Genomic DNA, 42,962 nt, shown 5'->3' on the forward strand with positions numbered 1-42,962 from the left:
AACTCTCCAAAAAGATGTTTGATTGCTCATAAAATAAATAAATCAAGAATTAACTGGCATGTATTTTGTTCAGTTTTCAAAGATCAATTTCTTTAGTGTCGTTTTAGCGACTTTATTATTATATCAATTATCCCCTACGTTGTCAACAGTGTTTTAATTTTTTTATTCAAGCTGCACTTAGCTATTTAGCCTTGGTTAACAACGGAATATAAATATACCACCTCTCTTTCGACTGCGCAAGCTATTTTTTATTCCCGCCTCCATTAATAGAAATAATGACAGTTATTAAATAGCCTCGCTAGTTCTTCTTTTGCCGATTTTCTATATAATTTCTATATAAATAGATAAAGCATGCCCTTATTTCTTAAAGATATACAAAAAGAGGTTTAGCAGCTTCAAAACAGGGAATAATAAGAAAACCACTTATTTCAAACAACCGGACAAAAAATTTACAAAGGGGGAGATAGAATGGCAATAAAATGGATACAAATGACGGGAGGATCTCTTCTTTCAGCAGCTATTATTGCGACAATGATTTTTGCAGGATAACTTCTTCTAGTGAATTTATTGGCTAATTGCACAAAAAGCCTGCAGACTATCGCCTGCAGGCTTTTTGTTATGGAGCATAGCGGGCTCGAACCGCTGACCTCTACACTGCCAGTGTAGCGCTCTCCCAGCTGAGCTAATGCCCCGTTAGAATTCCTAAACAATATTATATTCTTTTCAAATGAAATTTCAATACTTTCGTTATAAAAAGTTAAAAACTTCTTCTAAGGAGAAAACATACCATGTTCCAATACTTGTATCATAAGTTTGTGGAAGCTCCTATATTAATACGTATTTTCGGCATTGCTGTTTTCTTTATCACTTTTTTCGGCTTTGCTATCCACTTTATTGAGCCCGAAACCTTCCCTACCATCTTTGAAGGCATTTGGTGGGCTGCGGTAACTGCTTCGACAGTCGGATTCGGTGATTACGCGCCGGTTACCACAGCAGGAAGAGTTCTGGGTATAGGACTTATCTTTATTGGTGCTGGTTTTCTATCCGCTTATTTCATTAACTTAGCTGCTGTTGCCGTTACTTCGCAAAATTCTCTTCGGGAGGGAAGAACAATGTATACAAATAAAAACCATTTAATCATCGTTGGCTGGAACGAACGGTCGAAAGAAATTATTGACCACCTAAAATCGCTATCTTTTCCACGCCACATTGTTCTTATCGATGATTCTTTGCAAACTAACCCTTACTCCGAGGACATTGTACATTTTATCCAAGGCAACCCTCATCATGACAGCACTTTAAAGAAAGCAAACCTGTCGTTTGCTTCCACAGCTCTCATTACAGCTGACCAAAACAAAAATGAAGCCTATGCAGATATGCACTCCATCTTAACGCTTGTTGCTATGAAAGGAAGCAACCCTGCTCTTCGATGCATCATTGAAATTCTAACCAATGAACAGGTCGTTAATGCAGAACGAGCAGGGGCTGATGAAGTGATTGAAACAAATAAGCATTCCAGCTCAGTTATGCTTAACAGCATTCATGAAGCGGGCACTTCGTCCTCTCTCCAGGAGTTGTTGGATCCACTGAACGGCGGCTACTTAAAACTGGTTGATCCTCAAGAAGAATGGAAAGGGCTGCCTTTTGGGGAATTGGCCATTTCTCTTTTGCAGGAACGCGTGTTGCTAATCGGCATTCAAAGAGGAAAAGAAACGATAATCAACCCTCCACTCTCTTGCAAGATAGAAGCAGCTGATGAACTGCTGGTCATTAAGCATTAATCACGTTCTCCGCTTCTTCAAGCAGGCGCTTGGCCGTGATCACATATCGGTCCGGCACTTGTCCATCAGGATCCTCTGGTGCAGCAAATTGATTGAGTGATCCGCCAATGTTGCCCGGTGAGGCGAATTCATCAATCCCTCTTTGATAGATATGGGCAAGTACAAACGGAGAACCCAGCTGCACAACAACACCTGGAGAATCAAGCTGTCCTTCAACCGCCCTAAAAGGCAGCCGTAGAAATTGATAGCCCTCTTCACTGCTCATTTTATAATCAAAAAAGCCATGATCGTATTCCCAGCCGCCGCCAATGGCATAACCGAGCGGCTTTAACTTTCGTTCCAGTTCATGCAAAGGAAAAGCTTTTCCTTCAAGTGTGGAAGTCAATTCAATCATCTTTGCATCTCCTCTCTTTTTCCTTTAGTATCCCCACCCCTCCAAAAAAATTTCTCTTAAATGCAGGGTTTTTCAGGCCGTTCTTTAAAGAGCCGCCTGCAATATACTTAATACCCTGTCCCTATTCATCGGGTAAAAGCGTCCAAATTCTCCCCTGCGCATTACTTGATCTGCCACTTCCTCAAAACAGCTATTGTCAATCCCATAATCCGCAAGTCTCGACGGAGCACCAAGCTCACTCCAAAATTCCTTCAGCCTATCGATCCCTTCTTGACCGATTTGCAGGTCCGATTTTCCGCTCTCCTCTACTTTAAACACCTCAACCGCAAATCGCTTAAAACGATCAGGATGTGACGCTAACGCGCGTTCCATCCAATGAGGAAACAGGATAGATAAACCTCCTGCGTGAGGAATATCATAAATACCTGACAGGGCATGCTCAATTACATGAGACGTCCAATCTCCTCGATATCCTAAGTCGAGCGTCCCATTTAAAGCAGAAGTGCTCGCATACATCAACTTGGCCCGATAGTTATAATTCTCTGGTTCCCTTAAAAGCAAAGGCGCAATTTGAATAAGCTCCCTAAGAAGCACCTCACTAAATCCATCCTGCAGCTCTGTGTTTTCAGATGTACGGAAATATTTTTCCATAATGTGACACATCGTGTCTACGACACCGAACACTGTTTGCTCTCGAGGCACAGACACTGTATAAGCTGGATCACATATCGCAAATTTAGGGAAGATATGCGGGCTGTGCCAATCAATTTTCTCTTTCGTTTCTTCATTATTAATGACAAGACCGTTATTCATTTCAGAACCAGTAGCTGCCAGGGTTAGGACTACCCCTATCGGAAGTGCCTCTTTCACTTTTCCAGCCTGTGCAATCAGCTCCCACACGTCCCCTTCATACAGGGCTCCTGCAGCAATAGCTTTTGCCGTATCAATGACACTTCCTCCGCCTGCAGCTAAGATCAAGTCGATCTTTTCTCTTCTGCATAACTCTATTCCCTTCCGCACCGTCAAAAGTCGCGGGTTCGGCTCCACTCCCGGCAGTTCGGTCACTTTCTTCTCTAGGCGCTGCAACACCTCAATTACATCATTATATACCCCATTATTCTTTATACTGCCGCCTCCATACACAAGAAGTACATTCTTGCCTAAAGAAGCCGCTTCCGCCTCCATTCGCTTAATGGAACCTTCTCCGAAAATCCATTTGACCGGATTATAACGAATAAATCGATGCATGTTCTATCTCCTCCTTATTACTCCCTTTCTATTATCCACATTAAAAATTACTTTTTCAAAATTTTTGATAAACAGCAATAAGACCAGTGACTAAATCACTGGTCTCATGATAAGGGAGGCTATTCATTCATTTAGCTGTTATCTAATTATACCCATCCTCTGAATTTAGAAGCTTCGGCAGTTCTGCGGACGCCGACCATGTAAGCAGCCAAACGCATATTAATTCCACGTGTTTGAGCTGTTTCATACACATTGTTAAAGGCTTCTGTTAACGTTCTGTAAAGCTTCTCATGTACTTCTTCCTCTGTCCAGTAGTAACCTTGGTTATTCTGTACCCATTCAAAGTAAGAAACCGTTACACCGCCTGAGCTTGCCAGCACATCAGGAACAAGAAGAATGCCACGGTCAGTTAAAATTTTAGTTGCTTCTAGGGTTGTTGGCCCATTCGCTGCTTCTACTACGATGGAAGCTTTAATATTGTGAGCATTTTCTTCTGTAATTTGGTTAGAGATGGCTGCTGGCACTAGGATGTCGCAATCAAGCTCTAACAATTCCTGGTTTGAAATTGTATCTTCGAATAGAGTCGTGATTGTTCCAAAACTATCCCGACGGTCAAGCAAGTAGTCAATATCTAAACCGTTCGGATCATGTAAAGCACCGTAAGCATCAGAAATTCCAATAACTTTCGCCCCTGCGTCATGCATGAATTTAGCTAAGAAGCTTCCAGCATTCCCGAACCCTTGAATAACGACACGTGCACCTTCAACATCAATGCCGCGTTTCTTGGCAGCCTCTTTGATACAGATCGTTACACCTTCAGCGGTAGCTTTGTCTCGTCCATGGGATCCGCCAAGCACGAGCGGCTTGCCTGTAATAAAGCCTGGAGAGTCGAATTCACGGATTCGGCTGTACTCATCCATCATCCAAGCCATAATTTGTGAGTTTGTGTATACATCCGGAGCCGGGATGTCTTTTGTTGGACCTACCATCTGGCTGATCGCACGAACATAGCCGCGGCTTACACGTTCTAGTTCTCCCATAGACATTTGACGCGGGTCACATACGACTCCACCTTTTCCTCCGCCGTATGGCAAGTTAACAATTCCAGCTTTAAGCGTCATCCACATGGATAATGCTTTTACTTCTTCTTCATTTACGTCCGGATGAAAACGCACGCCGCCTTTAGAAGGGCCCGCTGCATCATTATGCTGTGCTCTGTAACCAGTGAAAACCTTTACAGAACCATCATCCATACGTACAGGGATGCGCACAGTCAGCATACGAAGCGGCTCTTTTAGAAGATCATACATTTCCTCTGTGTAGCCCAATTTTGTCAAAGCTTCTTTAATAACATCCTGAGTTGATGTGAATAAATTTAGATTTTCCGACATTTTGAATCTCGCCTCTTTTATTATTTAATCATTAGTTCGCGCTAAGCACTTGTTGAATTCGCTCAATTGCCCAATCTAATTCCTCTTTTGAAATAACTAGCGGAGGAGCGAAACGGATCACTGTTTCATGTGTTTCCTTACAAAGAAGTCCTTTATCTTTTAATTCTTCACAGTATTTACGCGCCGGCTCAGTTAATTCTACCCCAATGAATAAACCTCTGCCGCGGATTTCCTTGATAATAGGATTGTTAATTTCTTTCAGTTTGCCCATGAAGTATTCGCCTAATTCAAGAGAACGGTCAGCTAGCTTTTCTTCTTCAAGAACATCTAAAGCTGCAAGGGAAACGGCACAAGCCATTGGGTTTCCTCCAAAAGTGGAACCGTGGGAGCCTGGGTTAAATACACCAAGGATTTCTTCATTTGCTACAACACAAGAGATCGGGAATACTCCACCTCCAAGTGCTTTTCCTAGGATATACATATCCGGCTCGAAACCTTCCCATTCACATGCAAACATTTTACCTGAACGCCCAAGACCCGCTTGAATTTCATCAGCAATGAACATGACATTGTGTTCTTTACAATATTCGTAAGCCGCTTTCATAAAGCCTGCTGGCGGAATATTGATGCCTGCCTCCCCTTGAATAGGCTCAATGATGAAAGCAGCAGTATTAGGGGTGATGGCTTCTTTAAGCGCATCCAAATCACCATAAGGTACTAGTTTAATACCTGGAAGCATTGGACCGAAACCGCGCTTATACTCTTCATCGGATGACATGGATACAGCTCCCATTGTACGCCCATGGAAGTTACCTACGCAAGCAATAATTTCTGCTTTTCCATCTTCAATGCCTTTTACATCATAGCCCCAGCGGCGGGCTGCTTTGATCGCTGTTTCTACAGCTTCTGCTCCCGTGTTCATCGGAAGAGCCATTTCCTTGTTTGTTAATTGACAAACTCTTTCATACCAAGGTCCAAGCTGGTCATTGTGGAAAGCACGCGATGTTAATGTTACACGATCCGCTTGATCTTTCAAAGCTTGAATGATTTTCGGGTGACGATGCCCTTGGTTCACTGCTGAATAAGCGCTAAGCATATCCATATACTTATTTCCCTCTGGGTCTTTTACCCAAACGCCTTCCGCCTCAGAAACAACGATTGGCAATGGTAGATAGTTTTTTGCCCCGAACTTTTCCGTTTGTTCAATAACCTTCTGTGATTGATTGTTATTCGCCATTAGGTTCCCCCCAAAATTAAATAATTTCTCATTGTAAGAGCCTCCAAGATGGAGGCTCCTCCTATTACGAATCTGTCTCGCCTATTAAAAAGCTTCAGAAGTTGTTTTAGCCTGCATGTGAAGCTGCAAGTAGTCTGGTCCCCCGGCTTTTGAATCCGTCCCCGACATGTTGAATCCGCCAAATGGCTGGTAGCCAACGATCGCGCCTGTACAGCCGCGGTTGAAATAAAGGTTACCTACGTGGAATTCTTCACGAGCTTTTTCCATGTTCATACGGTTCTTCGTAATCACAGCTCCTGTTAAACCATATTCTGTGTTGTTTGCAATTTCTATTGCATGATCAAAGTCTTTGGCTTTTGCGAACGCAACGACTGGACCAAAAATTTCTTCCTGCATCAAGCGCGCTTGCGGGTCTACATCTGCTACGATTGTAGGCTGGATGAAGTATCCTTTGCTGCTATCGCCTGTTCCACCCGCTACGATGCGGCCTTCTTCCTTACCGATTTCAACATAGCTCATGATTTTATCAAACGCCGCTTGGTCAATAACCGGTCCCATGTAGTTGTTTAAGTTTGCAGGATCGCCCACTGTTAATTCTTTTGTTAATTCAATGGCACGATTCAGCACTTCATCGTATACATCTTCTACGATAACTGCGCGGGAGCCTGCAGAACATTTTTGTCCAGAGAAACCGAATGCAGATTTCACGATAGATTGAGCTGCTAGTTCAAGGTCCGCTTCCTTATCCACAACGACTGTGTCTTTACCGCCCATTTCAGCGATCACACGCTTTAACCAAACTTGACCCTCATTTACTTTGGCCGCACGTTCGAAAATGCGCAGGCCTACATCGCGAGAGCCAGTGAATGTAATGAAACGCGTTTTCGAATGATCCACAAGGTAGTCGCCCACTTCTGAACCGCTTCCCGGAACGTAGTTTAACACGCCTTTAGGAAGACCTGCCTCCTCAAGAACTTCTGCAAATTTCGCAGCTACAACCGGTGTAGTAGAAGCTGGCTTTAATAGAACCGCGTTACCTGTAACGATAGAAGCGACTGTTGTACCAGCCATGATAGCGAAGGCGAAGTTCCAAGGAGAGATAACAATACCTACACCAAGCGGAATGTAGTTATAACGGTTATCCTCGCCTGGGCGGCTTTCTACTGGCACGCCATCTTTAATGCGAAGCATTTGACGTCCGTAGAATTCCATGAAATCGATTGCTTCTGCTGTATCCGCATCTGCTTCATTCCATGGTTTACCCGCTTCTTTTACTAATAACGCAGAGAATTCGTGTTTACGGCGACGTACGATCGCAGCTGCTTTGAAAAGAACGTCTGCCCGAATAACTGGATCTACTTTTTTCCAGGACTCGAAAGCAGTAAGTGCTTCCTGCATGGCTTTCTCGGCAAGCTCTTGATTTGCTTTTGATACACGCCCAATGACTTCTTCTTTATTTGCTGGATTGTAAGAAACGATTTTATCCTCAGTGGTAACTCTTTCTCCACCAATGATTAAAGGGTAGTCCTGCCCAAGATAACCTTCAACAAGCTGAAGTGCTTCCTCAAAGGCTTTTCTATTTTCTTCTTTCGAAAAGTCTGTAAATGGTTCGTGTTTATAAGGGATCAAAATCGTTCCTCCTTCATCATTGTGAATTCTTAATGATAAACCAATTAGCGCAATGATTTTTTGCACTAATTAAATACCTCACATTTATATAATGCAAAATTTTGTTGCTATTTTCAAGTGTTTTTTTTTAAAATATAATTAATAGTTGCAAAAGGAGGATTCTATGGACGCAAAAGATTTAGAATCACTGCTGACGATGTACAAAGAAGTCGTCGAAAAAGTCGACCTCGGCATCCATGTTATTAATGTCAACGAAAAGACCATTATTTATAATAAAAAAATGCGTGAAATTGAAGGAATGGACATTAAAGACGTTTTAGACAAAAACTTACTGGATGTTTTCCAATTCGGCCCCGCTGAAAGTACATTGCTGCAAGTGTTAAACACAGGTGAACATATACAGAACGTGAAACAAACTTACTTTAATAACAAAGGACAGGAAATCACAACGATTAACCATACCTTTCCGATTTACAGGAATGGCCAGCTGATCGGAGCAATGGAGATTGCGAATGACGTTACCAAGCTCGAGAAAATGATCCAGGAAAATATGTACAAAAAAAGCGATACCCGCTATACGTTTGACCTAATCCTTGGAAAGAATGAGCAATTGCTGGAGGCAATAGAAATCAGCAAGCGGGCCACTCGTACGACCTCTTCTGTTTTAATTACTGGAGAAGGGGGCACGGGCAAAGAACTATTTGCCCACAGCATTCATAACGGCAGCAACCGTTCCACTAAACCCTTTCTTTCTCAAAATTGCGCCGCTTTGCCGGACGCTCTGTTAGAAATGCTCTTTTTTGGCACAGAGGAAGAAGAGACTGACTCTTTACCAGGTATTTTCGAGCAAGCTAATGGCGGCACCGTCCTCCTCGATGAGGTGGACTCTTTAAGTCCTGCCCTGCAGACGAAACTGTTGAAGGTTATTCAGGAAAAGAAGGTACGGCGAATCGGAGGATCGGAGGACATTGATATTGATGTGCGAATCCTTGCGACGATCAATGAAGATCCGATAGATGCCATTTCAGCCGGAAAGCTTAGAAAAGATTTATATTATAGGCTTAGTGTCATTTCTATCTTCATCCCTCCTCTAAGAAAAAGAAAAGAAGATATAGAAGAATTGGTTGCTTCTTTCATTGAAAAATACAACCACTTATTTGGAATGAATGTGGAAGGTATGGATGAGGAAGTAAGGGCAAGCTTCCAAAAGTATGACTGGCCCGGAAATATAAGCGAACTAGATCATGTTATCGAAGGATCTATGAACTTAATGGGACATGATGAGGCCATCCTTATGTATAAACATCTGCCAATCCAATTTCGCCAAAAGTCAGAAAATGGGCGGCATTATGCCCTTGGAGAGAATATAGAAGAATTTCTTTATCAGCCGGGCAAACCGATTTTGCCTTTAGAAGATTTTATGTATGAAGCGGAGACATACTATATCAAGAAAGCCTTGCAGCACCACGGTTTTAACATTACGAAAACGGCTAAAGCACTCGGGATGAGCCGGCAAAATTTGCAATACCGGATGAGAAAATATAACATCGACAAAAACGAATAGCTGATACAGCAAGAAAGGGAGCCCCTCATCAGGAGCTCCCTTTCTTGCTTTTTATAAAATCTCTTTGCTTTGCTGCATTTCACGTTCTTCTAACTCTTTTACTTGTACATCTGTTAAACGTTCCACTTTCCAGCCTAAAAATGCCATGATAATACCGATAATAGGTACCGCATAGTTTAGAACCGCATACGGTGCATAGGCAAATGGATGAACAGCAAGTGTCGACAGGATAAATACACCGCATGTATTCCACGGAATAAATGGAGAGGTAACAGTTCCTCCGTCTTCAAGAGCACGCGACAAGTTTTTCGAATGCAATTTTTTGTCACGGTATGCTTGTACATACATACGTCCTGGCAAAAGAATAGAGATGTATTGCTCAGATGCTGTAGCATTTGTCAGAAAAGCTGAAGCGATAGTAGAAGCAATTAAGCTGCCGGCAGATCGGGCTATTTTTAAAATTTGGTTAACGATAGCTCTAAGCATGCCTGTTTGCTCCATTACGCCCCCGAATGTCATAGCTACAATAGTCAAAGAGACCGTGTACATCATCGAATCGATGCCTCCGCGGTTAAACAGCTCATCTACCATAGCATTGCCAGTTTCAATCGCAAATCCGTCGTGAAGTGTATTCACTGCGTCCGCTACGTTCCCTCCTTGAACAAATACATGACAGGCCCAGCCAAGAAACACACCAACAGCTAGAGCTGGCAAAGCCGGGACTTTTTTAGCCACAAGAACGACTACAATAACTGGAACAAGCAAGAGCCATGGGGAAATGACAAAATTCTCTTGGAGCGTCGCTAAAATATCATTGATTTGTCCACTGTCTACAGTAGAACCGCTGAATTGGCGTCCAAGAAAATAGTACGCGGCGAGCGCAATGACTAGCGCCGGGATCGTAGTGTAAAACATGTGTTTAATATGTTCAAATAAATCAGTACCCGTAATCCCTGCTGCAAGGTTCGTCGTGTCCGAAAGCGGAGACATTTTATCTCCAAAATAAGAACCGGAGATAATAGCTCCAGCCACCATTGGTGCAGGAATACCCATACTCAAACCAATTCCCATTCCAGCCACACCGATTGTTCCCATAGTTGACCAGGAGCTGCCGATTGCTAGCGTGACAATAGCACAAATAATACAGATAGATAATAAAAAGAATGATGGCGTAATAATTTTTAGCCCGTAATAAATCATCGTCGCTATGATACCGCCGCCAATCCAGGCGCCGATAATCAAGCCGACCATAATAATAATCAAAATCGCTGGCAACGCAAGACGAATTCCCTTATATATCCCCTCTTCGATTGTCCCCCATTTATGACCTAAACGCCAGCCAATAATAGCAGCAACCGCTGCACCGACGATAAGAGGCACATGCGGGCTCCCCTCAAACTTGATAATGGTGATCGCCATCAATCCAACCATCACAATTAATGGAATGATGGCCAGAAAGAATGGCACCTGGATCTCCTGTTGTTTTTTCATTTCCGTCTCCTCCCGTCTCTTGATGAAAACCTTTTCATCTAATTATAAAAAAATAATCTAATCCCTTATTAACTGATAAATTAACTAATTTATCAGTTAATTTACTAGTTAAAATTACTATTCAATTATCACACAAATTGACTATTCAGTTAATTATAATCCTATTATACTTAAAAACTTTAAATAGTCATTATTATTTTGAAAAAATATTTATGTATTTTTTTGCAGCCAAACTTGTTTGCATGTACATTGAATTATTTTCTGTTACTTTCTGGTGCATCTGTACTGAAGAAAGAATCCCTTTTGATCTTCCAACAAAGCCTTCATCCTCTAAGTATAGTCGGCAGGAATAAAAAAAAGCATGAGGCTTCATCCGCTCATGCCTCATGCTTCAATTACTTATTCTCACCGGACTGTTTAATCCATTCTTGCAATTTGTCCTTCAGCGTATTAAAGCCCTCATTATTCTCGTCGAGCTTCAAGCGGCGTGCTGCCTGAACCGCAGATGGCTTCGCCTCTTCTGTTGCCCGAATGGACAAGCTGATCTTTCCTTCTTCCTCATTCACTGAAAGAACTTTCACCTTGACTTCTTCCCCTACCTGGAGATATTCGTGAATGTCTTTCACGAACCCGTGTGTTACTTCCGAAATATGAACAAGCCCTTGCTTGCCATCCTCTAAAGCAACAAATGCCCCATAAGGCTGGATGCCCGTTACCTTTCCTGTGATAATTTGACCTTCTTCAATTGGATTTGCCATCAAAACACTCCTACATATTAATTTCGTTATCTATCCATCATAACATTATAGCATATCTAATAAGAAATTTCTAAATATCACCCTTACTTCTCTACTCAGTGAAAAAATTTAGCTGTGACCTGCATAAAACCTGAGCAAACGGGAACAATATGACTAATCACACTCCCTATTCTCCCCCTGAATAGAGAAAAAGGCAGCCAGTTCGGCTGCCTTTTTTATGCTTCTCTTTTGCGCTGCTGAGCTTCTTCTGCAGCTATAATGATATCTTCAAGCGGCGACAGCCGTCCAAGTTCATCCTTGTAAACGATATGCTTACGCTCAAATTGTGTAGGGGACTCTAAGCCAGCAGCTGCTGCTAAATTATAAAGACCTTCCCGAAGAGATACAACATAGTTGCAAACGCGGTAATGCTTTTCTTCTACAACTAGTCCATCCTGTAATTTCTCATCTGTTGTAGCTACCCCCGCCGGACAAGTATTTGTATGGCATACTTGTGCCATAATACAACCCACGCTGATCATAAACCCGCGAGCGATATTGACAAGGTCCGCTCCCATAGCTAAGGCAATGGCAATCTTGTCAGGAGTGATCAGCTTTCCAGAAGCAATTAACTTCACTCGATCACGAACACCATATCTTTTCAGCATTTCATCTACCACCGGCAAAGCAGACATAATTGGCAATCCAACTGTATCAGCCAGCTCCTGATAAGTTGCTCCTGTGCCGCCTTCTCCGCCGTCGACGGTAATGAAATCAGGACCTTTCCCGCTCTCCTTCATGTAAGAGACCAAGTTTTCAAGCGCATCTAGATCACCGACCACAATTTTGATGCCAATCGGCTTACCGCCCACGGTGCGCAGCTGCTCAATAAAATCAAACATCGTAGGTACGTCCTCAAACTCATAAAACCGGTTCGGACTATTGATTGTTTTCCCAGGCTCTACCAGGCGGATAGCAGCGATCTTTTCTGTCACCTTCTCACCTTCTACATGACCACCTCGCGTCTTCGCTCCTTGGGCCAGCTTCAGTTCAAAGGCTTTCACCTGCTCCATCTCACTTTTTCGCTTAAATTCCTCCCAGGAGAATTCCCCGCTCGGCTTGCGTACACCAAATAAATCAGGACCAATTTGCATGATGATATCCGGGTTCCCGGCCAGGTGATACTCTGATAACCCGCCTTCCCCTGTATTCATCCATGTACCTCCGGCCAACCCAAGACCTTTAGATAAAGCAGTAATTGCTTTTTCCCCAAGGGCACCGTAGCTCATTCCGGACTGTCCGACCAACCCCTTTAACTTGTACGGCTTTTGACACGTATGCTCGCCAATAATTACTGCCTCATCATCCGTTAAGTAATAGGGATCAATCAGCTTTTCCTCCCGATGCTCTTTACGGGAAAATAGATTCTCAGCATCAACTTTATACACCTTTGTCTTAATTTTCTCAGCATTATCGACCTTCAACTCGTCACGGTGCTTAGGAAACAGTGTATTGCGGATATAGAACCCCTCTTCGTCAAAGTTACGTTTCGAACCAAAACCAATTAACCGCTCCTTATATTTCCCGGACTTGACGATATCTTGAAATTCCTTTCTTGAGAACGGCTTCGCGTCGTTATCCGCATCGAATAAATATTGGCGAAGCTCAGGACCTATATGCTCAGCTAAATAGCGTACATTCCCAATCACAGGGAAATTGCGCAAGATGGAGTGCTGCTTTTGTCTATCATCCTTGATGTAAATATAAATAAATAATGCAATAGGTACCAGAATAAGCAACACAAGAACAACGATAAGGACTGTCATTAAAACAGAAGTTAAATTCATATGCCTCCCCCTTCATGCTTTCTATTCTTTTCATCGATTATAAGGATTGAAGTGCATCCGGAATCGGGGTGTCCCCGCTGGCTACATCGAACTTTTTATTGTAGGCTGCCTTCCGATCAAGCACGGCAACTAGCATAGCAGCCGTATCTTCCTTCGAAATGGTCGCTTCCTCAGCTGACAATTCTCGTGCTATGGTAACAGCTCCCTTTCCCGGTTTGTCTGTCATGCGCGCGGGCCGAACAACCGTGTACACAAGCCCCGTTTCTTCCAGCAATTCGTCAGGTACTCCCTTCGCACCAACGTTCTTGGTGCTTCCCCCCTGCTCTTCATTAGCTCGCACTGCACTCATCATGACGAACCGGTTTACGCCATGCTGCTTAGCCTCTTGAATGGCATCTGCTACCGCCTCATGGTCGACTAACACCGTCTTGCCGGCCCCGGTATTCGGGCTGCTATCAGAAAGAAATATAATGGCTTCGCAGCGGGCATACCCCTCAATAGCCTGGTCACCAGCATATACCTCTGCAGCACCTGCTTTTCTAATATCCTCCATCTTGTTCTTTGCCTGAAGTACAGCAGCAGCTTCGTGGCCATGCTTAACAAGCGAGCGAATAACAAACTCACCCACTTCACTATCAGCTCCGATGACAAGCACCTTCATACAGCTTCCCTCCCTATAGATTTTTTGCTCTATTCATCCTCCTTTTCCACTCCTTTCTTTTTTCAAACCTGTTTGCCAGCTGACTTACAGAAGGCTCTCCGTACAAAAAAAGAGCGCCTTATTTTAGGCACTCTTTTCCCGCTTTACAATTCAATATTACTTATTAACAAACCGGTCAATTCGTCTTACCGCCTCTTGCAGCTGCTCCATGGAAGAAGCGTAAGAGCAGCGGACAAACCCTTCTCCGCCTTTTCCGAACACGCTTCCTGGAACAACCGCTACCTGCTCCTCTTTCAAAAGCAGCTCTGCAAATTGATCCGATGTATAACCTGTGCTCTGAATGGAAGGGAACACGTAAAACGCTCCGCCTGGCATGAGACAATCCAGCCCAATCTCATTAAAGGACTGGACAATATAATTGCGGCGTCGGCGGTAATCTTTCTTCATCTCTTCTACATCACTCATTCCAGACTTTAATGCTTCAAGAGCTGCATATTGAGCAGGCGTAGAAGCGCACATCATCGCATACTGATGGATTTTTAGCATGGCTGCCGTTAACTCCGGCGGCGCACACACAAAACCAAGACGCCAGCCTGTCATCGCAAAGCCTTTTGAGAAGCCGTTGATCAGAATGGTACGTTCTCTCATCCCATCCAGGCTAGCGAAGGACGTATGCGGAATATCGTAAGCCAGTTCTGCATAAATTTCGTCCGCAACGACAATCAAATCATGCTCCTCTACGATAGCCGCAATAGCTTTTAAATCCTCTTTATCCAGCTGGGCACCTGTTGGATTATTAGGCGAACAAAGCAAAAGCGCCTTTGTTTTTGAAGTGATCGCTTCCTTTAGCGCCTCTGGCTGTAGTTTGAACTGCTCTTCTCCTCTGGTACCTACCGTTACAGCTTTACCGCCAGCCAGCTCCACCATCGGCACGTAAGAAACGAAACATGGTTCTACAACTACTACCTCATCACCTGGGTCAAGAATAGCTCGCATTGCTAAATCAATCGCCTGGCTCGCTCCAACTGTCACAATGACTTCTTCCGTTGCATCGTATGTGACATCAAAGCGATGGTGTATGTAGCTCACAATTTCTTCACGCAGCTCCAGTAGACCTGCATTCGCTGTATAGGAAGTGAATCCTCTTTCAAGAGATAGGATCGCCGCTTCACGAGCTGACCAAGACGTCACGAAATCAGGTTCCCCCACCCCGAGGGAAATGACTCCTTCCATCCCTGCAGCTAAATCAAAAAACTTCCGGATGCCGGATGGACGCATGGCCTCTACCGATTTGGCAACATAACTCTTCGTGACTGGCATTATGGTGACACCACCATTCTGTTATCCGTTTGTTTATCTTCAAAAATCTTTCCGTCATGCTTATATTTTTTTAGTTGGAAATGCGTTGTCGTAGATACTACTTCTTCAAGAACCGATAATTTCTCCGAGACGAACCGGGCTACTTCCTTCATAGTTCTACCCTCTACCGTTACAGATAAATCATAAGCGCCCGACATTAAGTAGACGGAGCTTACTTCTTTAAACCGGTAAATCCTTTCGGCTGTTTCATTAAAGCCGACTCCCCGCTTCGGTGTCACCTTCACGTCAATCATAGCTGTCACGTGCTCAGAATCTTCCACCTTCGACCAATCAACCAGCGCGGTGTAATGAACGAGCACTTTTTCTTTTTCTAACCGTTTAATCATGGACTTGACAGCTTCTTCATCTTCGCCAATCATCTTGCTTAGATCGGCAGGAGTTAAACGAGCGTCTTTTTCTAAAATCTCAAGAATCTCTTGTTCTTTCTTGTTGATTTTCACAATAAGTCCTCCAAATGTTTATTAAATAATACAATTATAGCAAAAAAAGCAGGGGATTAAAGGAGTAAAGGAAATATTTTTATGAACAACAGGGTAGTTTTTATAGTAAGAGGAGGGACAAAAATGAGACGTGAACAGACCATTAATGGGATCCGGCTTTCTTATGAATGGCTGCCTTGCCCTGGCAGCACCCGCACAATCGTGCTTTTGCACGGCTTTTTATCCTCCTCCTTCAGCTTCCGCAAGCTTATCCCGCTGCTTCGTGGGCACTTTTCCGTCTTAACGATTGACTGGCCGCCTTTTGGCTATACCGAAAGACCAAGGTACTATACATATTCTTATGAAAACACAGCAAAAACGTTAGCCTCCTTCATTCAGCAAATGATAAGTGAACCGGTTACCTTAACCGGTCACTCCATGGGAGGCCAGCTCGTACTGCAGATCCTTAAGCATTCTCCCAGCTTGGCTGATCAGGCCATTCTCCTATGTGCCTCAGGCTACATACCAAGGGCCAAAGGCCGCTTAATTGCCGCCAGCTATCTGCCCTTCGCAGACTTTTTCGTTAAAAGGTGGCTCGAAAAAAGCGGAGTAGAGGGCAACTTAAGAAGAGTCGTATTTGACCAGGCCATGATTGACGAGGAAATGATTCAAGGATACAGTCACCCATTTGAGACACGTGCCATTTTTAAAGGGCTTGCCCGTTTCCTTCGTCACCGAGAAGATGATTTAGCCAGCGAAGAATTGCAGAAACTGCAAACTCCTTGTCTGCTCATTTGGGGGGAGCACGACCGCATTGTACCCCTTTCTGTCGGCAGACGGTTAGCCGCTGACCTTCCGAACAGCCGGATAAAGATCATCAAAAAAGCCGGTCATCTTCTCCCGGAAGAAAAGCCAGAAGAGACAGCCAGGCTGATGAAGCAGTTTATTTCTCAATCATAGTTCGCAAGCAGCGTTATTCTTTATATGAAGCAGCCGCAGAGCTACCTCTTTGCAGCTTGAGAGCGGCACCTTCTCTTCGAAAGAAAACTCATAAATTTCCTGGATTTTGCTGGCCAGCTGACCGGGATTATCCGTCTGATGAACCGCCTGAATGGCATCGGCCGCCTCCGTGTCGTAGAAGCCGGCTCCGACCTTAAAAGGATCCCATTCCCGGAGAATACGCTGCAGCTCGATATTTGTTTCAATGTCTTTGTTCACTCGCTCTTCCTCCTTGCTCGCAAGGCAAATCATTGCCCTTTTCACTAGAAATACTTTACCATGAACATGTACTAATTGTCAGGATGGTGAAATAATGATGAATAGATTCGATGAAGTAATTAACCGTACAGGTACCAATGCAGTTAAATGGGACCAGATCAAAGCAGTATTCGGTGTGGAAGATGCCCTGCCGATGTGGGTGGCCGATATGGACTTTGCCGCCCCCGAAGCGGTTCAGCAGGCTCTTGTAGAACAGGCGAAACACGGAGTCTATGGCTATACCGCCATCCCTGATTCTACGAAAGAAGCGATCGCTGGCTGGATGGCAAGCCGGCATAGATGGACCATCCACACAGATTGGCTATTGTTCCAGCACGGCGTCGTGCCTTCTCTTGGCACCGCCATCGAGGCCTTCACGGATTTAGGGGATTCGGTGCTTTTACAGTCGCCTGTGTATACTCCGTTCTTTAACATGATTGAAAAAAATGGCCGCCTTGTCGTAAACAGTGAGCTTATCCTGCGCGGGAACCACTATGAAATCGACTTTGATGACTTTGAGGAAAAAGCAGCCCGCGAGGAAGTGAAGCTCTTTTTACTGTGCAGTCCGCATAATCCAGGCGGCCGTGTATGGACGAAAGAAGAGCTGACAAGGCTGGCAGAAATCTGCCAAAAGCATAACGTCCTCATCGTATCGGACGAAATTCATGGCGACTTAACAGCAGAGCCGCACAAACACACGCCTATCGCTTCTATAAAAGAAGAGTTTCAGGATGTAGTTATTACCTGCATCGCTCCAAGTAAAACATTTAACCTGGCCGGGTTGCAGGCATCTGCGATGATTGTACCAAACAAAGCAATCCGTGCTAAGCTTCAAGGCGTGTTGGCGAAGCATGGCTTCTTCACGCTGAATATGATGGGTGTTGCCGGTATGGAAGCTGCTTATCGTGAAGGCGGCCCATGGCTGGATGAATTAATTTCATACATTCGCGGCAATGTCCAGCTTGTAAAAGAGTTTGTGGAACGCGAACTGCCTGAATTAACGGTGATTGAACCTCAAGCAAGCTATTTAATATGGATTGATTGCCGAAAGCTCGGACTTAGTGATGAAGACTTGATGAAAAAGCTTTTGATGAAAGGAAAGCTTGCTCTTAATCAAGGCTCCAGCTACCGGTCTGGCGGCGAGGGCTTTATGCGTATGAACGTAGGCTGCCCGCGTTCCATTGTAGAGGATGGTCTGCAAAGATTGAAAAAAGCCCTTTCTCCTTCAGCTTCTCAAGATGAAGAGTGAGAAGCAGACCTTCCGCCGATGCATACCCGTATAAGCTAAATAAAGAGGAAAAACGCCCAGCAAGCTAAGGCCGCTGGGCGTTTTTTCGTCTTTATACTCCTTGTTTGTTCCCCCATACAAATGTATGAAGCTGAGGAAGAACACGTACATTTTTCCAATCGGCATCACTCATTACCTGATCAATCAGCCACTCGTACCGGTTCACCAAATAGGGTAACAGAGCTGAGGAGTCCTGTTCACTCAACTGACCATTCCCTGTTTGTAAAAAGAAGGGAACCTCCGGGTAAAGCTCATGCACCTTTTTAGCAAAGGACAAATCTTGCTCATCGAAAATAACAACCTTTAGGCTGACTGCCTTTTCTCTTTTCTTGAGCTTTCCGATGATGGCTGTTAGCTGCTCAAAGTCTGTATCCATGCCTGAACTTGGCGGCTTTGGCGAAATAGTCAGGTCATCAATATCGTAGAACCAATCCTGCCAGCGGCTGCCCTGTGTTTCCAGCGCGGTCTGTACCCCCTCTTTCTTCAGCAATGCTGCTAAATCAGCTATTTGCGGCAAAAGAGCCGGGTTGCCTCCCGAAATTGTCACATGGTCACAAGACCGGCCGGCTAATCTTACCAGTTCCGACCAGGTTTCTTCTGGAGTCAGCAAGCGAATTTGATCTTTTGCCGACCCATCCCAAGTAAAAGCTGAATCACACCAGGCACAGCGGTAATCGCATCCTGCCGTCCGGACAAACATCGTCTTACGGCCGATGACTGCCCCTTCTCCCTGCACAGTTGGACCAAAAATTTCAAGAACCGGAATCTTTCTCATTAGAAGTCCTCTTTCCGCGGGCGGAACACAACATAGCTCGTCGGTGTCTCTCTTAGGAAAACCTGCAGGCAGCGCGGGCGGTTCGGCATTTTATTCAAAGCTTCCTGAACAATTTCCCAAAACTTTCTAGCCACGACTTCCGTTGTTGGGAAATCATCGGCAGTCTCTTCATTAAACGCTGTATCTTCATTTAACACCGTATGATCAAACCGCTTATGAATCAGATCTTTAATATCCTTAAAGTTCACTAAAAATCCCGACTCATTTAAATCGTTGCCCACGACTGTTACATTTACAAAATACGTATGTCCGTGAAGGCGGCGGCACACCCCTGCGTCTTCATGAGGCACATAATGAGCGGCGGCAAATTGAAAGTCTTTATTTAATTCATATCGGTAAGAATGGGCAGGAGCGGGGTAAATTTGCTGCATCATCTCACTTCTCCTCCTTTCTTGCCAAATAGGTTTGCAGACCGTTCTGGCGAAGCTTGCATGCTGGGCATTCGCCGCAGCCATCGCCTTTCACACCGTTATAGCAGGTCAATGTACGTTCCCTTACATATTCAAATGCACGAAGCTCATCGGCTAATTCCCACGTTTCCGCTTTATCAAGCCACATAAGCGGCGTGTGAATGACAAAGTTCGTATCCATGGACAAATTCAACGTGACATTCAGTGATTTAATAAATACATCGCGGCAGTCCGGGTAGCCGCTGAAATCTGTTTCACAGACGCCCGTTACAATGTGACGAGCCTCATACTGCTTCGCCAGCACAGCTGCAAAGGATAAAAACAGCAGATTTCTTCCTTCTACGAAGGTTGACGGCGGCTGTCCTTCCTTTTCAGTGATCTCAATATCCGAGCGAGTCAATGCATTAGGCGCAAGCTGGTTCAATAAAGACATATCCAATATATGATGCGGAACCTGTAAGTCCCGAGCAATATCTGCTGCACATTCCAGCTCCAGGCGGTGTCTCTGGCCGTAATCAAACGTCACGGCAATCACTTCAGCGAAGCGTTCCTTCGCCCAGAACAAGCAGGTTGTGCTGTCCTGCCCGCCACTGAAAACGACAACAGCTTTCTCATTTTTCATACTTTATCTTTCCTTCCTTCTGAAATGAGCTGAAAGAGGAAAGAGATTCTGGAACTGTAGCTCTACTATCTTCTTAGGAAATAGAAAAAACCGTCCATAGGAAAGACAGGTCTTTTCGTAGTTTTTTATAGAGGGAGTTCGCGAACCTCTCCTGCTTCAAGCAGAGTTCTTCCTTTTTACCTTGTACACTATAGCACAAACGAAATAAAAAGAAAAATAGCCAGAAAGGTTCGGCTATTTTCTCAATTCACTATATTTCTCGTTCACCCTTGCCTCTTCGCGCTTAGAAGCTCTTCGAAACAGCATAAAAACAATTACCGCACCTATAACAAACACTGCCATCATCAATACAGCTGGGATATATTCACTCTTATCCTCAGGAAAATACAAAAAGAACATATTTAGAACAAACCAATTCAGCACAGTCTCTTCTCCTTTCAGCCACTCACATAGCTATGTATTTACACGTGTGCCTTCTTCTATTATATCAAGTTCCCAAGGCTAAACCAACAACGACAAGAAATCTTCATAATATAGAAAAAGCCGGAAGCTCATGGCTTCCGGCTCGTCTTATTCTACAACAGTGATTTTCTCAATCACGACATCTTCTTTAGGCTTATCCTGAGGACCTGTTGGTGTCTTCGCAATTTCATCTACGACATCCATGCCTTCCACCACTTGTCCGAATACGGTATGGCGGAAGTCAAGCCAAGGAGTGCCGCCGTTTTCTACATAATGCTCAATAACCTCCTGCGGGTATCCAGCCTGTTCCAGCTGTCCTCTGAACCCTGGATCCATGTTGCTGTTTTGCACGATAAAGAATTGACTGCCATTTGTATTAGGACCAGCATTCGCCATAGAAAGTGCTCCCCGGAAGTTGAACAGCTCACGAGAGAATTCGTCTTCGAACGCTCCGCCGTAAATACTTTCTCCTCCCGTTCCTGTTCCATTCGGGTCACCGCCTTGAATCATAAAATCAGGGATGACACGATGGAAGATCAGGCCGTCATAATAGCCATTCTTGCTGTGTGTAACAAAGTTCTCAACTGTTTTTGGCGCCTGTTCAGGGAACAATTTAATCTTGATTGTTCCTTTGTTTGTTTGCATTTCAACTAGCCGTTCATTTGCAGCTACTTCTGCTGTGAATTGTGGATAACTCATTTCTTTCTCTCCTTCCTGTTGTTCCCAACCTCCCTCTTCCAGCGCGGGAAGACTAGAAGATTGCTGCTGGGATTCCTCCCCTTTGCTGCAGCCAGCCAGCAAAAGCAGAAGAATGCCTATTCCTACAGTGAAAAGACGATACATATTTTTTCACCTCTGCTTTTCACTTTAACCGATTGTAATGAAAAAATCATCTTCCATCCATCAAAACTTTCCTTTTATGTTAAAGTGAAAGAGAACAATAGGAGGTGATGGCTATGCAAGTAGGAGATATTGTAACGGCTTTTTACAAAACAGGAAAATACATAGGGGAAGTCACGGGCGTCTACCCTGACCGGTGCACAGTCAAAATAGCTGCTGTGCTTCGTCATCCTGCTCAAGGGGATCTCCATAATCCCAAGGAAGTAGAGGTTCCATTCTTTCATGAAAGAAAAGCGCTCGCTTACCGGGAGCAGGCGAACATCCCTTTAACAACTATTCAGCCCTATGAAGGAGATATACCAGACTACAATGCTTCTCTGAAAGAATCGGTGTTAAAGCTGAGAAATCGGCTCGAGAAAGAAGAAACTGCCTTTTCACGAAAAAGCTTGGAAGCTCTCAACGCTGTCCAAAGAGAGTACGAGTTAATGTATAATCTTTCCTGGGACTAAACCAGAAGCAGCCGATACAGTGAGTCAGCTGTTGCAAGCTGTTGGTTTTTCTGTTGATTTTTAGCACATTTGCTAATTTTATCGTCACAGCCTCTTTCTAAATCGTCATGTTTCGATTATTATGATGAAAGAGCTGTTTTCATACAGGGGAATAAGGTGACATATCAATCAGCAAAAGACCATACGGCAGAGTCCGGCACATTCTGTCTGGTTTTTCGCTGATTGTTCGTTTAAACGATCGGCCCTTAAGTAAGCAGGCTCCCTTTCTATGAATCTTCTAATAGAAAGGTCCTTCTGCTTTTCTTGGGCAGGTAAAACTTGAATAGAAAAGGCGGTTTACAGAACAATGAGGACAGTTTTTGGTTACCTGTTGATTGTATTGCTCGTTCCTGTGACTGTACTTTTATTTTACATCGCGAATGCAGAAGCCCAAAAGGTACAAGGCTTTGATGAAGTGATGGAGGAAAAAGTCATCTTAGATGAAGTCGAGCTTCCACAGGCGAGCAAGCTAGTCGACAAGAATGGTGAGACATACCTAGAGATTCACCAGCCTTATCGAGTGATTGTAGAGGGTGAGAAGATTCCCCCGTTTTTAAAGGAACTGTTTATACAATCGGAAGATAAGGACTTTTACGAGCACGCAGGTATTAATGCAGCTGCTATTATGCGCGCGATGCTTGTGAATGCCCAGGCCGACGAGATTGAGCAAGGCGCTAGCACAATTACACAGCAGCTGGCGCGGAATCTTTACTTATCACATGATCGCACAGTCGCCCGGAAAATTTCAGAGACGCTATATGCCTATCAGCTGGAAAAGGATCTATCAAAAGACGAGATTTTAAACCTTTACTTAAACGCTATCTACTTTGGTCACCAAGTATATGGTGTAGGAGCAGCTTCCCAGTATTATTTTCAAAAGGATGTCAGCGAACTGACGAAGGCGCAAATGGCCTTTATCGCATCCATTCCGAACAATCCATCGCTGTATGATCCCCTTAACCGCTTCGATAATACGAAAAACCGCCAGGAACGGCTGATTGATATTATGGAACGCGAAGGATTCATCACAGCAGCAGAAGCCGAGGAAATCAAGAAGGAGCCGATCAAGCTTCAGGTAAGAGATCGCATTGATAAGCATGCGAACTACTCTACTTATGTGACGGATGAATTGAAGAAGCTGATCGCTCAGACAGAAGGCTTTAATCAGCAAATGCAAAACGCCACGAAAGAAGAAAGAACACTTATCCAACATAAGCTGCAAGACCGTGTAGAAGAAGTTAGATCATCCGGTATTATTATTCATACATCGCTTGATCCTGCTATGCAGCAAAAGACCGAACAGGCGGTTAGCGGCACGCTCGGAAACAGCTCTGTTCAAGGCTCAGCGGCTGTTATTGATAATGAAACACGCGACATTGTCGCGCTTGTTGGAGGAAAAGATTTTCATAAAGGCGAATTCAACAGAAGCTTTCAAGGCTTTCGTTCTCCAGGCTCTACCATTAAGCCATTGGTGGACTATGGGCCATATATCGAAAAGACTGGAGCAGGAGTGAACAGCTCAGTCAGCGCGAACAACTACTGCGCCCCTGGTTACTGTCCAGATAACTACAGTCACAGAGAATACGGAATGGTCACCTTGAAAGAGGCTTTTGCTAAATCGCATAATACCTCTGCTTTACGATTGTTTATGCAGACGGGTCCGAAAGAAGCCCTTTCTTATTTAGAAAAATTTGATTTTGAGAGATTAACAGAATCAGATATGGCAGCAGACCATTATTCAGCTTCTTTAGGAGCCTTTGAGCATGGTATGACTACACTGGAAATGGCCGGTGCGTATACATCCTTTATTGATGGAACGTTCACAAGTCCACGTGCTATTCAAAAAGTCACAAACCTTAAGGGAGAAGTGCTTTATGAATGGAAGGATGAGCCGGAGCGCGTATGGTCAGATGCAACCACTCAGAAACTGCGCAGCCTGCTTACAGCTGTTATTCAAACGGGTACTGGAAAAGAAGCCAATCCGGGCACGCCATATGCTGGCGGAAAAACCGGAACCTCGGCAAATGTTCATGATCTCTGGTTTGTTGGGTTAACTAACCAGTATACAGCCGGTGTCTGGGTCGGAAAAGATAACCCTGATAGTATTAGTTACCTGGAAAGCTATGGACCACAAAAAATCATTTGGCGACGCATCGTCCGATAATCATAAAAAAAGCTGCAAGGCGCACGCCTTGCAGCTTTTTTTGCTGTCATTCTTGCTCACTTGTAGATTCGAAGAAACCTTTCGGCCGCCGGACATAAAGAAACCTGCCCAAATCAGGCAGGTTTACAGCGGCAAGCCTCCGAGCACACCATTGTATAATTTCATGCCGACAAGCGCTAGCAATACGACAAGCGTTGACCACGAAACAATTTGAAAAGCAATCAGACCGATCAAATTAGCTGGAGATAAGTTTTTACTTGTCTTATATACAAAGTAGACGAAATAGCCAATAGCTGTCAGCGCAAAAATAATAAGAATTCCCTTTATTGAGGAGAAGCTTATAAGTGAGAGCAGACCGCCAAGGAAGAAAATAATTGATCCGCTGCGAACAACTCTTAACAACTCACCTTCTGTATCCTTAGAGAAAAATAATAGAGACAGCTCATTCAGTGTATTGGCAATAACCTTCAATCCAGAAATGATAAAGAAAAACAACATCATCAACGCAATTGTCATAGCTAGTTTCAACTCTGTTTCCGTAAACATCTCAAGCAGCCCTGTATATAAGCCAACCTGTTTAAAAAGAGAAACGGCAAGGCCTTGAGTGAATAAAGCAAAAGACAAACTAAACAATAAAATTGCTGCTAGAGGCAAATAGCCAGTTACGTAAGTATTTTTCATGAAGAATATACCCTCTCTTCCTTTCTTCCACTTTATTATGCAAGAGACGGCAAATAATGACAAGGGCTTTTTTCTCATTTTCAATAACAAGCAACATAATTTTCCATCAGGCTATCAAAATATCAAAAATAAAATTTTTTTATTAGCTGGTTTGTCACGTTTCTACATATTTATTATCATTACCCGACTTTTCTGTTAGTTCGATTTTCAGACCATGCATAATGCTTCTTTTTACGTTATAATGCTTTAGGAGGTATGAGATAGCGTGGTAAAGCGATAATACACATACAAATAATAAGCCGTGCACGCTGGCGGACGCCTCGTTATATACAGGTGTTCTTTTACTTTTTTTCGCACATATTCTTCAGGCTACGAGGAGGGATTTTTTTGTCTTTACTGCATTTAGCCATTTTTTCTCCTTTTTTAATGGCTATATTGGTTCCTTTATTCTATAAAGGGCTGAGAAAGATACATACTGGCTGGTTTGTCCTGATCCTGCCTATTGTATTGTTCGTGTATTTTCTGCAATTTCTGCCGGTCACTCGTGATAATGGAGTCTTCCAAAGGTCCTTTGACTGGATTCCATCGCTGGGCATTAGCTTCACCGCTTATGTCGATGGGCTTAGCTTATTGTTTGCTTTGCTTATTACCGGAATCGGGGCTCTCGTTGTTTTGTATTCCATTTTCTATTTATCGAAGGAAAGAGAAAGCCTTCACAATTTTTACGTCTATTTACTCATGTTCATGGGCGCGATGCTAGGTGTTGTTCTCTCAGATAACTTAATTACTCTGTATATGTTCTGGGAACTGACATCCATTTCCTCTTTCCTGCTTATCGCCTATTGGTATGACCGGGACCGTTCACGTTATGGTGCTTTAAAGTCCATGCTCATTACCGTATTTGGCGGTTTAGCGATGCTAGGCGGCTTTCTGCTGCTTTCCATCATGGGTGATACCTTCAGCGTACGTGAGCTAATCGCTCAAGCCGACGTACTCAATAACCATCCACTTTTCTTATTTGCGATGATTCTCATTCTTTTAGGCGCCTTTACAAAATCAGCCCAATTTCCATTCTATATCTGGCTTCCAGATGCGATGGAAGCGCCTACTCCTGTCAGCGCTTACCTGCATTCAGCTACGATGGTAAAGGCCGGTATTTATTTAGTCGCCCGTCTGAGTGCAATCTTTGCTTTTTCAGAGTATTGGTTTTGGCTCGTTGGCGGTATTGGTATTTTCACCTTATTCTGGGGATCATTCAATGCGGTGAAACAAACCGACTTGAAAGGGATTCTGGCTTTCTCCACTGTGAGCCAGCTCGGCTTGATTATGTCACTTCTTGGTGCAGGAGCGATCGCCCTTCACTTTGAGGCACTGGATGATAACATCTACACAGCAGCAACGATTGCCGCTGTCTTTCACTTAATTAACCACGCTACGTTCAAAGGAAGCTTATTCATGGTCGTTGGCATTGTGGATCATGAAACCGGTACAAGGGACATCCGCAGGCTCGGCGGCTTAATGAGCTTCATGCCGATCACCTTTACCATTGCTATTATCGGCGCCTTTTCTATGGCAGGGCTTCCGCCTTTCAATGGGTTCTTAAGTAAGGAAATGTTCTTTACTGGTATGCTTCAGCTGCTCTCAGCAGATATTTTCAACCTGGAGACTTGGGGCCTCTTGTTCCCAGTACTCGCCTGGGTAGGAAGCGTATTCACATTCATTTACAGCATGATTCTGGTATTTAAAACATTTACCGGGAAGTATCAGCCTGAAAAACTTGAGAGAAAGCCACACGAAGCACCATTCGGCATGCTTATTTCGCCAATCGTACTGGCGGCGCTCGTTGTGCTGTTCGGTCTTTTCCCGAATTTGCTGTCGTACAGCTTAATTCAGCCGGCAGCCGCAGCAATTATGCCTTCTATTGTACCTGCAGGCGAAGTGCTTGATGTCCACGTCTCTCATTGGCATGGCTTCTCTACTGAGCTATTCATGACCATTGGAGTAGTGGTTCTCGGTATACTCATGTATCTGACGTTGAATAAATGGATCCGGCTCTATAGCATATTCCCAGGAAAAGTTACATTAAATACGTTGTATGATACGGGCTTATATGCGTCCGAGCGCGGCTCTTATAATGTTACGAAAGCTTATATGAACGGGTCGATTCGTACGTATCTTATTTACATCTTTGTCTTCTTTATTGGAATTCTCGGGTTTACACTTTGGAACAAAGATGCCTTTACAGTCAGCACAGATAATCTCGCCCCAATTGGTGTGTATGAAATGGTTCTTTCAGCTGTTATCATAGCCGGTACCATGGCTATTTTGGCAGCCAAATCAAGGTTGACTTCTATCATTGCTTTAGGAGCCGTCGGCTACACGGTGTCCTTGTTCTTTGTTATTTTCCGAGCACCGGATTTAGCTTTGACGCAGTTAGTCATTGAAACAGTCTCAGTCGCCTTGTTCCTGCTTTGCTTCTACCACTTGCCTCAGCTGAACCGCGACCAGGAGGGAAGACGATTTAAGCTCGGCAACTTAGCTGTAGCTCTTGGTGTGGGAACAATAGTAACCTTGATGGCTCTGTCTGCTCACAGCACAAAGCGCTTTGAATCTATTTCTGAATACTACATTGCTAATACGTACGAAGAAGCTGCAGGCAAGAACATGGTTAACGTCATCCTCGTAGATTTCCGCGGATTCGATACATTATTCGAGATTTCTGTATTGGCTATTGCTGCACTTGGTATCTTCGGCATGATCAAACTGCGATTATCAAAGAAAGGAGAAGGAGCAGATGAATAATCCAAACAATGTGATTTTCCAGACGGCCAGCAAGGTTATCTTTTTCATCATTATCCTGTTCTCTATTCACCTGTTCTTCGCCGGTCATTATTACCCCGGCGGAGGCTTCATCGGTGGATTGATGACATCTGGAGCAATCGTGCTGCTGCTTCTTGCCTTTGATATTCAAACAGTAGCCAAGGGGTTCCCGGTAGATTATAAAATCGTTGTCGGTCTTGGTCTTCTGATTGCCATAGCTACGGCAGCCGGTGCAATGTTATTCAACGTTCCCTTCTTCACCCATGCATTTGGGGATGTATACCTCCCTATTCTCGGGGAAACGGGACTTCATACTGCCATGTTGTTTGACCTAGGGGTCTACCTAGTTGTTGTTGGCGTGACCATGACCATTATTCAAACGATAGGGGAGAGTGAGTAATGGAGATATTAATGTCAATTCTCATTGGATTTTTATTCGCGAGCGCTGTATATTTAATGCTTTCTAAGAGCTTGCTTCGGATTATCGTTGGCACCGGGCTGTTGAGCCACGGCGCCCATTTGCTGCTCATCACAATGGCAGGGTTAAAGAGAGGTGCCGCTCCCCTTCTTGGTGAAGAAGCAGCTTCCTATGTTGATCCCCTGCCGCAGGCTCTGATCCTGACAGCGATTGTCATTAGTTTCGGTATTACAGCCTTCTTCCTTGTTCTAGCTTATCGGGCTTATCAGGAATTAGGCACAGACAACACAGAAGAAATGAGAGGTAATGAAGCAAATGATTAACCTGTTAATTTTGCCCATTCTGATTCCTCTCGTTACTGCCACCTTGTTAATCATTTTTTCTAAGTCAATTGCAGTGCAGCGGGTAATTTCTCTTATTTCTACCATAGGTACCTTTGCTGCCTCGATTGTGTTGATTTTAACGGTAAAGAATGAGGGTATTCAGACAGTGAACTTAGGCAGCTGGCAGGCACCATTTGGCATTACGCTGGTGTCTGATATGCTATCTGCCGTACTCGTAGCGACTTCGTCGCTTATCGTATTATGTATTACCTTGTACTCCTTCCGTTCGATCGGCACAGCACGTGAACGATTCTACTATTATCCAATCGTTCAATTCCTGCTTGTCGGTGTAAACGGCGCCTTTACAACAGGTGATATCTTTAACCTGTTCGTATTCTTTGAAGTGATGCTGATGTCTTCTTACGTATTAATCGTTATCGGCGGAACGAAGATTCAGCTGCGGGAGTCAGTTAAATATATTCTCGTCAATATTATTTCCTCTGCCCTTTTCGTTATTGCAGTGGGGATGCTGTACTCAGTTGTCGGCTCCCTGAACATGGCGCACATTTCACAGCGGATCAGTGAAATCGGTCAATTGCCTATCTTGACTGTTCTAGCTGTCCTGTTCCTGATCGTATTCGGATTGAAGGGAGCGATTTTTCCGCTTTATTTCTGGCTTCCGGGCTCTTATTACGCCCCTCCTGTTCCGGTCCTTGCTTTGTTCGGCTCTCTGCTGACAAAGGTCGGTATTTATTCGATTATGCGGAGCTACTCGCTATTCTTTTATGGCGACCAGGCGTTTACTCATGAGCTTCTCAGCATTCTGGCGATTATAACTGTGATTGTTGGCTGCATCGGAGCCATTGCTTACTGGGATGTTAAGAAGATCATCATTTATAACATTATCGTAGCGGTCGGTGTGCTGCTCTTCGGCTTTTCGGTTGCAACGGAAGAATCCTACACAGGGACCATCTTCTATATCATTCATGATATGATCATTAAAGCGGCTCTCTTCCTGCTCATCGGTATCATGATTAAAATTACCGCTACGAGTGATTTGCGCCAGATGGGCGGATTGATTAAAAAGTATCCACTCGTCGGCTGGACCTTCCTGGTTGCCTGCTTTGCGCTTGCTGGGATTCCTCCGCTGAGCGGTTTTGTCGGCAAACTATTGATTGTACGGAGCGGCTTTGCCGAAGGACAATATATCGGTTCGATCATTGTTCTGTTATCGAGCCTTGTCGTTCTTTTCTCAGTAATCAAAATCTTTATGAATGGCTTCTGGAGAGCTCCAAAAGATTATCCTGGGGAAGAGAAGCAGCCTGTCCAGTTCCTGTGGGTGCCGGCAGCTATCCTTGTGCTCGCCTCTGTTCTCTATGGGACAGGTGCAGAAGTGATGTACCCGATTATTTCACAAGCCAGTGATGCACTCGTCAACCCGACAATCTATATCGATGCAGTGTTAAAGGAGTAATGTCTTATGGCTTTTCAAATTTTACTTAATTTCTTTTTAGCGTTTCTATGGATGTTTATCCAAGTATCCTTTGATGCATCAACCTTTATTATCGGATATCTTCTTGGAGCGATTCTCTTGTACGGCATGCGCCGGTTCTTTAAAACAGAGTTTTACCTGCGCCGCGTTTTTGCAGTGATCCGCTTAATTCTTCTGTTCTTTAAAGAATTGATTATGGCTAATATTGATGTACTCCGACTCATTTTGAGGCCAAAGCTCAATATCCAGCCAGGCATCTTCGCCTTGCCGACCGATTTGAAGAAAGACTGGGAAATCACTCTGTTATCCAGCTTAATTACATTAACGCCTGGTACGCTCGTCATAGACGTATCTGACGATCAAAAAATCTTATATGTGCATGCGATTGACTTGCCTGATGTTGAAGATGCCATTCACAGCATTAAAAACTCGTTTGAAAAAGCCATTAAGGAGGTGGGGCGCTGATGCTTGAAACAGTTATGCAGGTGGCGCTCTTGGCTGTAGCGGTTTCCACGCTGGGGTTTACGTACCGGGTCATTGTTGGACCGACTGTACCCGACCGTGTTGTTGCCCTTGATGCAATTGGTGTAAACCTGGTAGCCATGTGCGGTATCTTGTCCATGCTGCTAAAAACCAATGCTTTCTTGGATGTTATTTTGCTTATTGGTATTTTAGCGTTCATCGGTACAGTGGCCTTCTCGAAGTTCTTAGAGAAAGGAGAGATTATTGAAAATGAACCTCGCCGTTGATCTCTTAATCTCCTTCTTTCTAATCATAGGCGCCTTTCTGAGCCTGGTTGCTGCCTTCGGAGTTATCCGCCTTCCCGATGTCTATACCCGCAACCATGCCGCCTCTAAAAGCTCGACGCTTGGCGTGATGTCCATCCTTCTGGGCTGTTTCTTATATTTCTATCTTGTAGAAGGGCATTTCAGCTCACGAGTCCTTCTAGGGTTCATCTTTCTCTTTATGACAGCGCCGGTAGCCGCTCACTTAATCAGCCGTGCAGCTTACAACTCTGGTGTTGGGCTTTCTAAAGAGAGCATACGGGACGATTTAAAGAATAAGCCGCAAAAAAGCAAGTAAACCAAACCCCCAGCGAATCGCCGCTGGGGGTTTGATTATGGGTTCAATTCTCATATAGCCTATCCTGTATACTGCCGTCTTCGCGGTGGATCACAAGAATTCCTTCCTGTTCCTGAACATGCTCTTTCGCCCGGTCAGACACTTCACTTTTTGTTTCACCCGCTGCAATGCTTGACTCGCTGCCCTCTTTCACAAGCTGCCATCCGTCACCATTTTCTTTTGGTTTCAGATGATAGACAGGACGTCCTTTGTCACTTCCCTGCCCTTCTCCGACAGCATCGCGGGCCCGGTCGATTCCAATGGCGATAGACCTCCCTTCTGCATACCCCTCTTCTAGAAGGGCATTTGCTATTTCAATGGCTTTATTACGTACCTCCTCCGGCAAATTTTTCATTGATGCCGGGTAATCATTTTCGCTCCAAGGCATGCTTATTCCTCCTGCTTATTGATTACTCTTGCTTTTCCCTTTTACCCGGCAGAGGAAACTATTTTTTCTTTGGCATGACAGCAACCGTGCAACGGGAAAGGCAAATGAGTGCGCCCTCTTCATCGCGAATATGAATTTCCCATACCATTGTTGTTCGCCCTTGGTGAGCGATCGTAGCGACAGCTGTTACCGTTCCTTCTCTTTTGGCTTTAATGTGATTCGCATTGATTTCCAGTCCAAAGCAAATTTCCTTCTCTTCATCAATTAAATAGGCCGTTCCTACGCTGGCAGCCGTTTCTGCTAAAGCAACCGAAGCACCGCCATGCAGGAATCCGTGCGGCTGACGGGTACGTTCGTCGACAGGCATAGTCATAACAACCTTTCCTTTGCTTATCTCTACGAACTCCATTCCTAGCGAATGAGCTAATGTATTGGTCCTGTCCTTTAACATTTGTTCTCGATCCATCTCCTGTCCTCTCCTTCCGTAGCATCCATACCTCATTCATTATATCCATTCCACCGAATGCGCTCAATTGTCTCATTCCTTTTCAATGACCTTTACAAGCAATAAGAAAAGGCTTCCTAGTCAGGAAGCCTTCTCTGCTAATAGTGATAGTATGGTGGACGATGCGGCCGGTAGTAAGGCGGGTATGGCCGATGGTAATAATAAGGCGGATAATAAGGCCGGTGACAGTAACCCGGCCGTGAAATGGCTCCGCCAATCAGCCCGCCGAGCAGCCCGCCGACGAAAGGTCCTCCAATTGGGAAGATACGCTCATCTCGGTACATTCTCATATAACCTCCTTTTTTTCTCTCTACTATGTACTATGCTCGGAAAGACAAAAAGGCATGGGCTGCCGAAGAGCAGTCCATGCCTTGTTTCGTATCTTTTTAAACTAATAAAGCGGCGATCCATCCGAATATAATAACGGGAAGATTGTAATGCAAGAAGGTTGGTACACATGTATCCCAAATGTGATTGTGCTGGCCATCTACGTTTAATCCTGCTGTAGGACCAAGCGTACTATCTGAAGCTGGCGAACCGGCATCACCGAGCGCACCAGCCGTTCCTACAAGAATCACTGTCGCCATCGGGCTAAATCCGAGCTCGAGTGCAAGCGGAACAAAGATCGTAGCGATAATAGGGACCGTTGAAAATGACGACCCGATCCCCATCGTAACAAGCAAGCCGACTACTAGCATAAGGAAGGCGCCAAGGACCTGGTTGCCGCCAATCAGCGAAGCTGCTTGTTCCACTAGGTGTTCGACATGTCCTGTCTCCCTCATCACACTCGCAAAGCCAGCCGCCGCAATCATAACAAATCCAATGAACGCCATCATGCGCATGCCGGCAGTTAATAGCTCATCAGCTTCATTCCATTTCATCGCTCGTCCAATATACAAGATAATGATACCGATCAATGCACCGAAGACCATGGAATCTGTCCATAATTGAGCGGCAAGTGCACCAATCAGGGCAATAATAGAAACGATAACACCCGATGCAGAATATCCTTGAACCTCTTCTGTTTCACCCGCTATGACTGCATCATCGTATGTACGAGGTTTTCGATAAGAGAAGAAAACGGCAATCAGTAAACCACACAGCATACCAAGTGATGGAAACAGCATAGCTTTCGGTATATCGTCTATGCTAACCGTTAGCCCGCTTTGAGTAATATTATCTGCAATGATCCCCTGGAAGATTTGTCCGAAGCCCACCGGAAGCAGCATATACGGTGTCACTAACCCGAAGGTTAAAACCGAGGCAATCAGTCGCCGGTCAATCTTCAATTCATTCATGACTTTCAATAGAGGCGGAATCAATAAAGGAATGAAAGCAATATGAATAGGAATGAGGTTCTGCGAGAAGCAGGCCATTAATAAGACAAAGAGGATAATCAATGCGCGCGGCAACTTCTTCGAGCGCGCCTCTCCTTTTGTTCCAACCCGTTTTAAAATAAATTCTACTAATACATTAGGGAGTCCTGTGCTTGAGATCGCTACAGCAAATCCTCCAAGCATGGCGTAGCTAAGCGCAACATTCGCTCCACCGCCAACTCCGTCGGTAAACGCTCCAATTGTACCCTCTATGCCTAAGCCGCCAATGATGCCTCCTGCCAATGCTCCTGCGATTAATGAAAAGACAACATTTACACGCAACAAGCTTAGAAGAAGCATAACCACGACAGCAATTACTACAGCATTCATCTAAGATGCCCCTTTCACTTTAGTTTGCTAAATTAGTAGAGCACTAAACAGAAAGATAGCAGACTTCCTTATCCCTTGTCAATGCCTTCTTCTAAATACCAAACATTTTCCTAAATAGGTTCGCTTTTACGCTTTAAAGGGGTGGGGGACAGTCCCCCACCCCTTTAAAGCGTAAAAGTCCTTGTTCGAAAAAAGCTGTCTCTTTTGACATGGTCATGAGACAGCTTTTTTCACTTTCATTTATTTATCTGTTCAAGCGCTTCTCTAACTGTAGAATATGCTTTAATAGCAGAAAGATCGGCTCCAATGTTAGTAATCTTCTGCGCGAGATCAGGGCGAATGCCGGTAGCAATTGGTTCAATCCCAATCATTTTAAGTATCTGATACATATCAAATAAAGACTTCTCTACCATCGTATCTATATGAGAAAGACCTGAAAAGTCGATAATTAAGCTTTCAAGCTGAAGCTCCGCTACACGGGGCACCGTTTTCTCTAGCAAAAAGGCCGCTCGTTCTTCATTAATTGATCCCACAATAGGAAGAACAGCTAAGCCTTGCTGAAGAGGGACAATTGGCGCAGATAAGTGCATAATTTCCGCTTGTGCCTCCTGTATTAACTCTTCTACTTTTTGCTCAAAGGCACGGATCACTTCATTTAAGCTAACATCCAGCATCAAATGAACTTGCCTCTTCAAAAAGCCTGCTTCCTCCGAAGTTAAGTCGAATTGATCAGCAAGAGCCGCCAGCTTTTCTGCAAAAGCCCAGCGTGCCGCTGGATAACGATCTGCCACAGCAGAGATCCTTTCCCCTTTTTCAGCTGTGTAGCTTCCTTTCTTTCTGCTCCAATCCAATAATTGCTCTGATGGTATACCTCTTCCGGAAGAAAGAACTTCACTAGAAATATGGATGAAGTCCGTATACATCTCCACGTACTCCCTTATTTCCTGGTCAGACATTTCATCATCAAGCTGAGAAACAATCGTATGTACAAGTTCGTCCGCCAACTCCAGGGAGTGCTCATCAAGATAAGCAGCGAGCCTTAAAACCTTCTCCATGCTTTCCCCTCCCTTCTTATTCTCATTATAATCTAAAAGAATAGAGGAATCAGTAAAAGCTGGCTTTTTCTATAATGAAAAGAACCCGCTGACATGACAGCGGGTGTGATCCTCTATTTCTCTTGATTATCAGGCCTTCTCAGCGCTAACAGAGCCAGCGTACGGGCCATTACACCTGTTGCTCCTGCTGGTCCAAGTGCGGACGCCTTACTTGAATCAGCTGTGCCCGCAATATCTAAATGCACCCAAGGCGTATCTTCCGCAAACTCACCGACGAAGCCGCCACCCATAATCGCATGGCCTTCACGTCCTGGCGAATTGTTTAAATCGGCAATTTTACTGCTCCGGATACGTTGCTTATCCTTCTCTGTCAGCGGTAAACGCCAAATGAATTCTCCTGCTTCATTGGAAGCTTCAAGCACTTCCTCGAAGAACTCTTCATTGTTTGTGAGGGCACCCGTTTTATCGTCCCCAAGCGCGACAACGACTCCCCCAGTCAATGTAGCCACGTCGACTAAATAATCAGCTTTATGATGCTTGGCGTACGTCATGGCGTCAGCTAACACTAAACGGCCTTCTGCGTCCGTATTCAGCACCTCAATGGTTTTTCCGCTCATCGAAGTAATGACATCATCAGGCTTAAAAGCTTCTCCGCTGATCATATTATCTGTTGCCGGGATGACGGCCACTACATTTTGCTGGGGCTTAAGCTCGCCAATAATTTCCATGGCCCCAAATACAGCTGCAGCCCCGCCCATATCCGTTTTCATGCCAACAATGCCTGTTTTCGGCTTAATCGAATAGCCGCCTGTATCAAAAGTAATCCCTTTGCCGACAAGGCCCAGGACATCTTTCCACTCTTCCTGTCCATGATATTTTAGTGTAATCATTTTTGGCGGTTCAACGGATCCTTGGTTGACTGCTAAAAATGCTCCCATACCGAGCTTCTCGATGTCCTCTTTCTCCAGAATTTCCACCTCGAAATTGTATGTTTCAGCCAGCTTTCGTGCATAGTCAGCCATGTCGCTCGCTGTCAGCAGATTTCCCGGTGTATTCACAAGTGTACGGGCTGAATTTGTTCCTTGGCTAAAGACATAGCCGACATGGAGGGCCGCACTAACGACACCTGCTTCAGCTTTCGTATAAACCGTTACTTGCTCTACAGCCTGCTCCGGGTCGTTCGACTGCTGCTTATAGCCTTTAAATTCATAAGAAGCGAGTCCAAATGCCTCGCTAAAGGCATGGGCCGCATCATCTGCCTCTATTCTCTCGCACACAAAGCTATCAAGAGCCACCGCTATGGAAGAAAGCCGCACCTTCTTTATCGTTTTGGCCGCCGCGCCAATAGCTTCCTTCATCTCTTGGAAATCAGCCTTCTTATCTTTTCCTAGACCAATAAACAAGAGGCGCTTTACCGGCACTCTTCCTAATGTTGGAATAAGGGCCGTCTCCTTTTTCTTAGCGGATATGTCTCCTTCTTTGACAAGTTCCGTCAGTTGTCCATTTAGCGCTTCATCTAGCTCAGCTAATTCGCCTTCAAACTTAATCGGACGGTCGTACAGTCCAATTATGAGTAATTCTTCTTTCTCTTTTAAAAAGGTTTCATTCTTCACACTAAACATTACATGCACCTCCATGCTCATTATACAGGAAAGATTTTCTTAGCACGAAACATAACTGTAGTATAATAGAAGAAACTATCCAGTAAAAGGAGGTTTATCATGCGTATTATTTCTATTTGCCCGAGCAATACGGAAATGGTAGAGTTTCTCGGCCTAACAGAACATTTAATCGGCGTAGATGACTATTCAGACTGGCCACCTGAAGTGGATCATCTGCCGAACCTCGGTCCAGATTTGTCCATTGATATGGATAAAGTGGAAGCACTGAAGCCTGACTTAGTTCTTGCTTCCTTAAGTGTTCCAGGCATGGAGAAGAATGTGGAGAAGCTTAAAGAGCGTAATATTCCGTACATTGTGACAAATCCTCAATCCTTATCAGAAATCGGTGAATCGGTGAAAGAAATGGGGAGAATATGTGGGGTGCCTGAACGCGGAGTACAGGCTGCTGAGGTTTATAAGGAACAGCTCGAACAGTTTCGGTCGGCTGCTTCCCGTATAGAGGAGCGCCCTTCGCTCTATTGGGAGTGGTGGCCAAAGCCCGTGTTTGCGCCTGGCCAAGTGAATTGGTTAACCGAAATCAGTGAACTGGCCGGTGCCCACAACCTATTTGCTGATCGAAAGACGGCAAATGTTCAGAGTGATTGGGAGGAAGTTAAGGGGAAAAACCCCGACTATATTCTGCTTTCATGGGTGGGTGTACCGATTGAGAAAATCCAGCCTTCGAGCGTTTTAAAGCGGCCGGGCTGGAGTGAGCTTCCCGCTGTCAAGCAGGGACGCGTCCATGTGATGGAAGAGCATCTTTTCTGCCGCCCGTCCTTAAGACTCGTGGCCGGTCTTCATAAACTGGCTAACTTAATTCATCCGCACGCTTTTCAATCGATTCAGCTAGACCCTTTCTTTGAAAAAAGCCGCAGCTCCTGATGAGGAGAACCGCGGCTTTTTTAGAATATAAAAAACGGCCGCTTCATCGATCGGCCGTGTGTTAAAACATTCGATATCCTTTTTGGCGCAAAATTCGCATCGTAATTCCTGATACAATCGCACCGAGGAAGCCGCTGGTTAGGATAATAATATCCGCGAGCTTCAAAGAAGTCATTTTTGTTCCTAATGCATGGAATGATTCACCGGCGTTAAAAATATAATCAAACGTACTGATTCCATCCACGATAGCAATCGTTACAAGCGGATAAATAAATGCCATAATCCATGTCATGCGAAGCAGCATATTTAATAAAAAACCAATACCGAAAAATAAAATAAAAAATAACAGAATCGAAACAAGCAAAATGGCTACATGCATTCCTGTCCCCCCCCTAAATCACTAATGAATAGTGTACTCAATTCCCTGTCAAACGTCAACCGCTCCCCGCCCGCGCTTCACCCCTTTAAAGGAATGGGGGACAGACCCCCGTTCCTTTAAAGCGATAAAGTGTTCTGTCGTTTAGATGGCTTTGTGCGCAAAAAGAGATTGTTCAGGTTGAAAATGCATGGTATATTATCAGAAATTTCTAAAAGAAGGGGTGCTCTTTTGAGTGTTCACACATTGACGAAGCCGTGCAGCTATTGTGAAGGCCATGGGTATGTTCAACTACTGCTTGGAGGCTCAGAAACTTGTCCGTACTGTAAAGGAACCGCTTCAGAAAAAGAGCAAAAATAACAGAAAGAGACCGGCTGCTTAGAGAGCCGGTCTCTTTCTGTTCTATCTGAGGGACACTCTGCTCTAAAGGCTTAGCGTCTGCTGTTCATTCAAATAAGGTTGATTAGATAAAGTTAAATTTACCTTTTTTCAGTACAAGACCAGGACCACCGATCATTAACAGCGCACGGTTATCGATCATTTTCTTCATAAAGGAGGCTTTCGTGCCAGTTAATTTTTTGCCATAGACCACACCAATGGCATCGTTATCACCTAGTGAACATACTGTTCCTTTAATATCCGGCTTGAAGGTTTCAAGTGTTCCTTGATCACCTCGAATAAGCTTAACAATGTTACGCGCACACACTTCCCCTTGCTGCATAGAGATTTGTGCAGTTGGAGGATATGGACGATTGATTTCTTCATTGATGACAAGAGAACAGTCACCGATCACGAATACATTATCATGACCTGGTGCACGTAAATCAGCATCTACTTTCACGCGAGCACGCATGTTCTCAATGCCTGACTTTTCGATAAGGCTGCTTCCTCGTACACCTGCTGCCCAGATAACTGTACCGGCTTTAATTTCTTCTAATTCACCGTCACCTTTATCCACTTTAATACCTTCTGTTGTTGCTTCTTTAATTGGTGTGCCGATTTTGAACTCGACGCCTTTCTTCTCCAATTGAGCGACAGCATATTGAACAAGCTCCGGATCGAAACCAGGAAGAACAGTTGGAGCAGCTTCTACACAGTAAATGCGTACTTTTGAATAATCGATATCGTATTCACGGCATAGAATCGGCACACGGTTTACAAGCTCGCCAAGGAACTCAATACCTGTAAATCCAGCACCGCCGACTACGATTCGCAAACGATTTTCATCTTTTTCTGTTTCTGTTGCGTATGTAGCAAATTGATAATCTATATGCTCACGGATTTGACGAGCAGCATTCACGTTAGAAATAGTAAATGCATGTTCCTTCAAGCCTGGGATGCCGAACGTTTCGGATTCTCCGCCAAGTGCGATAACTAAATAGTCATACTCCACTTCACCCGTGCTTAATACTACCTTCTTCTCAGCTGGTTTAATATCTTCTACTTCTGCGCGGACAAACTCTACTTTACTGCGGTTAATAACACTGTCTACATCATAACGCACGCGGTCATGATGAAGCGTACCTGCAGAAGCTTCATGCAGCCAAGTTGTTTCGTAGTGGTAATCATGTCTGTTCACAAGTACAATATTTGCCTCGTCTTGCCCTAAAGCCTTTTGCAGACGAGTTACTGTCATTAGGCCGCCGTAGCCTGCACCTAACACGACGATTTTAGGTTTGTTCATAAGAGATCCCTGCCACCTTCTACACATATTTTTGCGCTCGCATTCGCACAATATACAAATCACTCGGTCATTCAATGAAAATGTGATTATTTTCACGAATGGTGGTAAAAAAATACTTTACAAAAAGTAAAAGAAAATTGTATGAAAATGTAACAAAGCATTCTAGTTCAATAATATGCTTTTTCGAGTGCTTTTTCAAGACATTTCATAGATTTCACCTATTTGCTTTTCTCTTTACCTCCATTCGTTTTTTTGTTTCAAAACAGGGTACATTAACTAGTAAGATTTTTACAAGAACAGGGGGATTCGCATGAATATACTTGTTATTGGAGCCAGCGGATTAACCGGAAGAATCATTGTTAAAAAAGTAATGGAACACAATCAGCATATTGCCCGGCCCATGATTCGCAAAGCGGAACACACCGAAGCAATGGAAAAGCTCGGAACCAAGCCGATCCTAGCAGATTTAGAGCAGGACTTCAGCTTTGCCATGAACGACGTCAATGCCGTGATCTTCGCAGCTGGTTCAGGGTCAAGTACCGGCCATGATAAAACGATTGCCGTTGATCAGGAAGGCGCCAAGAAAGCAGTCGATTTTGCGAAGGAGAAGAACATTGAGCGCTTTATTATGCTCAGCTCCATGGGAACAAACAGCCTTGAGGAAGCACCCGATTCTATACGCCCTTATCTAGAGGCAAAGAGAAACGCTGACGATTACCTTATTGAGAGCGGATTAAACTTCACTATTGTCCGGCCAGGCGCATTAACAAACGACCCTGGAACCGGCAGAATTGAACTGGCTACACAGATCACCCCAATGGGGGGCGCCATTTCCCGTGAGGACGTAGCAGAAGTGCTTGTTGCCTCTCTGCTCACTAAAGAAACGGAAGGAAAAGTATTCGAAATCATTAATGGAGATACACCCATTGGTGATGCATTAACGCGAATTTAAACAAAAAAGCACCCTGTATACAGGGTGCTTTTGAAGTATAGGCAGCTTTAGCCGCTAACCTCATTTCCGAGGTAAACTTTATAATTATTTTTCCCTTGCTTCTTCGCTTGATACATAGCTGTATCTGCTTGCTTGATCAGTGCCTCAGCCTTTTCACCAAATTTATCCGTGAAGGAGACGCCGACACTCGGGGTAATGCAAATCTTCTGCTCTTCTATAATGAAGGGGAAATTCAGATCCTCTATAATCTTCTCGGCGACCGCTTGTGCTTCCTCTTGTTGAATAGAAGGCATCAAAACAGCAAACTCGTCGCCCGCTAACCGTGATACCAGGTTCCTCCGGCCAGTACTATTTGTTAACCGCTTAGCCACTTCTACTAAAAGCAAATCACCAACGTCATGCCCAAATGTGTCATTTACCCGCTTAAACCCATCTAAATCAATAAACATGACAGCCACAGCAGAAACATCGAATGGGACAGACTGTAATGCTTTATTTAACGAATCTAATAGCAAGCGCCTGTTAGGCAATCCTGTCAGCGGATCATGATAAGCCATTCGGCAAACTAGATTCTCCGCTCTTTTACGGTCGGTGATGTCTTTAAAGAAGATTTGCACGAACCGCTCGCCATCATGAATGATCGGTATGCCTTTAATCTCTACATCAATGACCTGCTTGTCCAGCCGTATCATCTGCTCCTCCAGCATATCTACAGGTCGGTTCTCTTCCCGGATGGTTCGCCACCGTTCCTGCACGATTGCATGATAATCTGGATGAATAAATGTCAGCATATTTTGACCGACTAGGCTTTCCGGCTTTTGAACGCCGAGTATTTTCATACCGGCAGGGTTCATATAAGTAATAACACCGAACCGGTGAATAGCTATCCCGATAGGAGATAATTCCACTAACCGCCGATACTTCTCTTCACTCTCTTTAATCTTAGCGGTGTACCGCTCATTTCTCGCAGAGATGGCTAGTAACACCAATAAAATAAAAACAATAAACAAACTGCTAATAAACTCTATAACAGAACTTGAACTGGAGTATCCGGCGCTTGACACACCATGATCATGAGCAGTGAAGTCTACTGCACTCATTCCGGCGTAATGCATGCTGGATATCGCCAAACCTAAAAAAGCAGAACCTAACAATTTTTTAACTAGTGTACTGCTTCTATATTTAAAGAGAAACCAGAAGGCCAGCCTGGAGACCAATATAGCAATGACGAGAGAAGCCATGAATAATACCCGGTCGTATGCCGCTTCTTCCAACATTGTTATTGATTTCATTCCCATATAGTTAGTGCATTCCTACAATTCCTGCCCCTAAAACCATACTGCTGATCATCATAGAATGTTTTCTATGCTGGGCTCCTTCGACAATCCAAAAGGAAAAAGCAGAGGAAGTCACGGACAAAATAAATGACAGGATAACTAAGCTCATGTCATAGGTCACTTGAGTATTTAAATAAAGTGAAAGCATGTCAACAAAATGCATCGTCCATATGCCGCCGCCCATCACGATAGAAGAAAGAAACAATAACCACTTATCTCTCTTTGTATTATGCACTGTAATTCGGCTTAGAAGGTTAACAGCCACATAAGAAGCAAACACCGCCACCACAATCGAAATAACCATTAGATTCATATGGTGAAACTCGATTAGTTCTTTTTCAGCCAGCATATTCATAACAACCTTTATTTAGTATAACTTCCATACTTTAACTATCAAAGAAAGAGACTCCTCATTCAACTACTTTTTTCTTTCTTCTGCCTTACAGCCAGGAAGAAGCGCATGACTTTTTAGCAGATCATAAAAAAAGATCCAGCTAAAGCCAGATCCTTTTAAATCGTATTCAATTAAATATGCGGTAATCTCCTCACTGACCAAAGCGCTCTGCCAATCACACTACTCTGACACAGCTTGATCAACCTGCTGAGCCCACTGTACGACTTCCGATAAATTGACAGAGTTGTCCCAAAGGTATAAAGTGTCTTTCTCGAATCTTCGAAGATTCTCATGAATATCCGTTTGGCCGAGTATGGGGTCGGTATTTATATCCGCCATAGCAGCCCACTGATCTAACCGAGCATCGAACTGCTCGTAATCATTCCTTACCTCCCTAAGACCGCTAGGAGGATCCTGTGGTATGCCGGGCCACCTTTTTCTTATTAATTCGACTCTTTCCTTTGTTCTTTCTTGTTCATCTTTATGAGCACCAGCGTCAATAGGATCAACGATACGCAAAATAACGATCGCATTTCCTAAGAGATTCATCGCCTGCCGAATAATACTGTTGGGAGATTGCCTATGCCTCAAGCTTTCATTGATTTGATTAGCCTCCGAAACAATCCAGCCTGCACGTAATTTCATTTCATCAGCGTACTTTTCTAAAATAACCTTCCGGGTATCTTTATCCTCCGGAAAATGCTTCAATTTACTCAATTCTTTGCACACCTCTTTTTCTATAGGTTCATTATTCGCCAACAAAGAGGTGTTTGTACAGTTATTTGTCCGACTCTTTATGAAACTTCTCCTTATAATGATCCATTTGCTTCTGACGGCACCTTACATTTCCTCTTTCACGCCTTAAAAAATGGTTCTAAATCAAATGTTGGGGTTTTAGGCTACCGCGCTACGCTTGGTGGCCTCTATAAAAAATGATGGATGGTACCATTCATCATTTTTT

General features: G+C 44.2%; 46 protein-coding genes, 1 tRNA gene and 1 riboswitch. Of the genes, 16 read left to right on the top strand and 31 right to left on the bottom strand.

Going from position 1 to position 42,962, the window contains the following annotated elements:
- Positions 1 to 619: 619 nt before the first annotated feature.
- Positions 620 to 692 (bottom strand) — tRNA-Ala (locus QY97_RS12740).
- A gap of 96 nt (positions 693 to 788) precedes the next feature.
- Here QY97_RS12740 and QY97_RS12745 point away from each other — a divergent pair.
- A complete protein-coding gene (locus tag QY97_RS12745) occupies positions 789 to 1,781 on the top strand; it encodes a potassium channel family protein (RefSeq protein WP_039235057.1) in 993 nt (330 codons plus the stop codon).
- On the opposite strand, the gene QY97_RS12750 is transcribed toward QY97_RS12745, so the two are convergent.
- The 5 genes from QY97_RS12750 to pruA all read right to left on the bottom strand — a co-directional run bounded on the left by QY97_RS12750 (position 1,771) and on the right by pruA (position 7,683).
- Positions 1,771 to 2,175: a YugN-like family protein gene (locus QY97_RS12750; RefSeq protein WP_039235059.1), complete on the bottom strand. Its 405-nt coding sequence runs from the start codon at positions 2,173 to 2,175 to the stop codon at positions 1,771 to 1,773. The genes QY97_RS12745 and QY97_RS12750 overlap by 11 nt on opposite strands.
- Positions 2,176 to 2,259: 84 nt before the next feature.
- Entirely contained in the window at positions 2,260 to 3,423 is a 1,164-nt protein-coding gene (locus tag QY97_RS12755; RefSeq protein ID WP_039235067.1) for an iron-containing alcohol dehydrogenase, read from the bottom strand.
- 146 nt (positions 3,424 to 3,569) lie between these two features.
- Positions 3,570 to 4,814 carry a Glu/Leu/Phe/Val family dehydrogenase gene (locus tag QY97_RS12760; RefSeq protein WP_039235068.1) on the bottom strand — a complete coding sequence of 415 codons (1,245 nt, stop codon included), beginning with the start codon at positions 4,812 to 4,814 and terminating at the stop codon, positions 3,570 to 3,572.
- Positions 4,815 to 4,845: 31 nt separating this feature from the next.
- Positions 4,846 to 6,051, bottom strand: coding sequence for an ornithine--oxo-acid transaminase (locus QY97_RS12765; protein ID WP_039235069.1), 1,206 nt, complete (start codon positions 6,049 to 6,051; stop codon positions 4,846 to 4,848).
- Between the two features lie 84 nt (positions 6,052 to 6,135).
- A complete protein-coding gene (gene pruA / locus QY97_RS12770) occupies positions 6,136 to 7,683 on the bottom strand; it encodes an L-glutamate gamma-semialdehyde dehydrogenase (RefSeq protein WP_039235172.1) in 1,548 nt (515 codons plus the stop codon).
- A 160-nt stretch (positions 7,684 to 7,843) separates the two neighbouring features.
- Here pruA and QY97_RS12775 point away from each other — a divergent pair, with 160 nt between their 5' ends.
- The gene (locus tag QY97_RS12775) at positions 7,844 to 9,244 is read left to right on the top strand and encodes a sigma-54 interaction domain-containing protein (RefSeq protein WP_039235071.1); all 1,401 of its coding nucleotides are present in this window, start codon (positions 7,844 to 7,846) and stop codon (positions 9,242 to 9,244) included.
- 51 nt (positions 9,245 to 9,295) lie between these two features.
- Here QY97_RS12775 and nhaC read toward each other — a convergent pair whose 3' ends face one another.
- The 7 genes from nhaC to QY97_RS12810 all read right to left on the bottom strand — a co-directional run bounded on the left by nhaC (position 9,296) and on the right by QY97_RS12810 (position 15,800).
- Positions 9,296 to 10,735: a Na+/H+ antiporter NhaC gene (gene nhaC, locus QY97_RS12780; protein WP_039235075.1), complete on the bottom strand. Its 1,440-nt coding sequence runs from the start codon at positions 10,733 to 10,735 to the stop codon at positions 9,296 to 9,298.
- Positions 10,736 to 10,928: 193 nt separating this feature from the next.
- Positions 10,929 to 11,108, bottom strand: coding sequence for a hypothetical protein (locus tag QY97_RS12785; protein ID WP_039235076.1), 180 nt, complete (start codon positions 11,106 to 11,108; stop codon positions 10,929 to 10,931).
- Between the two features lie 22 nt (positions 11,109 to 11,130).
- On the bottom strand, positions 11,131 to 11,493 hold the full coding sequence (gene yugI / locus QY97_RS12790; protein WP_039235077.1) for a S1 domain-containing post-transcriptional regulator GSP13: 363 nt from the start codon (positions 11,491 to 11,493) through the stop codon (positions 11,131 to 11,133).
- Positions 11,494 to 11,708: 215 nt separating this feature from the next.
- Complete coding sequence (locus QY97_RS12795) at positions 11,709 to 13,319, bottom strand: FMN-binding glutamate synthase family protein (protein WP_039235078.1); 1,611 nt, start codon at positions 13,317 to 13,319, stop codon at positions 11,709 to 11,711.
- Between the two features lie 37 nt (positions 13,320 to 13,356).
- Positions 13,357 to 13,980, bottom strand: a complete 624-nt coding sequence (locus tag QY97_RS12800; RefSeq protein ID WP_039235079.1) for an NAD(P)H-binding protein — start codon at positions 13,978 to 13,980, stop codon at positions 13,357 to 13,359.
- 156 nt (positions 13,981 to 14,136) lie between these two features.
- A complete protein-coding gene (locus tag QY97_RS12805) occupies positions 14,137 to 15,300 on the bottom strand; it encodes an aminotransferase (RefSeq protein WP_039235097.1) in 1,164 nt (387 codons plus the stop codon).
- Positions 15,300 to 15,800: an Lrp/AsnC family transcriptional regulator gene (locus QY97_RS12810; protein WP_039235099.1), complete on the bottom strand. Its 501-nt coding sequence runs from the start codon at positions 15,798 to 15,800 to the stop codon at positions 15,300 to 15,302. The genes QY97_RS12805 and QY97_RS12810 overlap by 1 nt, the downstream gene beginning before the upstream one ends.
- A gap of 123 nt (positions 15,801 to 15,923) precedes the next feature.
- Here QY97_RS12810 and QY97_RS12815 point away from each other — a divergent pair, with 123 nt between their 5' ends.
- Positions 15,924 to 16,739: an alpha/beta fold hydrolase gene (locus QY97_RS12815; protein ID WP_039235102.1), complete on the top strand. Its 816-nt coding sequence runs from the start codon at positions 15,924 to 15,926 to the stop codon at positions 16,737 to 16,739.
- Here the strand turns inward: QY97_RS12815 and QY97_RS12820 are convergent.
- On the bottom strand, positions 16,734 to 16,997 hold the full coding sequence (locus tag QY97_RS12820; RefSeq protein ID WP_039235104.1) for a DUF1871 family protein: 264 nt from the start codon (positions 16,995 to 16,997) through the stop codon (positions 16,734 to 16,736). The genes QY97_RS12815 and QY97_RS12820 overlap by 6 nt on opposite strands.
- Positions 16,998 to 17,094: 97 nt before the next feature.
- Here QY97_RS12820 and QY97_RS12825 point away from each other — a divergent pair, with 97 nt between their 5' ends.
- Positions 17,095 to 18,285: a MalY/PatB family protein gene (locus tag QY97_RS12825; RefSeq protein WP_039235174.1), complete on the top strand. Its 1,191-nt coding sequence runs from the start codon at positions 17,095 to 17,097 to the stop codon at positions 18,283 to 18,285.
- A gap of 91 nt (positions 18,286 to 18,376) precedes the next feature.
- Here QY97_RS12825 and queE read toward each other — a convergent pair whose 3' ends face one another.
- The 5 genes from queE to QY97_RS12850 form a co-directional block, all read right to left on the bottom strand.
- Positions 18,377 to 19,099: a 7-carboxy-7-deazaguanine synthase QueE gene (gene queE, locus QY97_RS12830; RefSeq protein ID WP_039235107.1), complete on the bottom strand. Its 723-nt coding sequence runs from the start codon at positions 19,097 to 19,099 to the stop codon at positions 18,377 to 18,379.
- Positions 19,099 to 19,533: a 6-carboxytetrahydropterin synthase QueD gene (queD, locus tag QY97_RS12835; RefSeq protein ID WP_039235109.1), complete on the bottom strand. Its 435-nt coding sequence runs from the start codon at positions 19,531 to 19,533 to the stop codon at positions 19,099 to 19,101. Before queD ends, queE begins: the two co-directional genes overlap by 1 nt.
- Position 19,534: 1 nt before the next feature.
- Complete coding sequence (gene queC, locus QY97_RS12840) at positions 19,535 to 20,191, bottom strand: 7-cyano-7-deazaguanine synthase QueC (RefSeq protein WP_039235111.1); 657 nt, start codon at positions 20,189 to 20,191, stop codon at positions 19,535 to 19,537.
- A gap of 111 nt (positions 20,192 to 20,302) precedes the next feature.
- Positions 20,303 to 20,346: riboswitch (PreQ1 riboswitch) on the bottom strand.
- A gap of 79 nt (positions 20,347 to 20,425) precedes the next feature.
- On the bottom strand, positions 20,426 to 20,614 hold the full coding sequence (locus tag QY97_RS12845) for a hypothetical protein (RefSeq protein ID WP_039235114.1): 189 nt from the start codon (positions 20,612 to 20,614) through the stop codon (positions 20,426 to 20,428).
- Positions 20,615 to 20,761: 147 nt separating this feature from the next.
- Positions 20,762 to 21,352, bottom strand: coding sequence for a peptidylprolyl isomerase (locus tag QY97_RS12850; RefSeq protein WP_039235177.1), 591 nt, complete (start codon positions 21,350 to 21,352; stop codon positions 20,762 to 20,764).
- A 257-nt stretch (positions 21,353 to 21,609) separates the two neighbouring features.
- Here QY97_RS12850 and QY97_RS12855 point away from each other — a divergent pair, with 257 nt between their 5' ends.
- A complete protein-coding gene (locus tag QY97_RS12855; protein WP_039235116.1) occupies positions 21,610 to 22,002 on the top strand; it encodes a kinase-associated lipoprotein B in 393 nt (130 codons plus the stop codon).
- A gap of 346 nt (positions 22,003 to 22,348) precedes the next feature.
- The gene (locus QY97_RS12860) at positions 22,349 to 24,205 is read left to right on the top strand and encodes a transglycosylase domain-containing protein (RefSeq protein ID WP_039235118.1); all 1,857 of its coding nucleotides are present in this window, start codon (positions 22,349 to 22,351) and stop codon (positions 24,203 to 24,205) included.
- 123 nt (positions 24,206 to 24,328) lie between these two features.
- Here the strand turns inward: QY97_RS12860 and QY97_RS12865 are convergent, their stop codons facing one another.
- On the bottom strand, positions 24,329 to 24,886 hold the full coding sequence (locus tag QY97_RS12865) for a DUF5366 family protein (protein ID WP_039235121.1): 558 nt from the start codon (positions 24,884 to 24,886) through the stop codon (positions 24,329 to 24,331).
- 387 nt (positions 24,887 to 25,273) lie between these two features.
- Here QY97_RS12865 and QY97_RS12875 point away from each other — a divergent pair, with 387 nt between their 5' ends.
- From QY97_RS12875 to mnhG, 7 genes are read left to right on the top strand one after another with little or no spacing between them, the layout of a single operon-like run.
- Positions 25,274 to 27,688 (top strand): Na+/H+ antiporter subunit A, encoded by a 2,415-nt coding sequence (locus tag QY97_RS12875; RefSeq protein ID WP_039235124.1) that lies wholly within the window; start codon positions 25,274 to 25,276, stop codon positions 27,686 to 27,688.
- Positions 27,681 to 28,106 (top strand): Na(+)/H(+) antiporter subunit B, encoded by a 426-nt coding sequence (locus QY97_RS12880; protein WP_039235127.1) that lies wholly within the window; start codon positions 27,681 to 27,683, stop codon positions 28,104 to 28,106. Before QY97_RS12875 ends, QY97_RS12880 begins: the two co-directional genes overlap by 8 nt.
- Positions 28,106 to 28,447, top strand: coding sequence for a Na(+)/H(+) antiporter subunit C (locus QY97_RS12885; protein ID WP_039235130.1), 342 nt, complete (start codon positions 28,106 to 28,108; stop codon positions 28,445 to 28,447). Before QY97_RS12880 ends, QY97_RS12885 begins: the two co-directional genes overlap by 1 nt.
- On the top strand, positions 28,440 to 29,921 hold the full coding sequence (locus QY97_RS12890; protein WP_039235133.1) for a Na+/H+ antiporter subunit D: 1,482 nt from the start codon (positions 28,440 to 28,442) through the stop codon (positions 29,919 to 29,921). Before QY97_RS12885 ends, QY97_RS12890 begins: the two co-directional genes overlap by 8 nt.
- Positions 29,922 to 29,927: 6 nt before the next feature.
- Positions 29,928 to 30,404, top strand: a complete 477-nt coding sequence (locus QY97_RS12895; protein WP_039235135.1) for a Na+/H+ antiporter subunit E — start codon at positions 29,928 to 29,930, stop codon at positions 30,402 to 30,404.
- The gene (locus QY97_RS12900) at positions 30,404 to 30,688 is read left to right on the top strand and encodes a Na(+)/H(+) antiporter subunit F1 (protein ID WP_039235137.1); all 285 of its coding nucleotides are present in this window, start codon (positions 30,404 to 30,406) and stop codon (positions 30,686 to 30,688) included. The genes QY97_RS12895 and QY97_RS12900 overlap by 1 nt, the downstream gene beginning before the upstream one ends.
- Positions 30,672 to 31,022, top strand: a complete 351-nt coding sequence (mnhG, locus tag QY97_RS12905; protein WP_039235139.1) for a monovalent cation/H(+) antiporter subunit G — start codon at positions 30,672 to 30,674, stop codon at positions 31,020 to 31,022. Before QY97_RS12900 ends, mnhG begins: the two co-directional genes overlap by 17 nt.
- Positions 31,023 to 31,065: 43 nt before the next feature.
- Here mnhG and QY97_RS12910 read toward each other — a convergent pair whose 3' ends face one another.
- From QY97_RS12910 to QY97_RS12935, 6 genes are all read right to left on the bottom strand, one after another.
- Positions 31,066 to 31,449 carry a DUF2188 domain-containing protein gene (locus QY97_RS12910; protein ID WP_039235141.1) on the bottom strand — a complete coding sequence of 128 codons (384 nt, stop codon included), beginning with the start codon at positions 31,447 to 31,449 and terminating at the stop codon, positions 31,066 to 31,068.
- Between the two features lie 58 nt (positions 31,450 to 31,507).
- The gene (locus tag QY97_RS12915; protein WP_039235180.1) at positions 31,508 to 31,900 is read right to left on the bottom strand and encodes a hotdog fold thioesterase; all 393 of its coding nucleotides are present in this window, start codon (positions 31,898 to 31,900) and stop codon (positions 31,508 to 31,510) included.
- A 152-nt stretch (positions 31,901 to 32,052) separates the two neighbouring features.
- Positions 32,053 to 32,244, bottom strand: a complete 192-nt coding sequence (locus QY97_RS12920) for a hypothetical protein (RefSeq protein ID WP_039235144.1) — start codon at positions 32,242 to 32,244, stop codon at positions 32,053 to 32,055.
- Positions 32,245 to 32,340: 96 nt separating this feature from the next.
- Positions 32,341 to 33,660: a Na+/H+ antiporter family protein gene (locus QY97_RS12925; protein ID WP_039235146.1), complete on the bottom strand. Its 1,320-nt coding sequence runs from the start codon at positions 33,658 to 33,660 to the stop codon at positions 32,341 to 32,343.
- Between the two features lie 236 nt (positions 33,661 to 33,896).
- Entirely contained in the window at positions 33,897 to 34,715 is an 819-nt protein-coding gene (locus QY97_RS12930) for an STAS domain-containing protein (RefSeq protein WP_039235149.1), read from the bottom strand.
- A 113-nt stretch (positions 34,716 to 34,828) separates the two neighbouring features.
- On the bottom strand, positions 34,829 to 36,337 hold the full coding sequence (locus QY97_RS12935; RefSeq protein ID WP_039235150.1) for a leucyl aminopeptidase: 1,509 nt from the start codon (positions 36,335 to 36,337) through the stop codon (positions 34,829 to 34,831).
- Positions 36,338 to 36,436: 99 nt separating this feature from the next.
- On the opposite strand from QY97_RS12935, the gene QY97_RS12940 reads away from it, so the two are divergent.
- Positions 36,437 to 37,258, top strand: a complete 822-nt coding sequence (locus QY97_RS12940) for a cobalamin-binding protein (protein WP_039235152.1) — start codon at positions 36,437 to 36,439, stop codon at positions 37,256 to 37,258.
- A gap of 61 nt (positions 37,259 to 37,319) precedes the next feature.
- On the opposite strand, the gene QY97_RS12945 is transcribed toward QY97_RS12940, so the two are convergent.
- A complete protein-coding gene (locus tag QY97_RS12945) occupies positions 37,320 to 37,637 on the bottom strand; it encodes a YuiB family protein (RefSeq protein ID WP_039235157.1) in 318 nt (105 codons plus the stop codon).
- Positions 37,638 to 37,865: 228 nt separating this feature from the next.
- Here QY97_RS12945 and QY97_RS20685 point away from each other — a divergent pair, with 228 nt between their 5' ends.
- Positions 37,866 to 37,994, top strand: coding sequence for a YuiA family protein (locus QY97_RS20685; protein WP_040047970.1), 129 nt, complete (start codon positions 37,866 to 37,868; stop codon positions 37,992 to 37,994).
- A gap of 103 nt (positions 37,995 to 38,097) precedes the next feature.
- Here QY97_RS20685 and QY97_RS12950 read toward each other — a convergent pair whose 3' ends face one another.
- Complete coding sequence (locus tag QY97_RS12950) at positions 38,098 to 39,318, bottom strand: NAD(P)/FAD-dependent oxidoreductase (RefSeq protein ID WP_039235159.1); 1,221 nt, start codon at positions 39,316 to 39,318, stop codon at positions 38,098 to 38,100.
- A 310-nt stretch (positions 39,319 to 39,628) separates the two neighbouring features.
- Between QY97_RS12950 and QY97_RS12955 the strand changes: the two genes are divergently transcribed.
- Positions 39,629 to 40,270, top strand: a complete 642-nt coding sequence (locus QY97_RS12955) for an SDR family oxidoreductase (protein WP_039235161.1) — start codon at positions 39,629 to 39,631, stop codon at positions 40,268 to 40,270.
- A gap of 47 nt (positions 40,271 to 40,317) precedes the next feature.
- Here the strand turns inward: QY97_RS12955 and QY97_RS12960 are convergent, their stop codons facing one another.
- The 3 genes from QY97_RS12960 to QY97_RS12970 form a co-directional block, all read right to left on the bottom strand.
- A complete protein-coding gene (locus tag QY97_RS12960) occupies positions 40,318 to 41,568 on the bottom strand; it encodes a diguanylate cyclase domain-containing protein (protein ID WP_052725837.1) in 1,251 nt (416 codons plus the stop codon).
- 4 nt (positions 41,569 to 41,572) lie between these two features.
- The gene (locus QY97_RS12965; protein ID WP_039235166.1) at positions 41,573 to 41,956 is read right to left on the bottom strand and encodes an MHYT domain-containing protein; all 384 of its coding nucleotides are present in this window, start codon (positions 41,954 to 41,956) and stop codon (positions 41,573 to 41,575) included.
- Between the two features lie 225 nt (positions 41,957 to 42,181).
- Positions 42,182 to 42,718, bottom strand: coding sequence for a hypothetical protein (locus QY97_RS12970; protein WP_039235169.1), 537 nt, complete (start codon positions 42,716 to 42,718; stop codon positions 42,182 to 42,184).
- Positions 42,719 to 42,962 lie beyond the last annotated feature (244 nt).

Source organism: Bacillus thermotolerans (assembly GCF_000812025.2).
In the GTDB taxonomy this organism is placed as follows: Bacteria; Bacillota; Bacilli; order Bacillales; family Domibacillaceae; genus Quasibacillus; species Quasibacillus thermotolerans.

What these genes read in the sequence shown, in the direction of transcription:
- QY97_RS12745 (WP_039235057.1), top strand. Translation starts at nt 789, where the DNA reads ATGTTCCAATACTTGTATCATAAGTTTGTGGAAGCTCCTATATTAATA.
- QY97_RS12750 (WP_039235059.1), bottom strand. Translation starts at nt 2,175, where the DNA reads ATGATTGAATTGACTTCCACACTTGAAGGAAAAGCTTTTCCTTTGCAT.
- QY97_RS12755 (WP_039235067.1), bottom strand. Translation starts at nt 3,423, where the DNA reads ATGCATCGATTTATTCGTTATAATCCGGTCAAATGGATTTTCGGAGAA.
- QY97_RS12760 (WP_039235068.1), bottom strand. Translation starts at nt 4,814, where the DNA reads ATGTCGGAAAATCTAAATTTATTCACATCAACTCAGGATGTTATTAAA.
- QY97_RS12765 (WP_039235069.1), bottom strand. Translation starts at nt 6,051, where the DNA reads ATGGCGAATAACAATCAATCACAGAAGGTTATTGAACAAACGGAAAAG.
- QY97_RS12775 (WP_039235071.1), top strand. Translation starts at nt 7,844, where the DNA reads ATGGACGCAAAAGATTTAGAATCACTGCTGACGATGTACAAAGAAGTC.
- nhaC (WP_039235075.1), bottom strand. Translation starts at nt 10,735, where the DNA reads ATGAAAAAACAACAGGAGATCCAGGTGCCATTCTTTCTGGCCATCATT.
- QY97_RS12785 (WP_039235076.1), bottom strand. Translation starts at nt 11,108, where the DNA reads ATGAAGCCTCATGCTTTTTTTTATTCCTGCCGACTATACTTAGAGGAT.
- yugI (WP_039235077.1), bottom strand. Translation starts at nt 11,493, where the DNA reads ATGGCAAATCCAATTGAAGAAGGTCAAATTATCACAGGAAAGGTAACG.
- QY97_RS12795 (WP_039235078.1), bottom strand. Translation starts at nt 13,319, where the DNA reads ATGAATTTAACTTCTGTTTTAATGACAGTCCTTATCGTTGTTCTTGTG.
- QY97_RS12800 (WP_039235079.1), bottom strand. Translation starts at nt 13,980, where the DNA reads ATGAAGGTGCTTGTCATCGGAGCTGATAGTGAAGTGGGTGAGTTTGTT.
- QY97_RS12805 (WP_039235097.1), bottom strand. Translation starts at nt 15,300, where the DNA reads ATGCCAGTCACGAAGAGTTATGTTGCCAAATCGGTAGAGGCCATGCGT.
- QY97_RS12815 (WP_039235102.1), top strand. Translation starts at nt 15,924, where the DNA reads ATGAGACGTGAACAGACCATTAATGGGATCCGGCTTTCTTATGAATGG.
- QY97_RS12825 (WP_039235174.1), top strand. Translation starts at nt 17,095, where the DNA reads ATGAATAGATTCGATGAAGTAATTAACCGTACAGGTACCAATGCAGTT.
- queE (WP_039235107.1), bottom strand. Translation starts at nt 19,099, where the DNA reads ATGAGAAAGATTCCGGTTCTTGAAATTTTTGGTCCAACTGTGCAGGGA.
- queD (WP_039235109.1), bottom strand. Translation starts at nt 19,533, where the DNA reads ATGATGCAGCAAATTTACCCCGCTCCTGCCCATTCTTACCGATATGAA.
- queC (WP_039235111.1), bottom strand. Translation starts at nt 20,191, where the DNA reads ATGAAAAATGAGAAAGCTGTTGTCGTTTTCAGTGGCGGGCAGGACAGC.
- QY97_RS12850 (WP_039235177.1), bottom strand. Translation starts at nt 21,352, where the DNA reads ATGAGTTATCCACAATTCACAGCAGAAGTAGCTGCAAATGAACGGCTA.
- QY97_RS12855 (WP_039235116.1), top strand. Translation starts at nt 21,610, where the DNA reads ATGCAAGTAGGAGATATTGTAACGGCTTTTTACAAAACAGGAAAATAC.
- QY97_RS12860 (WP_039235118.1), top strand. Translation starts at nt 22,349, where the DNA reads ATGAGGACAGTTTTTGGTTACCTGTTGATTGTATTGCTCGTTCCTGTG.
- QY97_RS12865 (WP_039235121.1), bottom strand. Translation starts at nt 24,886, where the DNA reads ATGAAAAATACTTACGTAACTGGCTATTTGCCTCTAGCAGCAATTTTA.
- QY97_RS12880 (WP_039235127.1), top strand. Translation starts at nt 27,681, where the DNA reads ATGAATAATCCAAACAATGTGATTTTCCAGACGGCCAGCAAGGTTATC.
- QY97_RS12885 (WP_039235130.1), top strand. Translation starts at nt 28,106, where the DNA reads ATGGAGATATTAATGTCAATTCTCATTGGATTTTTATTCGCGAGCGCT.
- QY97_RS12890 (WP_039235133.1), top strand. Translation starts at nt 28,440, where the DNA reads ATGATTAACCTGTTAATTTTGCCCATTCTGATTCCTCTCGTTACTGCC.
- QY97_RS12895 (WP_039235135.1), top strand. Translation starts at nt 29,928, where the DNA reads ATGGCTTTTCAAATTTTACTTAATTTCTTTTTAGCGTTTCTATGGATG.
- QY97_RS12900 (WP_039235137.1), top strand. Translation starts at nt 30,404, where the DNA reads ATGCTTGAAACAGTTATGCAGGTGGCGCTCTTGGCTGTAGCGGTTTCC.
- mnhG (WP_039235139.1), top strand. Translation starts at nt 30,672, where the DNA reads ATGAACCTCGCCGTTGATCTCTTAATCTCCTTCTTTCTAATCATAGGC.
- QY97_RS12910 (WP_039235141.1), bottom strand. Translation starts at nt 31,449, where the DNA reads ATGCCTTGGAGCGAAAATGATTACCCGGCATCAATGAAAAATTTGCCG.
- QY97_RS12915 (WP_039235180.1), bottom strand. Translation starts at nt 31,900, where the DNA reads ATGTTAAAGGACAGGACCAATACATTAGCTCATTCGCTAGGAATGGAG.
- QY97_RS12920 (WP_039235144.1), bottom strand. Translation starts at nt 32,244, where the DNA reads ATGAGAATGTACCGAGATGAGCGTATCTTCCCAATTGGAGGACCTTTC.
- QY97_RS12925 (WP_039235146.1), bottom strand. Translation starts at nt 33,660, where the DNA reads ATGAATGCTGTAGTAATTGCTGTCGTGGTTATGCTTCTTCTAAGCTTG.
- QY97_RS12930 (WP_039235149.1), bottom strand. Translation starts at nt 34,715, where the DNA reads ATGGAGAAGGTTTTAAGGCTCGCTGCTTATCTTGATGAGCACTCCCTG.
- QY97_RS12935 (WP_039235150.1), bottom strand. Translation starts at nt 36,337, where the DNA reads ATGTTTAGTGTGAAGAATGAAACCTTTTTAAAAGAGAAAGAAGAATTA.
- QY97_RS12940 (WP_039235152.1), top strand. Translation starts at nt 36,437, where the DNA reads ATGCGTATTATTTCTATTTGCCCGAGCAATACGGAAATGGTAGAGTTT.
- QY97_RS12945 (WP_039235157.1), bottom strand. Translation starts at nt 37,637, where the DNA reads ATGCATGTAGCCATTTTGCTTGTTTCGATTCTGTTATTTTTTATTTTA.
- QY97_RS12950 (WP_039235159.1), bottom strand. Translation starts at nt 39,318, where the DNA reads ATGAACAAACCTAAAATCGTCGTGTTAGGTGCAGGCTACGGCGGCCTA.
- QY97_RS12955 (WP_039235161.1), top strand. Translation starts at nt 39,629, where the DNA reads ATGAATATACTTGTTATTGGAGCCAGCGGATTAACCGGAAGAATCATT.
- QY97_RS12960 (WP_052725837.1), bottom strand. Translation starts at nt 41,568, where the DNA reads ATGGGAATGAAATCAATAACAATGTTGGAAGAAGCGGCATACGACCGG.
- QY97_RS12965 (WP_039235166.1), bottom strand. Translation starts at nt 41,956, where the DNA reads ATGCTGGCTGAAAAAGAACTAATCGAGTTTCACCATATGAATCTAATG.